This window comes from Stenotrophomonas sp. STEN020, assembly GCF_056760195.1.
The window spans coordinates 1-52,607 of record NZ_JBRREI010000009.1; the positions used below are offsets into that span (position 1 = coordinate 1).

Consider the following 52,607-nt stretch of genomic DNA (forward strand, 5'->3'; position numbering starts at 1 on the left):
CCCCCCCGGCCTCGGCCCCCCCCCCCCCCCCCCCCGCCCGCCGCCCCCGTCCCCCCGGCACTACAGAAGCCGAAAGCAAGAAAGGCGCCTCGCGGCGCCTTTCTTGCTTTCAATCCGACAAAAAATCACTCCCTCGGCGGCACCACATCCTTGGCTTCGCTGCCGAAGCTGCCCTCAGACTCCGCCGCCAGATAGGCAAACACGGTATAGGCAGCCACGTTCTGCGCCAGCGCCTTCGGGTCGATCTTGTCCAAGGTATCGTCCGGGGTGTGGTGCAGGTCGAAATAGTCGGTTCCGTCCTGTGCCAGCCACGCCCAGGCACCGCCCTTGGCGGCCAGCGGGCCTACGTCGGGGCCGGGACCGCCTTGGTCGGCGCGGTATTCGATACCCAGCGGTGCCAGCGCTTCGCCGATCTGGCGGGTAGCCTCGCGCGATTCAGCCGGATTGCCCGAGCCGGTGTTGAAGGCATAGATACGGCCCGCGCCGAAGTCGCTCTCGGCGGCGATGTGTTGCTGCACGATTTCGCCAGCCGCGACGCGCGCAGCTGCATACGCCTTGCCGCCATGCAGACCCTGCTCTTCGTTGGCGAAGGCGATCACGCGGATGGTGCGCTTGGGTGCCTGCTTGAGCTGGCCGATCAGATGGCCGGCGGCCATGGTGATACCAATGCCTGCGCCGTCATCGATGGCGCCGGTGCCCAGGTCCCAGGAGTCCAGGTGACCGCCGATCACCACCACTTCCTTGGGCAGGCTGCGGCCGGTGATTTCGCCGATCACGTTCTGCGAGGTGTAGCTGCCATCCCAGCCGCAATCCAGCGCGATGCGGATGCGGGTAGAGCCGCGCGTAACCAGACGATTGAGCTGATCGGCATCCGGGCCGGAGAGTGCGGCCGACGGCACCGGGGTCAGGCCTTCGTCAAAACGGGTGATGCCGGTATGCGGCATGCGGTGCGAATCGGTACCAGCCGAACGCATGATGAAGCCGACAGCGCCCTTGCGGATTGCCTCGGACGGGCCACGGCTGCGCACGCTGCCGCCGATGCCATAGTCAGCGCCATCCCGCTTGCGGGTCATGGTGAAGTCGACATAGGCGATCTTGCCGGTCAACGAGCCCTCTGGCGCCGCCTTCAATGCATCCAGACCTTCGAAACGTACGATTTCGGCTTCCACCGTGCCGGCCGGGCTGCCACCCAAGGCGGTGATGGTCAGCGGCTGCGGATGCGCGCCCAGTACCGAGGCGTGCTCGCTGCGGCGCTCCCACTTCGGGAAGGTGACCGGCTCGGTCCATACCTTGTCGAAGCCCAGCGCCTTGAACTTAGCCTTGGCCCATTCCACCGCACGTGCATCGGCTTCGCTGCCGGCCATGCGCGGGCCCACTTCGGTGGTCAACGATTCCACCACCTGCCAGCCAGTGTTGTCCGCCAGCGCCTGTGCGCGCAGTTCGGCGGCCTTGGTCAGCGCCTGCTGCGGAATATGGGTGGGCGCAGCGTTGGCAGCGGCCGAGGAGCACAGCAACAGGAGGGCAAGGGAAAGAGCGCGGCGACGCATAGTCAATTCCAAGGTGATTTGTCGAGTCAGGGTAACAGTGACTTGTCGTAGGGGAATGTGCCAGTTGGTATGGGGAAGCCTGCTTGGGCGACGCGGGGGATTCTCCTCTGGCAGCGTTTTGAAAGATCGTTTAGGCCGATGGTGAGCTGAAAACCGCTACAGAGTGAACAGGGGTTTTCCTGTGTCGGCAGTACTGCGTCGCGCGCGAGCCTGAGTCTTCCACCGATCGGGTGGATGAACCAGGACGTATTGATGACATTGAGAAACAGAGCTGCAGGGACGTTGTTGGTGGCGATGCTTGCGCCAAGCGCAGGATGGGCACAGGCGCACTCGCTGGAGGACGTGCGCTTTACCGGGCCATTGGTGACACCGTCGCCGTCAACTCTGCCGCAGGGAAGGTTCTACGCCCAGCCCTATTGGATACAGACGCATGCCACCGGGCGCTATGACGACAAAGGCAATAGGCATGCCTTGAAGGATTCCAGTGATTCATCGCTGCTGACCTTGCTGCTCAGTGCTGGCATCACCGACCATCTGGCAGGTGAGCTGGTGTTGGACAGCGCCAGAAGCACGCAAGGCAAACAGCACAGTGACGGTTTCCGTGTTGCCGACAGTGCGCTGCGGCTGCGTTATCTGTTCCGTGAAGGTGATGCCTTGAATGGCAAAGCTGCACTTGCGGTGATGCTTGGTCAATCATTGCCGACTGGGCGCTATGACGAGCTGGGCGACAACCTGCTCAATGGCCAAGGCAGTGGTGTGTCGCGCACCAACTTGTCGCTTATCGGGCAAAACTATCACTGGCTGCCCAACGGGCGGCCGCTGCGCTGGCGCTGGCAGGCCCGCTGGAGTCCGGCACCGCGGGACGTGTCGGTCAAAGGTGCCAGTGTGTATGGCACCGATCGCAGCTTTCGTGGCCATGTCAGTCCGGGGCCTGCGTTCAGTGCAGCGTTGGGCTTGGAATACAGCATCAACCACCACTGGGCGCTTGCCCTGGACGTGACCGCAAGCCGCCAATCGGGGAGCCTGCTTGATGGCACCGAGCTGGATGCGTCGGGACAACGCCAGCACGTCCAGCAACATGATGGGGCGAGCCGTAGTTTCAGTGTCGCGCCGGCGCTGGAGTACAACCTCAATCAGCAGATTGGGTTTCTGGTCGGGGTACAGGCGTCGCTGCCGGGTGGGCGCAACAGCGCTTCCTATGTCAGCCCGCAGGCGTCGATGACCTTGTTGTTCTAAGGTGCTGAAACAGCAACGGCCGGGCACTGGTCCGGCCGTTGCTGGCAAGCTTGCTGATTGCTGATTGCTGATTGCTGATTGCTCAGTGCTTGTTGAGGCCGTCGCGGATTTCGCGCAGCAGCAGCACTTCTTCGCTGGGCTCCGGCGCAGCGGCCGGTGCCTCTTGCTTCTTGCGCGACAGGCGGTTGACCACCTTGACCAGCATGAAGATCGCGAAGGCGACGATGACGAACTGGATCAGCGTGTTGATGAAGTCGCCGTAGCCGATCACCACCGCAGGGATTTCCTTGCCGTCGGCGCCGATCTTTGCCGGTGCCAAGGTCCAGGCCAATGCCGAGAAATCGACATTGCCGATCAGCCAGCCGATCGGCGGCATGATCACCTTCTCGACCAGCGAGGTGACGATCTTGCCGAATGCGGCACCGATCACGACACCGACCGCGAGGTCGATGACGTTGCCGCGCATCGCAAATTCCTTGAATTCGCTGATCATTCCCATGTGTTTCTCCTAGGTGTGCATGAAGGGGAGCTGGCGCAGACTACTCCAGTAGATGTCATCAGGCGATCAAGCCTTCGCGATGTGCGATTTTTCCTAGGCGGGCGCTGAAACGGTCGCCGGGCTGCAGTGCGGCAACACCGGCCGGGGTCCCCATGAAGATCAGGTCGCCAGCACGCAGTGCATAGAGCTTGGACAGCTCGTGCAGGATGTCGGCGACGTTCCAGATCATCTGGTCCAGCGTGGACTTCTGGCGCAGCTCGCCGTTGATTTCCAGCGAGAGCTCCAGCGGTGCCAGATCACCGACTTCGGATGCCAACACGAGGCTGCTGACCGGTGCGGAATGGTCGAAGCCCTTGGCGATATCCCAGGGGCCGCCCTTGGCCTTGGCGGCTGCCTGCAGGTCGCGGCGGGTCAGGTCCAGGCCAACGCCGTAGGCCAGCACAAGGTTCATCGCCTCATCCACGGCGAGTACACCAGTCGGCGCATCCTTGCCCAGCGCCACCACCAGCTCAACTTCGTGGTGCAGGTCGGAGGTGGCAGGCGGATAGGGGATCGTTGCGTCTCCGACCACGATGGCATCAGCTGGCTTCATGAAGAACATCGGCTGGCCGCGTTCGCTGGTCGAGGCCGGTGCGGCTGCACCCATCTCGCGGGCGTGATCGGCAAAATTGCGGCCCACGCAGTAAATGCGGTGCACCGGGAAGGTGCCGCCACCGGCGACCGAGATGCGGGGCTGGGGCAGGGCGGGAATCAGGTCAGTCATGGTTGCGTCCAGGTGAAACGACGCAAAAGTCTAGCGGACGCAGACATCTGTGTAGAGCGTAGGCATGCTGCGCGGGAAAGCCAATTTGTGGGAGCGGCGTAAGCCGCGAAGCAGATGGTCGATCAGATTGCAGCTATGCCGGTGGTTTCAATCGCGCAGGCTTCGCGGCTTACGCCGCTCCTACAACCTGAGTGCGCCGGTAAGGCCCCTGCCGAGCATGGCTCGGCACTACAGGGCGGTTGGCCGGTAAGGCCCCTGCCGAGCATGGCTCGGCATTACAGAAAAGCCTCAGCGTGGCTGCGGCAGGGCAGTCTTGCGTACTACGCGGTACTCGGCGTCGACTACGGTCGGGTCAGCCTTGCTTACGGAGCGGGCTTTGCGCGAGGCAAACAGCTTCCAGGCGATGCCGCCGAGGATCATCGCCGCGCCAATGAACACGCCGCCGACCACCAGTACCGCAAGAATTGCGATGCCGAGCAGGCCCAAGGCTATGCGCACCAACGGGTTGCGCGGTTTGCGCGGCTCGAACAGGTTGCGCAGCTTGGCGAATTGGACGTAACGGATGTTCATGAAAGCTCTATGACGTTGAGTCTGCTGTGGAGTATCAGGGGCGATCGGGTCAATTGCGTGAAGTTGTCGTTAATTGGTGTCTGAATAGGGGGCCGTGACATTGCCGTGAGTCAGCTTCGTTCCAGCCTTGATTGCCCATGCGACAATGAGCGGCTTACTTGTATCGGTGTTCCAATGTCCAGCGCCATTGCTTCCGGAATCGAACTTTGCCCTCTTGCTGCCGTGCCTGATCAAGGCTTTCATGCGGTGGTGGCGGTGATCGATGGCGATGCCGAGACGCTGGTGCTGTACCGCGATGGCGATGCAGTGCGGGCATGGTTGAACGTCTGCCCGCACGCCGGGCGTGCGCTGGACTGGGCGCCCGGCCAGTTCCTCAAGAGCCGCGAAGGGCACTTGGTCTGTGCTGTGCACGGTGCTTCGTTCGAGCTGGACGGCGGCATTTGCGTCGCAGGCCCGTGCAAAGGCGACTCGCTGCGCGCGGTGCCGGTATCTGTTGGCGATGGCAAGGTGTTGCTGGGCTGAGCGCTGCAGGCTCAGCTCCCGTTCTTGTCCAGCACCGGGTAGACGCGGCTGATCTGGCAGTCGTAGCGGCCGCTAAAGTTTGCACGATCGCCGGGCCGGATCAGCTCGCGCTCCGGGCGGGCCAATGCCATCCTGTCGCCAGGGTGGCCGCAGACCATCCCGATGCCCATTCCGGAGACCAGGGTCATCGTCTGCGCGTTGGCCAGTGCCGGGCAGCTGCTGGCGACCTCAATGCGATAGAAGCGATTACCAGCGGCGCGGTTGGGTGAAACTTCGACGGTGATCCCCTGCGGGCCCTCGCTCCAACGGCGGACGGCGTCAATGCCGACGCAATAGTCGGCTGTCCCACGAAAGCCGCGCGAGCGTGGCGCGCTTTCGGCCTTGACCTGCAGGGGGGCCATGGTGGCCACCTGGCTGTCGCGCTGGCGTAGCAGGTCGGCGTAGCTGCGGGTATCCAGCGGGGCGATGGTGCTGATCGGGCATTGTGCGTCGCCGATGACCAGACTTTCGCCCGGTTCTGCACATAGCCAGCCTTCCTTGCTACCGCGCACCGACAGCCGGCTTTCCGGCGCAGGGCAGTCCTGTGCGAGTTGTACCTTGAAACGCTGCCCATCCTTCAACCGCACTGCGAGCGTGTTGGAGGTGATGTCTTCAGCACCGCTGATCTGGCGTGCATCGATGCAATGTGCCTGCGGAGCTGTGCGCTGCTCAGCAGCGGCGCTGAGCATGGCCAGAAAACCAAGTGTTCCCAATGTCATCCGTTTCATTGCGATCTCCTTTTCCGGGTCAAGCAGCGCAGGTGATCGTATCTCAGAACATGATGTTGATCATGATCACCACGATCACGGTGTACAGCAGTGACAGAGGTCCACCGACCCGCCACATTTCTCGCGGGGTGTATTTGGCAGGGCCCATCGCCATCGATATCACCGGGTTGGACGCGGTCATCAGATTGTTGGACGCCGACAAGGCCACGATCAACGCGAACGCGGTGGGGTTGCCGCCCGCAGCCAGTGCCAGGTTCACTGCAATTGGCACCATTACGATGGTCGCGCCAACATGGCTGATCACCAACGAGAATGCGGTGGTCAGCAAGGCCAATGCAATTTCCAACGCCCACACCGGAATGCCCGCAGGCAGTTTGTCGATGGTGTGGCCGGCAATCCAGGCCGCTGCGCCACTGCTGTCCATCGCCCAGCCGAGCGGAATCAGGCCGGCCATCATGAAGATGGTCTTCCAGTTGATCGCCGCATAGGCCTCGTCCATGCGCAGCACGCCGGTCAGCAGCATGCCGGCCACGCCGGTGAGCAGGGTCAAAGCCACTGGTAGGTGCGAGGTGAGCGCGATGATGATGGTCAGCGCGAAGATCGCCATGGCAATCTTGAACTTGTGCGGGCGCTGCTCGCCCTTGGGGTAGTCGGTGACCACGACGAAGTCGCGGCTCTCAGCGGCGGTGGCCAGGTCCTGCCAGATGCTATGGAACACCAGCATGTCGCCGGCACGCAGTTGCGTATTGCGTACGTCCTCGCGGATCACCTGCTTGTCGCGGTTGATCGCCAGCAGGCTGATGCCGCGTTCCTTGCGCAGGCGCAGCTCGCCGGCGGTCTTGCCGATGATCTTCGAGGTGGGCGGAATGACTGCCTCGGAGATGCCAGCGCGGGCCGGGTTGAACAGGTCGCCCAGTTGTTTCAGCCTTGAGGACAAACGCAGGAACTGGTTCTGCGCGAAATCGGATACCTGCTGGCGTGGGCCCATTACGCCCAGTGCACTACCTACCCAGATGCGCATGTCGGCGGGTGGCGAAAGGCGGGTGTCATCGCCGGTCTTCAGTGCAAGGAACAACGGGGCATCGAACAGGTTCTCGGCCTCGCCCACGGTCATCCCGACCAGCGGGCTTTCGGCGGTGACCAGCAGTTCGAAGACATCGCCTTCAATGCCGTAGGCCTTGGCGAAATAGCTTTCCGTGCGGGCTGGGGCCTGGCCGTCTTCGCTCTCGGTTTCTTCTTCCTGCAGCTTGCGGCTGCCGTAGAAGCGGAAATACAGCAACGAGGCGATCAGCAGTGCCACGCCAATCGGCAGCGGCGCGAACATGCGCAGCGGCTCGATGGTGGCAGTGCCGGAAGGCAGGTTGTTGTTGGCCGACATCAACAGATCGTTGAGCAGGATCAGCGGCGAGTTGCCCACCATGGTCAACGCGCCGCCCATCACGATGGCGGCGGAAATCGGCAGCAGCTGTCGCTTCAACGTCAGCGCGGTACGCGAGGCCAGGCGCGAGGCGACGGGCAGGTATAGCGCCATCACCGATGGGTTCTGCATGAACGAGGAGTTCAAGCCGGCGGTCGCGCTGGTCAGCAGCAATAGTCGTTGTTCCAGGCCATGCGAGCGCCGCAGCAACCAACCCGCTAGCCTGTTCAGCGCGCCGGTGCGGTCCAGGCCGGCACCGAGAATGGTGGTGGCGATGATGCTCATCACCGCGTTACCGGAGAAGCCGCCGAAGATTTCTTCCGGGGCGATCAAGCCGGTAACGCCCAGCACCACCATCACCACCAGCGCCACCACGTCGGCGCGGATCCGCTCGAACAGGAACATCGCCATCGTGAAGCCCACCAGCCCGAGCACGAGCTTCATATCGGTGGTGAGCGTCAGCGCGGTATCCATCAGCGGCGGGAGTCGGGAATGGGGAATAGGGAATGGCGAACGCCGGGCGCGCCCTTGTGCGTGTTACCTGCTGGGCAAGCGTAGCGGCACGGGGAGCGCGACGACGTCATGGTGTACCGATTCCCGTTTCCCTGTTCTCGATTCCCTGTTTGTCATACAACAGGTCCCAGACGCCATGGCCGAGCTTCTGGCCGCGGGTCTCGAAGTGGGTCTGCGGGCGCCAGTCCGGGCGCGGCACCGCGCCGCGCGGGCCTGCGCGGTTGACCAGGCCGGCTGTGGCGTCGAGCACGTCCCACATCTGCTCGGCATAGTCTTCCCAGTCGGTGGCGCAATGCAGACGGCCGCCAACGCGCAGCTTGCGCACCAGCAGCTCGGCAAAGCCTGGCTGCACCAGACGGCGCTTGTTGTGGCGCTTCTTGTGCCAGGGATCGGGGAAATAGATGCGGATCTCGTCCAGCGCGCCGTCCGCGATTTCCTTCTCCAGCACCTCGACCGCGTCGTGGTGGTAGAGCTTGACGTTGTCGGCATTGTCATCGGCCAGTGCATTGAGCAGGCGGCCTACGCCCGGTGCGTGCACTTCGATGCCGATGTAGTCCTTGGAGGTATCGAACTGCGCGGCGTAGCGCAGGGCAGCGCCGTTGCCGAAGCCAATTTCCAGCACCTTGGGGGCGTTGCGGCCGAAGGTGGCCTGCAGGTCACGCGGCTCGCCATTGAAGTCGATGCCGAAGCGTGGCCAACGGTCGTCGAACGCGCGCTGCTGGGCCGGGGTGAAGCGGCCCTGGCGCAGGACGAAACTGCGGATCTCGCGGCGACCCTCGGTCACGGTGAAGGGCTTGGGCGGTGCCTTGGAGCCCGCGCTGTCAAAAGGATTGGTCATCAGCCGATCAGCCCATCTACGGGGGAGGAAGCGCTGGCATAGCGCTTGCGCGGGATACGGCCGGCGAGGAAGGCCTCGCGGCCGGCTTCCACGGCCTTGCGCATGGCGCTGGCCATCAACACCGGGTTGCGGGCGCCGGCAATGGCGGTGTTCATCAGCACGCCGTCGCAGCCCAGTTCCATCGCGATGGCTGCGTCCGAGGCCGTGCCAACGCCGGCGTCGACGATGATCGGCACCTTGGCGTTCTCGATGATCTCGATCAGGTTGTACTTGTTCTGGATGCCAAGCCCCGAACCAATTGGCGCTGCCAGCGGCATCACTGCGGCGCAGCCGATTTCTTCCAGGCGCTTGGCCAGGATCGGGTCGTCAGAGGTATAGACCATGACGTCGAAGCCGTCCTTGACCAGCTGTTCGGCAGCCTTGAGCGTGGCCATCACGTCCGGGTACAGGGTCTTCTGGTCGCCCAGTACCTCGAGCTTGGTCAGGTTGTGGCCGTCCAGCAGTTCACGGGCCAGGCGGCAGGTGCGCACCGCGTCTTCGGCGGTATAGCAGCCGGCGGTATTGGGCAGGATCGCGTAGCGGTCCGGCGGCAATACGTCGAGCAGGTTGGGCTCGCCGGGGTTCTGGCCGATGTTGGTACGGCGGATGGCCACGGTGACGATCTGGGCGCCAGCGGCTTCGGTAGCCAGGCGGGTCTCTTCCAGATCTTTGAACTTGCCGGTGCCGGTCAGCAGCCGGGAGGAATAGGTTTTGCCGGCGATGACCAGCGAATCGGTGGGGACATTTGCATTCATGCCCGAATTATCACCCATCCCGCCGACCTGTAGTGCCGAGCCATGCTCGGCAGAGGGCTTGCCAATGACCTGAATTGTAGTGCCGAGCCATGCTCGGCAGAGGCTGTCCCGGTAACGCCCCGGTGCAGCATGGCTGCGCTCTACAAGCGGCGCGGGCAGTCGCTGTAACTCCCTCCCTTTGCCCCAGGCAAGGGGAGGGTTGGGGAGCGGGTGGCTTTTCAGTCCTTTGCGTATGGTCAGCTTCGCGGCTGACGCCGCTCCCACAAATTTGATGGTGCGCCGGTAAGGCTGCTGCCGAGCATGGCTCGACACTACCGCTGCGCTCAGCCACCGCCCAGTGCGTGCACGATCTCCACCACGTCTCCGTCCTGCAACTGGTGGTTCGCATGCTGGCTGCGCGGAATGATGTCGCCGTTGATCTCAACCGCCACGCGGCGCTCGGCCAGGCCTTCGGCTGCCAACAGTTCGATCAGGGTCAGGCTGGGCTGCAGCTGGCGGGGTTCGCCATTCAGATGGATGTTCATGCCGCCATTCTCGCCAGCCCAGCCACAAAAGCCCAGCCGGCAGACAGTTTGCGGCGGCGCAGCGTGTGTGTCTTACGCGGTAATGAAAACATAACAACGTGCGGCGGCGTATGTCTGTCCGCTTTCCCCCACCCAGGAGCTCAACATGTCTCTTTCCCTCCGCCCGCTGCGTGCTGCCGTGGCTGTTGCCATTGCCTTGGTCGTAGCGCCGGCCATGGCGCAGTCGCCGTACTCCAAGACGGTGTTCTTCGGTGACAGCCTGACCGATACCGGTTACTTCCGTCCTGTGTTGGTGAAGCTGGACCCGAATGCCTCGCTGGTGGGCCGCTTTACCACCAACCCGGGTTGGGTATGGGCGGACTACATCGCCGACCAGTACGGTACCAATGCCAGTCCCAATGGCAACGGCCAGACCGGCGACAACTACGCGGTTGGCGGCGCCCGCGTGGGTGTGGACACGGTAGGTGCGCTGGGCGCAACGCCGTCGATGAAAACCCAGATGACCAAGTATCTGGCGGCCAACGGCGGCAAGGCTGACGCAAATGCGCTGTACACGGTGTGGGGTGGTGCAAACGATCTGTTTGCGGTGCAGGCTGCGCCAGCGCAGGCGCAGGCTATCATCGGCGCGGCGGTGACCGACCAGATCGGCATTGTCGGCACGCTGAAGGCCGCCGGTGCCCAATACGTGATGGTCCCAACCTTGCCTGATATCGGCCTGACCCCGGCCTCCCGCGCCGGTGGTGCCGTCGGAATGGCGCAGGGCACTGCGCTGGCCAAGACCTACAACAACGCCCTGTTTGGCGGGCTGAAGCAGGCGGGGCTGCAGGTGATTCCAGTCGACACCTTCACCATCCTGCAGGAAATCGTGGCTAATCCGGGAACCTATGGTTTCACCAACGTCAGCAACATGGCCTGCACCTCGGCCTCGTCGCTGACCTGCTCACCGCTGAGTCTGGTTGCGCCAAATGCAAACAACACCTATGTGTTCGCCGATGGTGTGCATCCGACCACCGCTGCCCACCAGATTCTCGGCCAGTACACCATCTCGGTGCTGGAAGCGCCGCGTCTGCAGCAGATCCTGAGCCATTCGGCACAGACCACTGGTCGCGCCCGTGCCGATCAGGTTGGCGCACACCCGGGTTCGCGTCCGGCTGATGGCCTGAGCTGGTGGGGCAATGTGCGCGGCGACATGCAGCGCTATGATCATGCCGATCTCTACGATGGCCTCGCACCCGCCGGTCTGTTCGGTGTGGATTGGGCGCGTGACGGCATGGTGCTCGGTGGTTTCGCCGGCTACGGCCGGATGAGTGCGGATTTCGGCAACAGCAAGGGTGACTTCACCCAGGATGACACCACCCTGGGCCTGTTCGCGGGCTGGTACGGCGAGCGCGCGTGGGTCAATGGCCAGTTGAGCTACAGCTGGCTGGGCTATGACGTGACCCGCAAGGTGCAGCTCGGCCCGGCGACCCGCGAGCACAAGGGTTCGCCGGATGGCAGCAACCTCACCGCCGCAATCAACGCCGGCTACGAGTTCGGCCAGGCCGGTGGCTTCCGTCACGGTCCGGTGGCTGCTGTGGTCTGGCAGAAGGTGAAGCTGGACGGCTACGTGGAAAGCAATACCAGCGCCACCGCGTTTGGCTATGGCGATCAGGACCTGGATTCGACCGTCGGCCGCATCGGCTGGCAGGCCCGCTTCGATGGCGGCAACGTGAAGCCGTATGTGCAGGTCACCTACGACCATGAGTTTGAAGACGGCAAGCAGGCCAGCGCCTGGTTGCAGACCATGGCTGACGTCGGCATGTACAAGGTGCCGGGGTTGGAGTTCGATCGCAACTACGCTACCGCAGTGCTGGGTGCGCGTTTGAACCTGTTCGGCCTGGAAAGCAATATCGGCCTGAGCACCACCACGATGCAGAAGTCCGCGCGTGATGCGACGGTGTTCGCCAGCTTTGGTGGCAGCTTCTAAGTTCCTGTAGCAGGAGCGGATTGCGATGTTGTGTGTGGGAGGCGGTGTCGCGTTTGCGGCATCGCCTCTTTTTTGTTTTGGCGGCGCGAAGCATCAAGTGTTTGCAGAACAGTTGCTTACACCGCCCAACAGCCAGATTCGATTGCGAAAGCAGTGCTCAGCCACCGTTTTTCGCCGGCGCGGAGTGCTCAGGGCTGGCCGTTGCTTTGTCCCAGCGTCACGCATAGACTTCACCCTCGCCAAAGCGGGCGTAGCTCAATGGTAGAGCTGTAGCTTCCCAAGCTACTGACGAGGGTTCGATTCCCTTCGCCCGCTCCACTGCATCGTTCCAGGGAATTCTGAGGAAGTCCAAGAGGCATCGTAAGTCGTTGATTCTGTTTGAGTTTTCGACACCTCGATGTTCCAGTGGGCTCCACGGAAATCCACCTGAAGCCACGACGTTTATGTCCATTTTTGTGTCCATTTTTGCGGGCACGACGGCTTCCGGATTGTTGCTAGGGCGCTGAGGTCGATGGGTTAAGCATCTGGTTCCTGACTCATGTTCAGGAGCTAGAGCATGGCACTCTCAGACTTGGTGGTCCGCCAAGCCAAAGCCACCGGCAAGGCCTACACACTTCCAGACATCGATGGTCTCTCCCTGGCCGTGACGGCCACGGGCAGCAAGAGCTGGCACTTCCGTTACTACTGGATGAAGGAGCCCAAGCGCATGTCGCTGGGCACCTATCCCGAGGTGTCCCTTCGTGAGGCACGCGCCCTGCGTGACGAGGCGCGCGCCTTGGTGGCCAAGGACATCAACCCGCGCCTTCACCGCAAGCAAAAGCGCGCCGCGGTCAAACTCGCCGGTGAAAACACCTTCGAGGCGATCTACAAGAAGTGGCTTGCCCACCGCGAACTCGGCCTCAAGAAGGGCCGGCAGACCACCCTCTCGATCCTCCCTCGCGTCTTCGCCAAGGATGTGCTGCCCTTGCTGGGCAAGCGCTCGATCTACGACATCAAACGCCCTGACCTGCTGGAAGTGATCGCCAGGATCGAGCGGCGCAAGGCGCTCTCCGTCGCCGAGAAAGTCAGGACGTGGTTCAACCAGATGTTCCGCTACGCGCTGGTGGTCGTGCCGGGCCTGGAGCAGAACCCGGCTTCCGACCTCGACGTGGTGGCGCTGCCGCTGCCCCCGGTGAACCACAACCCGTTCCTGCGCATGGCCGAGTTGCCGAAGCTGTTGCAGCGCCTGCGCAAGTATCGTGGCCGGCTGCAGACCCAGCTCGGTCTGCGGCTGCTGCTATTCACCGGCGTGCGCACGGGCGAGCTGCGCCTGGCGACGCCGGATCAGTTCGACCTCGATCGCGGCCTCTGGATCATCCCGCCCGAGGTCGTGAAGCAGCTCCAGGTGGACATGCGCAGGAAGCGCCAGTTGCCCAAGGACATTCCACCCTACATCGTGCCGCTGTCGGTGCAGGCCATCGAGATCGTCCGGCACCTGCTCGAACAGCTCAAACCGGCCCAGCACTATCTGTTCCGCCACGACAGCGAGTTGAAGAAGCGCATGAGCGAGAACACGCTCAACGGCGCGCTCAAGCGCATGGGCTATCGCGACCTGCTGACCGGGCACGGCATCCGGGGCACGATGTCCACCGCGCTCAACGAGATCGGCTACCCGAAGGTGTGGGTGGACGCGCAACTCTCGCACGTCGATCCCAACAAGGTCAGTGCCACCTACAACCACGCCGAGTACGTCGAGCAGCGGCGGCGGATGATGCAGGATTGGGCCGACCGGCTCGATCTCTTCGAGCAGAACATGGTCGAGGCAGCGAGCATGCCGCTCACCATTCATTTGGAGGGCGTGCCCGTCCTCTCGGATGAGGAAGCCGCGAGTGCGCCACCCAAACCAGCGGCCGCGTCGGCGCCGCTCCTGATCGTGACCAGGCCGGGAGACGCGATGCCACTGGTGTCAGCCGAGACGCATCGGCTGCCCGCAGTGCCGTTGCCGCGTTCCGTCATGGAGGAACCGCTGTCCGACATACAGCGCCAGCGGATGGAACTGGTCGATGTCTTCGAGGCACCACACAACCTGCCAGTCGCCGAGTACGCGAAGATGGCGGGCAAGTCCCGCCGGTGGATCAGCTACGAGATCAAGGCCGGCAACCTGCTGGCGCTGAACCTGGGCAACCGTGGTCAGCGCGTGCCGGATTGGCATCTCGATCCGGTCAAGCACGCGCTGATCCAGGCGGTCCTCAAGCTGACCAGGGGCGCCGACCCTTGGCAGATCTACAACGCGCTCCTGCAGCCGCGCGCGAAGCTGCGCGGCGGCTCGGCTCTGGAAAGCGTCAGTGCCACAAATCTCGACAAGATCATCATGGCGGTGAGCACGACGGTGAAGGAAAGCGAGTGGTCCCCGCAGCAGGTGGCGTTTGCGTAGCGCGCCAGCGCCCAGCAGTGCGCGCCCCTGTCTCAGGACACGGAGCGCGCGCGGCGGGCGAATCTTTCCTGGGGCTCGGTCAAGGACGAGGACGGGCGAAGCAGGTAGGCCATCACGATGATGGGTGCGCCAGCCAATGGCCGCGCGGCGATGCCGCGACGCAGGTAGCAGGTCAGTCTCGCGGCGGGTGCGACGGCAATGCCGTAGCCCGCGGAGACGAGCGTCATCGCCATGTCGAAGGTGCTGACGGTCTGCTCATGGCCCTGCGGTGCATCCTCGACCAGGCCATGCGCCACCGCGCGCCACGGCTCGTCGGCCGTTGACTGCGCGCAGATCAACGGCTGCTTGAGCAGCTCTTGGCGAGGCACTTCACGGTAGGACAGCAGGTGCGAGCGCTTGGCGACGGCGACTGCCAGCGTGTCATGCCACAACGGCTCGCACACCCAGCCTGGCCACTCCCAGGCGGCTGTGGACAGGGCCAAGTCAAAGTTATCGTGCGGCAGTTCCTGCGCCTGCGCTGTGGAACTGCATCCGATCAAGGCGGTGGCGGTCTCTGGCTCTTCGGCGCGCTGCAACGCCAGCAAGTCGGCAAGCGGTGAAGGCACCCACTCGCCGAGCACAGCCACCCGGATTTCAGTGGAGGCATCGCTCGATTTCACGTCCAGTTCCTCCAGGCAGTGAACTCGCGGCGACCGATGAAGTCGCTTCTATTGAGTTAAGTTTAACGTGGTTTATATCGTGTCAATCCTCGACGCTTTTGGCAATGCAAAAGCGTTCGATTCAAAGAGGCCGGCCCACCGGGACAACAACCTACGAAGCGGAACCAGCCATCGCGTTTGGGGCCTCCGTGCGCGAAGAAAGAACCAGTCAAGGCATCGCCCAGGAAACGCTGGCTCATCTGTCAGGAATCGAGCGTTCGCACATGGGAAAGATCGAGCGTGGCGAGCATGTCCCCACGCTCCCCCTCATTCTCAAAATCGCCCGTGCGCTGAAATGCAGTTCTGCCCACTTGATGGCGCTGACTGAAGCCAAGCTGGCAGAGACGGCTCCGCCTAAATCAGCGGACTGAAGCCGGCCCGCGCCGTGGCTCCTTGTCTACCCCTGTTCGTTGTCGTTCTTATTACCGGCGGCTGAATTTTCGCGCTTTACGGCCTCGGTGAGGAGGCGCAGGTATGGATTGTCCGGAGGCATTTCCTGGAACAGCGCTTCGGGAGCGCTCAGCAGGTAGCCGTGCAGTCGCCTGGATTTGCGCGGCCCCGTGACTTCGCAGGTCCAGATATTCAGCCCGCTGGCTTGCTTGCGGTGCAGGCCTAGCTTCTCGAAACGCTTCTGCACCCACTGCCATCCCTCCAGGTTCTCCGGTTTCGCCAGTGCGGCGATTTGCAGATGTTCCTGCGCATAGCGCTGGAAGACGCCGGGGCTCACCAGGTAGGCCGTTCCGGCGACGCTGTGCACCAAGGCTTTGGCGTCGTTGATGATGAGCTTGTGCGTCTGGATGCCCTGACGCAGCCAGGCCATGAAATGCTCGCCGGATGGCTCCGGCCGATCCTGAAATGGCGCGAGGCTTATCTGCGGCAGCACCGTAGGCGCCGGTGGCGAGGCAGGCTCGGGTTCGCTCGGGGCCTCCGGCGCTACGGGTGGGGCCGTGTCACTCAGCAGATCGAGCAGCGCAGCCACGCCGTTGTCGGTGGGCATAGGGACGGTCGGCGCGATGCTTGGTGGCGCCGTATCGGCGCTTTCCAAGCCTGGCGCTTCGGATGCCGGTGCCTGCGGTGTCGGCGCCCCTTGTTCCTCGTCGGCCTGCACGCGACCCGCGAACGGCGCCGGCCGGTCGGCCGCATCCCAGACCATGGCCGGAGACAGTTTCAGGAAGGTGAAGCTGTGCGACCAGCCGGCATCGCTGGTGACGGTGGCCTTCCAGATCGCCTTGCCGTCCGGTGTGGCCAAGGCGATGCCGTGATCCTGCAGCACGTTGAACACCGCCGTGTTGCTGGCCGGGATACCGTCGATGCCCTGCGACAGCAGATGCGCGCGCAGCTTGTCCGAGACGGTCTTGCTCACCAGCCAGAGCGCGTCCTGGGTCAGCCAGCCATCCGAGGCCTGGGGCTGGTTCAGCTTGAATTCTTCCTTCAGGAGGTAGCGCAGGCCATCGAGCAGCTTGCGCTGCAGTGCGTGCCGGGGCGCTGCCAGGGCCTTGCTCGGATCGCCGCCGAGTTCCTGGGCGACGGATGCCTGGTCCGCCTGCACGACCAGTTCGCCGAGCATGCCGGCGTGCTCGTACTGGCCGGCCAGGACGTACAGCAGCGCGGCCCACAGGTCGGGGTAGTCGGCGAGCCAGTCGAAGATGCCCGGATCGAGCAGCCGGGCGTAGAGCAGCCCGGTGGCGGCGCTGTGCAGCCGGTATTCGCGCTCCCTGCGGTAGCGGAAGCGGTACGGCCGCCGCAGCGGGCCGTGCCAGGGATGCCAGACCGTGCCGTCCGCGTACTCGACGTGCAGGTCGACCGCGATCTTGCCGATGTCGTGCAGCAGCGCAGCATAGGCGGTGCCTGCGGTCCAGGCCTCGGCCTGGGCGGCTTGCGCCTCCGGCGTGGCGCCGGCGGGCAGCAGATGCGACTGCCGCAGCTTGAGCGCGTAGGCGACGATCTCCAGGCCGTGGTCCAGCATGCCGCCCGGATAGGCGTGGTGATGGGCCTCCGACGCGGGGAATTGCTGGACCAGCTCGGCGTAGCGTTCCAGCGGGGCGAGGTACAGCGTGGCGAACTGCCGGCGCGACAGCGAGGTGCGCTGCCAGATGTGTTCCAGCAGCTTCTGCCGGCGCGGCGTCGCCAGCAGCGATGCGGCCGGCTCCGGCCGCATCAGCCCTTTGCCGGGCTCGGCGGGAGGTTTGGGCGGTGGCGCACTGGCGGCAGGTGGCACCCGTTTGCGTTGGAACAGCGAGAGCATGGCGAACCCCAGACGGCGGGCCGGTCGGGAGAGCCTTTTGGCCTTTTCGGGTAGGGCCTTTCCCCTTGGCCCCATTCCCTTGCCCCTTCCCCAGCCCTTTGGCCTTTACGGAAACCTTTGGATATAGGGCAACGACGCCTGCCGAACCACAACCAATGCGGGTTTGGCCCAAGTCGGATTGATGCGGGAAGGCTGGCTGTGCCGCCCCTACGATGGAGCCGTTTCATCGACCGGACGGAGCACCATGCACACCCAGATTGACAAGGTAAGGAAATTTCCTTACCATCCAGGCATTGCCATCAGGAGTGCCGCCATGCCCGAAATCCACGAAGTCGCGACGCTGACCTCCAAGGGTCAGATCACGCTGCCCAAGTCCATCCGGCAAGCGCTGGGCGTGGACACCGGCGGCAAGGTGGCGTTCGACCTGCGCGGCGGCGAAGTCGTCGTGACCCGCGCCGACGCCGACCATGAAGACCCGGCCATCGGCGCCTTCCTGGGGCTGCTGGAAGCGGACATCCGGGCCGGGCGGCACGTCCAGTCCCTGCCGGACGATCTGGCGCGGGCCATGCTGGCCAACGCGCACCACGCGGTGAACCTCGATGAAGACATCGAAGGCGAAGTGGCGCTCTGATGCAGCGGCACGGTTGGACGCTCCTGTTCCACGAGGGCGTGATCGAGCAGTTGCGCAAGCTGCACGCGGCCGCGGAACGGGCCGAACAGAACGACCCGCAGGGGTTCGAGAGCAACGCCAACGTCAAGCTGTTCCGGGCGTTGAGCCAGTTGATCATGGATGTCGTGCCGAGCGATCCTGCGCGCGACGAATTCCGCCAGGGCAACACCTTGGGGCCGGCCTACCGGCACTGGCGGCGCGCAAAGATCGGGAGGCGGTTCCGGCTGTTCTTCCGCTTCGACTCCAAGGCCAAGGCGATCGTGTTCGCCTGGGTCAACGACGAGCAGACCTTGCGGTCGTCGGGCAGCAAGTCCGACCCCTATGCGGTGTTCGAGAAGATGTTGGGACGCGGCAACCCGCCGGACGATTGGGCGGCGCTGGTGGCCGCAAGCCAGGCCGACTGGCGCGCAGCAGACAAGGACTAGACCGCGGTTGAAGAACAGCACAGGTTTCAATCGCGACACGGACAGGGATCACAGCCACACGACAGGATGAACATGAGGTAGCCACCATGAAGACCGCCGCACAGACCACCTTCGCAGAACGCCTCGGCCGGACACTGGGCCGGGCGTGGAGAGGCTGCGCGCGTCTGGATCGGCGGGCGCAGGGCTGGCTGCTCGCGCAGGGATGGGCGCCTGGCATTGCCAAGGCCGCGCTGCTGGCCGTCAAGCTCGCTGCGATCGGTGTCCTGCTCTACACCGCGTTCTGGCTGGCACTGCTGCTTGCGTTCGCGCTGGTCGGCGCCTGGGTAGTCCGCAACGACGATGGGAGCTACGACGAGGAACACAAGCCGGAATGGCGATACGGCCCTGCCGGGTACGGCCTCTACACCCATGACGATTACCGGATCGACCCCCACGATCCAGAAGACGAGCAAGCCTAGAGGCGTTACTTCGCTGCTTTCATAGCGACACCCGCACCCCTGCCGCCAGCAGCTTGGGCATCCCTGGTTCCTGCCGCCAGCCCTTGAATTGCCGTTCCCGCGCGCACGCCTACCCAGCCCAGCGCAGCCACCCAGAAGGTAGGCAGCACGATGAACATCGTCGCCATGACGAAGTTCAGCAGCATGTCGCCGAAGGCGTTGTTCAGGCCGATCAGCGGATCGAAGTTGCTGTGCGGCCGGTTCGCGCCGAACCCCCAGCCGTAGAGCGCGTCGAGGATCGTGCTGTCCAGCCAGCGCGCGAGCTGGAACCAGAAGTCCACGAAGAACAGCGCGAACTGCACGCAGCTCACCGCGACCAGCGCCTTCAGCTCGTAGGTGCCGAAGACCAGCACCAGCGGGATGCAGATCACCAGCGCCATCTTGAGCAGCGACAGCACCATCGGCAGCGCCTGGCGTACCACGTCCATCGCCGGAAAGAAGCCCAGCGAGCCCATGGTCAGCCCCAGGTCGCCGGCGCCGCGCGTCACGACGTTGGGCAGCGTCTTCTCGATCTGGCCGCCGTAGTCGGTGTAGACCGAGCCCTGGTTCATCTTCTGCTGCCGCGGCGAGACCACGGCGCGGATCACCGAGTCGTTCACCTCGCTCTGCGACAGGAAGCCCGCCCAGCGGCCGATGCGCGTCAGCAGGTCGGGATCGACCTGGGCCAGCAGGCGCGCGCGCAGGCCGCTGCCGCCGTCCGACCACCACTGCCGGCACGTGGGGTAGCCCCCGCCGCTATCCACCTGGGCCAGCCCCGCATCGCGCGTCGCGTCGTAGGGCCAGGCCGTGCGTGGCGTGTTCGAGTGGTAGGTGTCGTAGAAGCCCGCGTTGTTCAGGAAGTAGCTCGAACCGATCCAGGTCACGTCATTCATCTGCTCGTCGGAGAGCGTGGGCCGAGACATGAACAGCTTGGCGCGCGAGGGGCCGTAGCAGTCATGCACGAAGTCGCCGACCTCCTGGGCCAGCACCGGGTCATCGATGCGCGTGGCATCCACGTCCATGCGCATCTGACGCAGATCCGTTCCGCAGGGGATGGCCGCCACCGCGCCGCCCGTCACCGCCTTCGAGATGGCGTGCATGAAGAACCACCACACCGGCACCAGCGCGCTCTGGTTGTTGAGCGTGGTGTAGGCGTTCGACCAGCCCGTGTCGGTGGGCTGCGGGACGCTGACCTGGCATTGCGCGGAGCGCGTCGTGTCGAACTTGATGGTGCTGAGGTCGACCGGAATGAAGGGGATGCCGGCGAACAGGATGACGACGATCGCCACCCACACGCGGTTCTCGATGCGCATCGATGACAGCACCCCCTTGTTGCCCTCGTCCGCACCCTCGGCCCGCGCGCGCAGCCATTCCTGCACCACCATGACCACGAAGGGCAGCGCGAATACGCCGCTGGCCACGAGGATGTTCCAGATGCCGTTGCTGACGATCCACCCGACCAGGGTCAGGTAATACTCCAGGTAGTCCGTTGTGTTGAGCGTCATGGCGTTCTCCAGGGCTCAGCCATTGCGCAGTAGCTGGCTGCCTTCGAGCAGCACGAGGGTGGCGACGGCCGCGATCTCGGCGCGCAGCAGGCGCTGATGGGTCTCGGCCAATGGCTCGCGTTCGCGCAGGCGCCGACGCATCCACCACCAGCCGTAGGCCGTCGCCGCGTAGAGCAGCAGCCGCCAGACGAGGAAGTGGACCGAGTGCTCGCGCAGCCACTGCTCCCAGCCGTCGATGCTGCCGACGATGTGGAGGCCGACGACGTTCACGCCGACCGCGATGCCCGCCACCAGCAGCACCCACAGCAGCACGATGCCGACGCGGCGGCCGAGCAGCCGTGCCGGCCGCAGCCAGGCCCGGCTGGTCATGGCCCGCTCCGCGGCTTCTGCACTTCCTTGAGCCGGTCGCGCGTCGTGTCGCCCTCGAAGATGCCGCGCGAGCCCGCGGCGCGGGTGCCGTGGCGCTGCACGATCGCCATCGCCGAATTGCCGGCCAGCGTGCGCCGCAGCTCCAGCTCGGTCTTGAGGTTGTTGATCTCCTGCTCCAGCGCGTTGTTCTCCTGATCGACCGCCTTCACGGCCAGCTCGTTGGCGGCGACGTTCGGCTCCTTCTTGCCGGTCAGCAGCGTGCGCTGCAACAGCAGGGCCTTCTCCAGCACGCTCGACAGCGCGGCTTCGGACGCCAGGCGCTTGCCGAGCAGGTCTTGATCGGGCTCGTCGCGCAGCGCCTCGATCACGCCGCGCGTGATCGGCAGCGAGTTGCTGCCGGCGGCTTCGAGGTTTGCCACCGTCATCGGCGTCGAGCCCGTCACGAGGCCCTGCAGTGCCTGCAGCTTGGTCTCGTACTCTTCCTGGATCACCGGCGTCAGGCCGACGCCAGGCGTGGTCTGCGTCTTGGTGCAGGTCTCGCAGGTGCGTTGCTCGCGCTCGCCGAGCACGCGGGTTGCGAAGTCCGCTGCGGCCTGCGGCGAGGACCAGGTTTGGCAGGTCAGCCGGTTGCCGCAGGACGCGCGCGGGATGGATGAGGTGTCGCTGACGCCGCGGCTGTTGAGCAGGTTGTAGCCGGCACGGGTCACGTCGCCGACCACCTTGATGGAACCCTGGCCCGAGCCGCCCGCGTTGCCGCCGCCCACCCAGGGCACGCCGTTGTTGCCCTTGTTCGATTCGGCCTGCTCGACGGCGGACACCGCATCGGTGCTGCTCACCGCATCGCGCAGCGCGAAACCTTCGGCGAGCTGATCCCACCCGGCCTGGCCGCCGGCCATGTCCGCCATCCGGTTGGCCATCGCCTTGCACGTCAACTTGCTGCGGTCGAAATCGAGCCGAGCCTGCAGCACGCCGTTGGTCAGCAGGTTGTAGAGGCCCGGATCGGCGCGCTGGATGATCAGGGCCGGCAGCGACGCCACGGCGCTGGTGGCGCTCTGGATCACCGAGGACATGATCTGCTGAAAGCCATTGGTGAGGCCGTTCAACTGGTTCTGCAGCGTCGTCGTGATGCTCATGTTTCCGCAGATCAGGTTGCTGTTCCAGCCGATGCCCACGCCGATGCTCTGCATGTTCCCGGCGCCGCCCATGGACACGGCCCGGCCGCCGCCGATGCTGTAGAGCACGTCGTCGCCGATGACGCTGCCGCTCACGCCGACGCCGGTGGGGCTGATGCGGGTCTGCGCCCACGCGACGCCGGCTGCGGCCGTGACGGCGCAGGCGAGCGCGATGCTGAGCGCGTAGGGCCTGGCGCGCTGTGCGAAACGGGAGAGAGACGCTTTCATCGGAATACCTCAGAGGAAATCGACGCTGCCGAGGAAGACCTGCCCGCGGCGCTGGCAGCAGGCATAGGGCCGCCACAGCGCCCAGGCGTAGTCGCCTTGCTGGGCCTGCACGCGCGTGTTGGAGTGGGGGAACACGGCGCAGGAGTTGGAGAGGGTCGGCGTCAGCTCCTGCCACTTGCCGGTGGAGGCATCGCTCTCCACCAGGGCGCCGGCCGGCCAATAGCCGTCGCTCGAACTCGCGAGCAGCGGCTGGTAGACGTGCGGCTGCATGCGCCGCGTGACGACATCGCCCGCGCGCTGCGCGACGACGGCGCCGCTCTTGTAGTCGTCGGTCTGATGCAGGAAGCCGCCGCGCGGATAGACGTTGCCCCACAGGTTGAGCGTCGTGCGGCCGCCGATCTCGCGCATGCCGGGGATCACCGCCTCGGGGTACACCATCTCCGGGACGTTGTAGCGCCAGGCCAGCGTGTCGAGGGTGCTCAGCAGGTACGGCATGAAGGCCGTGCCTGCGCCCTGGCAGGCGTAGCCGGACGCGCTGGCGAACTGGCTGAACACCGAACCGCCGGGATGCCCGATCACGTCGGCGTTCTTGAACTTCGCCAGGTTGTTCTCGTTGTCGTGGTTCGTCGTCCCGTCGCCGCCGGCCTGCGCCGTGGGATTGGGCATGCTCATGGCGCGCACCTCGATCCACGGGTTCTCGCCGGTGTTGCTGTAGCTCGACACCACCGCGTCGGGAATGTAGTGGCGCACCTTCACCGAGGTGCGCACCGTGCAGCCCGTCCAGGTGCAGAACAGCCAGTAGCAGATGCCGACGACGCGATATTCCAGGCAGTCGGGCGACAGGGCCGAGGACACGATGGTAGCCGTGTTCAGCGCGAAGCTCGAAGCGGCGCCGCCGAGCAGCACCGAAGCGATGGCAAGGCGGGCCCGGCGCGACGACGCCGACAGCAGGCGGTTCATGGCTGTGCCCTCCGATGTGATTCGATGCGTGCCACGGCGCGCGCGACATCGGGCTCGCCGTAGACCACGTAGCGGCGATCGACCACCACGGCAGGCACCTTGGCCAGCCCCAAGCCCCAGGCATCGGCGACGCCCTGGTAGGCGCTGCCGATGCGGCGCTGTAGTGCCTGGCTGCCATCGCGCAGGCGTTGCTGCACGAGCGCGGCCGCGCGGCCCGGATCGGCAGGCAGGCCCGCGGCCAGTTCGGCCTCGATGCGCTCGGGCAGATCCAGCTCGATCACGCGCGCGCCGGATGCGGACTGCACGGGATGGCGGCTGTCGGTCACGACCAGCACGTCGGCTGCGGATGCGTCCTGGCCGAGCAGGCACAGCAGCAGCCCTCCCGCGCAGGCGATGCGCGTACACCGCAGCCGCGGGATGGGTTTCAAGAAGGGAGCCGTCATGGCGGGCGTCCTGGGAATGAGAGCAAGGCTCTAGTCGAACGCCGAAGGCAGTCCAACCGCGACAAGGAATGCGCACCGCGCGCGCTCCGCTTTGGGCAGACAGGCGAAAGAAAAGCGGGAGCCGAGGCTCCCGCGGGGACCAGGCGGTCAGCGGCGCTACAGCAGGCCGGATTCGGCGAAGGAGTACGGCGTGCCCTTGCCGACGATGAAGTGATCCACCACCCGGACATCGACTATCGCCAGGGCGGCTTTGAGCCGGTCGGTCAGCGCCTGATCGGCGGCCGAAGGCACGGTCATGCCAGATGGATGCTGGTGGGCCAGGATGACCGCCGAGGCGTTGAGGGCCAGGGCGCGCTGCACCAGCACCCGCGGGTACACCGAGGTTTGATCGACCGTGCCCTTGAACATCGGCTCGTAGGCGAGGACTTGGTGCTGAGAGTTGAGGAACACGACGGCGAAGACCTCGTTGGGCTCCGCGACCAGCTTCAGATGCAGGTAGTCGCGCACGGCGGCGGGACTGTTCAGCATCGGGCCGGCCTTGAAGATGCGTTGTTCCAGCAAGGCGATGGCCTGGCGGATGATCCAGTCTTCGTGCTGGGCGGCGATCAGGCTGAGCGACTCGGGACGCGAGTCGGCGACGACATAGGACATGGCGAACCTCCACGGGATGAAGTCGGAGGACGCCTGTCCCGGGAGGGACAAACCCTCCGGGGACGATGAAGAACAAGCGGCAGAAGAGCGGGCATCCGCCACCGCATGCACAGTGGCTGTTCGCGTCCAGGGATGCGCAGCGAACGGGGTCGATCAGCACGGCCAAGCCGCGTCGTAGCCTTGAAGATCGTGGCTACCTGGGCATGTCTCCGAGAGACTCGGCAGGCATTTCCTTCGATGCGGGCTCGGCCGCTGCACTGGCCGCCAGCAGGTCGATCGCGGACAGCAAGGCATCTCCTTCGACCGGGCCGTGCAGCAGCAGCGTCTTGCCGGACTGGCGATCCTGCAGGCGCAGCGTGGGCGTGACCTTGATGCCCTCCTGCGCCGCGCTCGCCGACTGTGCGCGGATCAGCGCATCGGGGCGGTCGCTGTCGAGGCACTGCTGCGCGGCCGGCGTGAGGTCGGGATAGCGCAGGCCCTCGGGCAGGCCCTGACCGTCGCCGCGGGTGTGCGTGTAGACCCACTCGGCGGCCTGCCAGAACGCGGCCTGGCCGCCGGCCTCGCCGACGCACTCCACCAGGCGCGCACCGGCAGACGCGGCCGGCTCGTGCAACGGCAACGGCAGGTGATGCCATTGCCAGCTCACGTCCGGGTGCGCGTCGATCCAGCGCTTGAGCACTGCGAAGTAGGCGCGGCAGAACGGGCATTCGAGGTCGGCGTACTCGACCACCGTGAAGCGCGCATCGGCGCGGCCATAGCGCCAGGGCGGGCCGGCTGGTGCCGTTGCCGGCGCAGGCGTTGCTTCTGCCGAAGGAAAATCGGGTTCGGCGGGCGGCGACTGCGGCCGCAGGCCGAGCCATGCGGCCGTTGTCAGGGCCGCGGCCATCAGCAGCGCGACGACAAGGACGGTGCGGGACGGCGCGAAGCGAGGGATGCGCATCGTGGACTCCCCGTCACGCCAGCGCATCGAGCACCAGCGGCTCGATGCTGCGGGCGCGGTCGATCTTCTCGGCGATCTTGAAAGCGGCGTCCAGTTCGCCGATGCCGTACTGCTGCATCAACTGGAAACGCTCGGCCTTCTCTTCCGGCTCGGTCTGAGCCAGCGCCAGGTACAGGCTGGGCGGCACCGCGCGGAATAGCACTTCCATGCTCTTGGAAAGGATCACGCCCTCGCTGAACTTGCCGGCCTCCTTGCGGGCCGACAGCATCAGCGCCTTCTGCGCCGCGTTCAGCTCGCGAAAGCGCGCGATCTTCTCCACCTCGTCGGGCGGCATCGAGAGGCAGATCCACCACTCGATCATGTTGAGCATGGGCTCGGCGGCCCTGGGCAGGTCGTCGATGTTCTGCGTCGCCAGCCAGTACCAGGCGCCGAGCTTGCGCCACATCTTCGTGATCTTGACGACGTAGGGCGCAAGCAGCGGGTTCTTGGTGATGATGTGCCCCTCGTCCGTCACGTTGATGATCGGCCGGCCGAGGAACTGGTCGCGCTCGGCGATGTTGTTGACCGTGTTGATAAGGCTGATGTAGGCGATGGAAAGCTGCGCGTTGTAGCCCTCGCGTGCGAAGGTCGCCAGATCGACGATGGTGATGTCGGCCTCGGGCCAGGGCGTGCCGGGCCGGTCGAACATCTCGCCGTCCACGCCCTGGCAGAACATATCCATCGCGTCGGCCATTTCCAGCAGCCGCGCGCGCCGCACCTCGGGTAGTGCCGTATCGCGGGCGCGCTCGCGCAGCGCATCGCGCACGTCGCGCGTCAGGACGGTGCGCTGGTTGGCCACGCAACGCTGGGCCGCATCGAGGATGCACTGGCGGATCAGGCTGCGGTCGGCGCGCGTCATGCGCGCCTCTTCCTTGTCCTCGCCACCGGTGATCATCAGCCGCGCGGTGATTTCCAGCTCGCCGAGCACGTCGCGCTGCTCGTCCACTTCGTCGCTGCGGCTCGCCGCCTGCGCTGCGGGCTCCTGGTCCTCGTCCAGCGCATCGGCATCCAAGGTCTGCACCTGGCTGGGCGTATCGACCAGCCGGTGCGCGTCGGCGAACGGCGCGAGACTGACGCCGGCGCCGGGCGCGAGCTTCACGCGATGCACCTTGAGGCCGAGCCGCGTGGCGAAGTCGCCGAACAGACCGTAGCTATTGCCAGCCTCCACGATGAACAGCCTCGGCCGATAGATGGCCGTGACCTGGTTCAAGATGTTGTTGAGCGTTGCCGACTTGCCAGAGCCGGTCGGCCCGAACAGGAACAGGTGCGCGTTCATCTGGCGGTCGAGCCGGTTCAAGGGATCGAAGGTGATCGGCCCGCCGCCGCGGTTGAAGAACGTGATGCCCGGATGCCCCGTGCCCTGGCTGCGGCCCCACACCGGCGCAAGGTTCGCGGCGTGCTGCGCGAACATCAGTTGCGTGTACCACTGGCGCTTGTCCAGCGCCGGATCGAACACGCACGGGAGCCAGCGCAGGTAGCTGTTCAGCGGCGCCACCTCGTCTTCCTCGCGCACCGGCTGCAGACCGGCGTTGAGCATGACGTTGACCAGTTGCAGGCCGCGGGCGTCGAGCTGCGCCAGGTCGCGCCCGCGCAGGTAGAAGGCGAGCGCGCCGCGGTACAGCTTGTGCGCGCTGCCGATCAGCCCGCGCGCTTCCTGCACGTCGCGGCGTGTCTGCTCCGAGGCCAGCGTCTCGCCGACCGACTTCTTGCTCAGGTGGTTCAGGTGAGCTTCGAGCACGTCCTGCGGCGTCGCGACGACCGTCAGGCACATCACCGTGTCCTCGGGCATCTGGTCGAACAGCGCATTGACCGCATCGCCGCCCTTGCGGGTTTCGCCGGTGACGTGGCCGGTGGCGGGCGGCATGCGCAGCCGGTCCATCACGATGACCCGGTGCGGCATGCCGTCGAACACCCAGGTGCCGTTCGCCATGTCCGAGCGCGGCTGGCCGAAGAACAGGCGGTGCGCGAAGTCCCCGCTGGCCAGCTCGATCTCGCCTTGCTCGGTTTCCTCGGGGTAACGGGTCAGCTCGTAGAAGCGCTCGCGGTCATCGGCGCTGGGGCCGAGCAGCGTCGGGTGCGGGTTGAACCAGCGCAGCAGCCAGTCGTGGATGTCGTCGGCCGCCATGCGCCGGGACTTCACGCCCGCGTTGGCGAGGCCGCCCACGAGCCGGTCGCAGATCGTCGTCAGTGCCTGCTCGGGCGACTGACCGCGCCGCGATGCGGTCGTAGCGCTCGCACGCCGGTAGACCACCATGCGCACGCGCCGCACCTGGCCGCGCCACGGCAGGCGCGTCACCGTCGTGTCCTCGAACAGGCCGCCGGGCTTGGCGATGGCGCGCAGGTGATGGCCGAAGAAGCGCAGGTAGAAGTCGGTGAAGGCGCTGTCCTGGGCGCGCGGCCGAACGTAGTCGGCCAGCCCGCGCAGGTAGTTGTCCCAGCTCGATTCGTCCTGGGCATAGAGCTGCACCACCCAGGGGTTCTCGTCGAGTTCGTCGAAGGAGTCCTGCAGTGCGTTCTCCAGCGCATCGCGCGCCTGCCACAGCCAGGCCATCTCGCGGCCCTCGGTGCCCACCGGCGCCAGCTCGAAGAAGCCCGCCACCGACTGGCCGTCTTCCAGCAGCATGCTCTTGGAACCCGGCAGGTACTCCACCCAAGGCAGCAGGTCGGCGAAGGACGGCGCCACACCGTAGAGCGCCTGCTGGTCCGCCTCGGTAGCAGGACGGTGCAGCCGGTCATCCGCGACGGTGCCCGGCTCCGGGATGCCGTGTGCCGCCAGTGTCGTCACATGCCGCGACCAGGCATCCTCGTCGTGCAGCTCAGGGCCAGCCGATGCGAGGGCCTTGCGCGGCCAGGGCAAGGTCCAGGCCATCAGTAGTCCTCCAGGCGTTCGCCGGGCATGGCGTACTGGACCCTCTGATACAGGGGAAAGACGGTGGTGTAGCCAGGCACTGGCACCGGATCGCTGCCAGCCAGGTGCGGGAACACGTACATGACCAGATCGGGGTTGGGGAGCCGGTGGAACTGGCGGTAGATCTCGTTGGCCGCGGTGCGCGTGTAGGCGGTAGCGGCGGCGGGCGCCGCATGCACGTCGGCCTCCGTCAGCGGCCGGCGCAGGCCCTGGCGTGCATCGAGCAGTTGCCGCGCCGCTTGCCCGCCGCCGGCACTGCCGCCCGTCTCCTGGTTCCACACGTCGAGCATGGTGTAGTCGCCGTGCGGGAGTACCTTGTCCTTGCTGGTGGCGCAGCCGCCCAGCACCACGACCGCGCACAGCACCACGGCCGATTCAATCCAAATCCGACGCATGCTTGCCTCCGATGCGGTGATTGACCCGGCGCCCCTTGGCGTCGTAGTCGATGTTGAGCGGCTGCTCCAGGTGCACGGCGACCTTGGCGCCGGGGCGCACGTAGACGGCGGCGAAGGCCTGCCCGTAAAGCTTGTTGACCCAATCGGCCATGTCGCGCACACCGCCGGCCAGGATGCGGCCCATGGCCTCGTTGCCGGTAATGCCCACCGTGCCGAGCGAGCCGTTGCTGTTGGCGACCACGGCCACGCTGCCGTTGTCCGACTTGATGAGGGAGGCCGCACCGGCACCGGCCGCGGTGATGAGGGCCTGCGAACCGAGGTACTGCTGCGCGTTGCTGCGCCGTTCCCCGCTGACGCAGGGGACGCCGTAGGGGTCGCTGATCCAGCCCAGGCCGCCGTGCGTGGTGCTGTTCGCGTTGCCGCCCGAGCCGCCGTTCTGGTTGCGGTTGCCGTCCTCCGGCATGGTGCGCACCGTGCCGTCGTTGAAGACGAACGTCACCGAGCGGATTTGCCCGCGCACGCAGGAAAGCGTCCAGTCGCCCGAGGCCGTGCCGCTGACCACCGCGCCCGCCACGTCGGGAATGTCGATGCCGTTGGCGGTGAGGTTGTCCGGGCCGATCAGCACCTTGAAGGGGTACGGGTCGTTGACCGTGCCGTCGATCGGCACGCGGCCGATCAGCGCGGTCATCGCGATGGAGCCCATCAGCGTCGAGTTCGACGGCACCGTGTAGACCGGCTTGGACGACGTGCCCACGGCGCGGCTGCCTGCATCCGCGACGGTGCTGGCCACGTTGTCGGCCGTGTCGGAAAGCGTCTTCTGCGCCGGCCCGAAGCTGGTCGGAAAGTTCAGGCCGCCGCTGCTGCCGTTCTTCGCCGAAGGCTTCGCATCGTCCGGTTCCACCCAGCGCGTGCCGCTGGTGCTGCGCGCGGCGCCGCCCTGGCTGCCGCTGAAGCCCTTGCCGTCGCCGTCCTCCAGGCCGAGCCCGACCGGCAGATCGGCCTGGCCGCCCTTGCCGGAAAGCCCATCCAGGCGCCGCTGCAGGTCTTGCAGCAGGCCCTGGGTCTGCTGGCGGTCGCCGGCCAACTGCTCGCGGTCCTGCTGCAGGCGGCCGCGTTCACCATCCAGCGCGGACTGGATGCGCTGGTCGATCGCGCTTTCCCGCGCGCGCATACGCTCGTTCTCGCTCTTCTGGTTCTTGTTGTCGTTGAGCGCCGTCTGCAGCTCGTTGCGCAACTGCTTGACCTGGGCCACCAGTGTGGCAACGGTATCGCGCGGCGTGTCGCCCTCGATGCCCAGCGCCTTCATCTCTTCGGGCGTGAGCGAGTTGGCGCTGCCGGCCGGAACGGGCTTGGCGCCGCGATCCCCGGAGAACATCTTGATGCCGACGAACAGCAGCACCAGCGCCATCGGGATCAGCAGCCACTTCAGGAGGGGGTTACTTTTCATGGCGGGCACCTCCTTCGGCCTGGCCGGCCGCCGCGGCCGGCGGCAGGTTCACCGTCGCGTCGATCGGTGAGAGCTTGGGCAGCAGCGACTCGGCCAGGCCGTGGCCACGGGTCACGAGGTAGACCACCGTGGTGTCGGCGGCGCGGCCGGCCGGCGCCAGATTCGGGTGCTGGAAGGTCGCGGCGAGAAAGTCGCCCTGCAGCGCGCGGGGATCGAGGTCGAGCCAGCGCCCGGAGGCGTTGGTGAGCTTCACCGCCGTCACCCACTGGTCTTCGAGCCGCCAAGCGGCCAGCGCCTGCGCACGCACCGGCAGTGTGGGCAGCAAGGTGGAAAGCTCCAGCCCACGGCGCAGATTGACGCGGCCGAGGCCGGGAACGGGCTCCACGGTGCGCAGCGGCGCGTAGAGGTTCTGCGCCGCATAGCGCGTGAGCACAACCGCCACCGGCGTGGCGCGCTTCGCTGCGGGTACGGTGCGCTCCGCATCGTCGTCCGCCGGCTTGGCCGGCTCGCCGTAGCGCGTCGCCGGCACGTCGCCTTCGACGATGCGCACGGGTTCGAGTGCAGGCTGGCCCGCCTTCGCCGGCTCGGCCGCGATGTCCAGCAGGATCAGCGCGCCCGACTCCACGTCCTGCAGTTGCAGCCGTGTGGGCGGGATCGGCGCGCTCGCGCGCAGGTAGATCGCGCCACCAGCGCTCTGCACGCGCAACTGCTCGCCAACCGTGGGCGGCACACCGATGCGCACGTTGCGCTCGATGAACACCACGCGCTCCTGGCCGACCACCAGCGGCACCGCCAGCGGCAGGCGCTCCCAGCGCAGGATTTCGACGGCATGGGCCGCAGGCACGAAGGCCAGGCACAGCAGCAGGCCAGCCAGGGCCGCCGCAGATGAACGCTTCACGAGGGACTTCATGGGGTGTCTCCCTGCAAGTTGGAGCCGGCGCTTGCGGCCCGGCCGGGCGGCGCCGCAGGCGGCGGGGTCTCGATGCGCTCCGGCGCGCGTGCATGGCAGTCCAGCGCCAGGCCGAAGGGGTTGCGCTCGGGGTCCACGTCCATGCGCACAACCTTGAGTGCATAGCGCACGAGCGCGCGCTTGACCTGCTCGGCGCCCAGGTACTCGTCGGCGCTCACGTCCAGCGTGACGATCCAGTTGTTGGCCGACACGGTGCGCACGCGCATGGCCGGCTCGTCGCCGTAGCCGCGGCCGGGAATCTCGTAGATGCCGCGCACGCGCTGGCGTAGCTCGCCGTTGCTGCGCCGGAATTCGTAGTCCTGCTGCAGGAAGGCACGGCAGCTCGGCGTGAAGTACGCAGACAGTGCATGCAGGTTGCGCGGGTAGTCCTGCTCGCCATTGGTCGGCCAGCGCTGGGCCTGCTGCCAAATGTAGAAGGTGAAGGCGTAGACGCTCTCCGGCGGCACGTCCCACCACTTGCGCGTGCTGCCCGAGCGCAGGTCGGGTGGCACGTGGATGGTCAGGCTCTTGGGTGCGCTCCACCAGCCGAAGCCGAGCAGCAGCGCCACGACGAACAGTGCGGCGCCAGCCAGGCGCAAGGTCTTCACATGCGCCTGCAGGTGCGCGACCTCGTTCTTGAATCGGCTCATGGTCTACCTCGACGCAGGGACGGATCGGGCCGCAGGCGCCGCGTGGACCACCAGCCCGACCGGGTGATGAGCTGGCCCCCGCCCGCATGCGCAGCCAGCGCGGGGTAGCGCAGCGCGAGGCGCCACTGGAGCTGGCGGTACAGCCAGGTGTCGGGCCGGCCGCGCTTCCACCGCCGCAGCAGGCCGCCGCCCACGAAGACACCGACACCGATGCCGGCGACGATCAGCGTGGGCACCATCGCGATGCTGTGCGTCAGCCAGGCCAGCGGTACGCCGGCCACGAGACCGGCCGCGCCGGACAGCCCGGCGCAGACCCACAGCTCGTCGGCCGTGAGCCCGCGCACGACCACAGGGTGGCGGTTGAGGCGGTGCGGCAGGAAGGTCACGAGCCCGTCGCGCGACGGACTCTCCAGGGCGCCGGCCATCGTTGCCGGGCCTTACAGGACGCCGGTAGCCTTGGTCAGCAGCCAGATGCCGACGACCAGCAGGATCGCGCCCACCGCGACGGTCAACCCGAACTGCCCCCACGTTGCGCGGCCGGTGTGGATCTCGGCGTAGCGCGTGTAGGCGTGGTAGCAGACGCCGACGAACATCGAGGCGACGACGAGCAGCGCGATCAGCAGCACGATGTCGTAGCCGTAGTTTTGCAGCGTCTGCATGATGCCGCTGCCGGTGCCGCGCGACGGGTCTTCCAGCGTGGGAAGGTCGGCGAACGACGGCAGCGGCGTGGCGGCGATGCCCAGCGGGATCAGCAGCGCGGCGATGCGCGCGGCGGGCCGCGACGTGGGACGGCGAGAAGTAGCGGGAGCGTTCATGGCGAAGTACCTTTCATGGGGTCAGGACAGGAGGAAAAAGCCCAGCACCAGGTACATCGCGACGAAGCGCACGATGACGCCGAGGAACTGGCGTTGGGTCAGGTGGTGCTCGGCCCAGCCGACATAGGCAGTGCGCATCGCCCACACGCCCCACAGCAGCAGGATGGCGAAGACGAAGCCGAGCACGACGGTGGAGACGGCCCCGGGCGCGAAGCCGCCGTTGGCCGTGAAGGCGGCGACCTGATCGGCGGAAGGCGTCATGGCGACGGCGCCTCCTTGGGCGACGTCGCAGGCGCCGCGTTACTGCGCGTGTAGTCACCGGCCAGCGGCACGGGATCACGCGGCTGGGCGCGTTGCGGAACGAGGTAGTCGCGCACGCCGGTGCGCACGCGCTCCAGGTCGGCGCGCAGCCGCGCGTAGTCGAAGTGGTAGCGGGCGCGCTCCTGCGGCGCGGTGGTGGCGGCGTGCTCGGCGAGGCGGTCCAGCAGTTCGAGCTGGCGCGTTACCGCGGCGAGCATCTCGCGCTCCGCAGCGTTGTCGGAGGCGTCAGCGGCGATGGCGGGCTGCAATCCGGCAGCGGCAAGCAGCAGCGCGGCAACACGCACGGCCCAGGGTGCCTCGACGGCGAAGCGCCGAACCTGCGCGGGATTGCGAGTGGTTTCCATCGAGCCGTTCTCCGAGGGATGCGGATGGCTCGATGCTCAAACGGCCGGTCTTCCGGCGCCGCAATCAATCGGAACCGGCCAGCCACCGCTTTCCGCGGCAAACTCCGCTGCAGAGGAAGGAATTTCCCCGATGACGTCGTCTTTAATGCACTACCGTCTGAGTGGAGGTGCAAGTCAAGACGATGATGGTTGTTGCGCTAGTGCTCTACTCCACGGGGAAGAATATCGACCCTTCGCCTGATCTCGGCACCAACTCTGCATACAGAGATCTACGCCCGATGATGACAGCGAGCACTGGCCGCTTGTCCCGACGCTGCGCTGCCAACAAAGTCCATTCAGATCTGTCAAGGCTAGAAGGCTGGGGATGGTCTTCCGGGTGGGTATGCCATTCGCCTAAATAGCGGACAGTTCCCTGACTCGCCGTCCATCGCGACAACGCAATAGCCTCATGACCAAACGGCATCCGCTCGAACAGATAGCGAAACCGCTTGTCCCACGCGGTAGGAACCGTCGCCTGCTCAATGAGCAAATGGGCTCCATGTACAGAACCAAGCAAGAGTCCGCCCGCTTCGCAGTCGGCATCACTAGCCTGGATATGCTGACTGAATGTCTCCAGCGTCTGGGTCGAAAAATGCAGCAACCTGCTCTTGTCGCCAGTTGCCCAGGACCCTAGGAATTGCATAGAGGGCAATCATGATCTCGCAGAGGATCGCAGTCAGGCGTGGCCAGATGATGGGTCTGGTCGATCAGCCGGGTCCGCAATGCAGGAGAGTGGACGCCCTTGACCCAATCAAGGGCCATCTCAGCACCCAAGCTGGCTGCCTGCACCGACACCGAAGCCGGAAATGGCACATACAAGCCCTCGCACCCGTGGCCTGCCAAGATGTTAGGCAGAGCATCAATGGTCGAGCGAAGTTCGCCTCTTCTGTGGCTCTGCCATAGGCATCGGTAGCACGCACCCGATGCGTTCGTTCTCAGGAGCGCACGCACAGCCGTTCCCGGCCCTTCGATCCAAACAGAAAGCATGGGCGTGGGAGCCCTGTAGCGGCCGCACAGCCAATGCCCGAGGGATTCTTCGCCGGTGGCATCGATGAGTAGGTCCAGCTTTCCCAGTTGGGCCTGTCTCACGTCCACGGGGAGCGCATGAACCTCGACGCCTGGCGACAAGCGCTTGAGTTCCTTCGCCATCGCCTCAGCCTTGTTCGACAACAGGTCCGGGAAGCCGAGCCGATGCCGTCCGATGTTCTGTGGAAGGAGGCCATCAAAATCCACCAGCGTGAGTTTCCCTCCGCATGATCCTGCCCCGGCCTTGACCAGCATGTCCGAGAGGTATCCGCCGATCGTGCCGCAACCCACAAGTGCGATTCGTTTCCCCGCCAACGTTTTCGACTTGGGGATGTTGCGCTGGGCCAGATACCGGTCATCGATCCTGATCACTGAGACGGGCATTACCTTCAGCCCAAAACTCGAATCCCTGCGATCAGCAAGCTTGGTCTTTTGACTCACTTGGTGGTCAAAGAGCACGGCAAAGCCGTAGGTCATCAGTGGCGATTCGATGATGATCAGGACGCCATTTGCTTTTTTGCTTTGCCCTTCCTTGATTCGTTCGTGAATCTTGCGCCGACACCGTGGGTCCAGGGTGCTTTGCCAAGCCAAGACGTCCCCCACCGTTTCGGGGGGCCAGTGGCTGGTTAGTGGGCGGGGTTGCGCGGTGGTCTTGACCCGGTATGTCAGCACCGTTTTATCAGTGACCTGGTAGCCGAGTGAATGCAACTTTCTTGTTGTTCGATCTTCGTTGTCGGTGATGAACCAGAGTGGATTCCCATTGGCTTGCGCAACGATACAGTTTTGTCGCCCCAGATCTTCGCCTTGCATGTCCACAAAACAAAGCCAGCCGTTCCAGTAGGCAAAGAACTCTTCGGCGAGATCTTCGATCATCTCGCCCTTCAAGATCTGCCCGAGCACCGCTGCCGCCCGTTGCAGGCACGCCAAGGACTGCCCTACAGGATCGTAGATGTCCAGCACGACAGTTCCCTTGGCCAGATAGCAAAGGCCGCCCTCCGCGCCAAGATGAGGAACTGCATTGGGCAGTTCAGGCGGAATTTCGAGCAGCCGAATGCGAGGCAGGTCGAAGAAGGTAGGGTCGAGCTGAACCTCACATGGAATGCCATCGTCCGCGCCGCACGGGATCAACGGCCCCCTCAGCTTGAACCAGCCGTCGTCCGTCTTGCCGACAAACTCGAAGCCTTGCAGCCTGAAGGCTTCGACCACATCGGAGACCACGGCGACGCTGCTCATCCGGCCTTCGTGCGCCCGACCAATTCGCTCGGACCAGCCGTAGCCGGCGCTGCGGCAATGGTGGCGACAACGGATACCACCTTGACCCGGTCCGGCTCGTTCGGAAAACGCGGACCGAATTCGCCTTGCATCCAGACGCAGGCCTGTGAAGGGCTGCCGGCGTTGGTGGCTCCGCGCAGCACTTTTTCGAATGCTTCGAACGCTTTCGCAGCCTCTTCGACGCCCTCTTTACCAAGGCGTGCAGTAAGCGACTCCGACTCATCAACGGGGTTGTTCACCCCCGCGCGCAGCCGGGCCGGCAATGCCGCGACGACATCCAGCAACGCCAGGTCGTCGCGCCGATCCCGCTTCTCGAATAGCGGAGCCGCAGCGGCCATCAACAGAATCGAAGCCGGTCCACCGCTCGACCACCGCCAATCGCGAAACGCCTTCAAGTAGCGAATCACGCGGCGGAACTGTTCGCCCTTGGCCTCCACCTCGCCCAAAAACCATTCCTTCACAGGCCTGGGGTCGGAGGGCATCCAGTTGCACTCGCGGTGAGCCAGGAGCACTTTATCAGCGGGCAATGCCGTCCAGGCATCCCGCTCTGCCATGTTCACCGCCTCCGTCAGCGAGTCATAGCCGTATCGCTCCATCGAGGCTTTCGCGAGCGTGACGAATTCTTCGTCGGGGATGGCGTACAACGGAATGTCGATGTGGGCATAGGCCGCAATGACAATCCGGATGCATGTCGGCTTGTCGGTGACAAGCTTCCAGTGCTTCTCCTCGACCAACAGCCTCAAGGCTTCTTCAGCAGCTGCAAAGAACACCGTTGTGGCCCTGCTGGGACGCTTCGTCTGCGAGACAAAACTCAACGGCAGATAGCAACCATCATCGACATCCGCCTGCTGGGGCCGTTGTGCCGGGCCGTTCAAGGTCTTGTACGCCCACGATCCTTGCGTGAAGAAGCGTGGCTGAGGCACGTCGTCCGTGTACCCGCGTTCGCGCAGCACGCGCGGAATTCCGGTGCGAAGGCAGTTCCTGACATCATTTCGGGCGCTGGCGATCCACGCTCGTTGCTCGGGCGACAGATCCAGCTCGTCATGCATGCAGGATTCGTCATCGACGGTGGTAAAGAAAAGCGGGCTCAGGTTCAGCATTCGGCCTCCGGCACATTCTTGTTGGGGCCGTGATAGAAGGTGGGTGCGCCGGCCTGGTGCGCTCGAAACGGTTGGAAAAGAGGGTCGCCAAGCGCGCGCTGCGCTGCATGATTGCCGCGGTCCTTCAGCGTATTCGTGGCGCCGATGGAAACCCGGTCCAGCGCCTTTACGTCCTTGCTTTGATTGGGCGTGGCCTTGTCGTCGATCTGGAAGTAGTTGCTACCCAACGACTGGCGCAGCATGTAGTCCACCGACGACTCCTGGGCAGAGATCACCAGATCGAACAGCCCTCCGCGCCACTTGCCGAATCCGCGGTCGAGGCTGGCGCCGCCACGGACGGTTGCACCGATCGTCATCGTGCCGATGGACAGCACCCGGACCAGTGCATTCTGTTTCGGCGCGAGGAACGTATTGACTTCGTGCAGCCCGAACAGTCCTGGCGCATTGCCGACCAGTCCTCCATCCGCAAAGACGCCACGATCGTTGCGCGCTAGCGGAAAGTAAACGGGCGCAGCGGCGGTCGCCAACGCCACATCCACGATCCTCATGCGGTGGTCCATCTCAAATGAGGGATGGTGAGGCGTTTTGAAGAACTGGCCGCGCCCCGTCGAGTAGTTGACGGCTGGCACGAGAACGCGGTGCTTCAAGTTGCCGATCGTGGCGTCTTGAAAGCGCTCGGTCAGCACGCCCCGCAACCCTGCGGAGTCGTGCTTGGCGGTCAACCAGAAGCCCAGAAGGCGCCGAGCGAGACTTCGGCAACCAAAGATGCGGGAGCCCTGTCGTTCGAACAAGGCTTTGAGTTCAATGGCGGGGATTTCCGCGGCCAGCCCCAAGGCCAGCATCCCGCCTGCAGAGGTGCCGCAGATCAGGTCGAAGTGCGAAGCGATGGGGCGGCCTAGCACGGCTTCAAGCTCGGCAAGAACCGTCGCTGTGTACAAGCCGCGATAGCCGCCCCCAGACAGGGCGAGCACATGGTAGGTGGGCACGCCCATCATGGCACTCAGCCCTTCGGCGGGAAGGAGTCGTTACCGTGGCTGTCCTTGTCACGGATGCGACCGTCCGGACGGTGGATGACCAGTTCGGACTGCTGGTTGCGTGCGATGTCCCGCGCCGCGTCAATGGCCTGCTGCTGCGTATCGTGCACGGAGGTTGCCCGTTGATTGCCGGCACCCTTGACGGCCCAACCGTCCTGGTGAGGAACTACATGCTGATTTTTGCCTGTCATGGCGAATTTCCTAAAGTTGAACCATCGAGACCCCGGCCAGCCGGCCGGGTTGCCAATGACCACCGGTTGAAGCAAAATTCGTTGCTCTTGCAGACAACGGGCGAGTCAAGCCAAATCAACTTGCTGCAGTCGTAGAACTCACTTCTGTTGTCTGGCTGGACAACAATGTATCAGACTTGGTGCCAAGCTGCAAATGGTGGGCTTGGTGCCGCAGAACGCAACTGCTTCGGACCGGACACACACCGTTGTCCGCCGCAGCCACAAGGAACGGAACGGATGTCACAAACAGGCCTGGGCGTCGCCCTCAAGACGCTACGCGAGCGCAGAACCCTCTCATTGCGCGAAATCGGTCAACTGTCTTCGGTGGACCATGCCTATGTCCACCGGCTGGAGTCCGGCGAAAAGACAAATCCGTCAGTGGACTTAGTCGAGAAGCTGCTGAAGGTTCTCAAACCAGGTGAAAGAGATGCTGCGCTGGTGATGTGGCTTGTCGACCATGCGGAGGCCGATCCCCGCCTTGTTGAATTCGTGCTGAACGATCCTTCCATCAGCATCGACATCTTTTCGGCTGCAGCAGGCGTGAGGCATCGTGGAAATACAAGGCCCGATCCCGCGACACTGATCGCCCGGATACAGCGAGCATTCGAGGACGAGGACGACTGAATATGGATGAAGCGGATGTCACACAGAAAGCACGGGCCTTTGTTGCGAAGGTTGATGTGTCCGGCATCCGAGAAGACCTGACGCCCTATGTGGTCGCGGCCAACGCCAAAGTCAAGAAAGAGGAGCTTAGTGAGGGGGAGTCCGGCTACACGATCACCAAGCCGAATGGCAAGCACGTGATCACGGTGAATTCGCTGGAGACAGAAGAACGCCAACGCTTCACCATCTGCCACGAAATTGCGCATATCGTCCTTGCGCTGGAATCGAGCCACGAAGAGGTGCCGTCCTGGTCCTATGCGAAGCGGCATCCGAACGAAATCGCATGCGACACTTTCGCCGCCGAGTTGCTGATGCCGTATCAGCAATGGCTATCGCTTGTGCCCAAGGAAGAACCTTCGCTGGAGCTGATCCAGGGCATGGCGGCGCTTTTCAGCACATCATTTCCCGCCGCTGCGTCGCGGTTCGCCTCCCTCAGCGACATCCCTTGCGCCTTCGTCACCATGGAGCGCGGTGCAGTGCGCTACGCGGCACGCTCCACCAGTTTGCGACAGGCTGGGGCTTGGATATCTCCCAGGTCTGCCATTCCTGTCGGCTCTGTGGCTCACCGTCTCCGTTCTTCAGGCAGCAGTGCTGCCGACACAGATGAGGTTGCACAAGACATCTGGTTCGACAACTGGGAAAAGGGCCTCGATCTCTGGGAACTCTCCAGGCACTACGCACGTACTGACACCACGACCTCGCTGCTCTGGTTCGACAGCGACGATTTACCTGAGGTCGAAGTGAACCGCTTCGGTGTACGCGTCGAGGACGACGGTGGCTTGGCTGAACTCACTGGGCAGCTACCGTGGCCGGGACGCAGCAGGCGCCGCTGAGGCCATTTGCGTTCGTGTGTCTGAGTGGCCACATGGCCTCGAAGATGTAGGGTGGATGCAGTGTCAAAGGTCAAAAGATGTTTGGTGTCGATGAGTCGCCATGAAGAGTGAGACGGAGATTATCTTGAACCGCTTTCACAGATACTTCTTGAACGTCGCCGACGCGATGCACACCGCGACGCCGAGCAGCGCCGCGCTGGGCAGCAGGATCAGCAGCGGATGCACGCTGACCGGCAGCGCGAGGTAAGTGACCCAGGGCAGCACCGCCAGCGGCATCAGGCTGGCTCTCGCCCGGTGGTAGACGAAGCCCGATTCGCGGCCGGCGCCGAAGCCGCGCACGTCGCGGCGCACGAGCCCGTCCACCAGGCCGGTGAAGGCCGCCATCAGGAACAGCGGCAAGGTCAGGACCAGCACCAGCAGCCGCACGAGGAACACCAGCACTGTGTACGCCGAGGCGATCAGGTAGCTCTCGACATGCACGTAGAGCTGACCGATGTAGTAGCGGAAGTCCTGCGCCTGGCTGCGCGCGCCGGCACGCGATTGCGCCGCCGCGTCGCGTATCCAGTCCAGCAGGCCCGTTTTCACGAACAGTCCTTGGTTGGCCCACTCGACGAGCTGGAGGGCGCTGCGCCCCGGCTCCTGCACCAGCACGCTTTGCGTGAAATGCTCCGAGACCTGCGACAGCTCGTAGTTCAGCATGCCCTGCGCATGGCGCCAGCCCTGCTCGGGCCAGAAGAAGTGCATGCCGATGCACTCGATCGCGATGCACAGCACCAGCGAACCGGCCAACACCCCGAACAGCCGGAACGGGAGCGTGATGAGGCCTGCGATCAGGCCCTGCTGGCGAACCTGCTGGCGCTGGACGGCGACGGCGGGGTCGCTCATGCCGTGGCCCCTTCATCCGCGCTGGCCATCTGCTTGAAGTCGGCCAGCAGATCGTCGGGCAGCGCCTGGTCCTGCAGGCCGGGAAGCCCCTTGTTGTCCCACCACTCGCCGGCCTCGACGTAGTGCTGCCGCATGTAGCCGGCCAGTTCCTGCAGATCCTTGGGCATGGCCTCGTCGGGGTCGGGCGCCGGCAGTGGCATGCGCACCTTCCACAGGTGGCCGCCCTCGATCAGCGCGAAGCATTGGCCCTTGGGCAGGCCCACGACGTGCGCTGGTTCGATCAGCGGCACGCTGTTGCTGCTGATGCGGTCCTGCGTGTTCGACGTGAAGGCGGTGTTGCCGGTCGGGTCTGAGCTGTCGGTGGCGCCGCTCATCACCGTCGTCGTGTAGACCTCGACCTTGGGCAGTTGGCGCGTCAGCAGTTCGGCCGTGGTGGTCTCGCGCACGCGCAGCATGAACAGGTTGTTGAAGTTGCCGACGACCTGGCCCGCCTTCGCGCGGTTGCCGATGCGCGCCTCGATGTCCGAGAGGGTCTGCGTGTAGGCCGTGACCTGGACGCCCGCGCCGCCGCCCTTGTTGACCATGGGTATGAACTCGTCGCCCATGAGTTCGTTGAACTCGTCGGCATGGACGTTGATGGGCACCTTGATGCCCGTCGCGGCACCCGGCAGGCCGTCGTCGATGCCGAACTTGTAGATGTGACCCGCGACGGATACGAGGTCGGAGAACATCGAATTGCCGACCGCCGCCGCGACTTCCGCGTCCGACAGTGCATCGAGGCCGACATAGACCACGGCCCGCTTCCTGATGATCTGCATCCAGTCGAAGATCGGGCGTGGGTCGGCGAGGTCCGAATAGTTCGGCGCCAGCAACTGCGCGATCTTGCCGGTGGTCAGCTTCTCCAGCAGCGGTAGGAGCGATGCGACGATCTTGTCGAAGTACGTCCTGTCGTAGCGCACCGCGCTGCGCAGGCCGTCGAGCACAGGGTCGTAGATGCGCACCTGCGACAGGTACTGCTCCAGCGCGACGACGCGCTTCTCGCGGCCGATCATGTTGCGCGGGATGTTCTTGTCGTTCAGCTTGGCTTCGAGCTGGACGATGACCTCCCAGGCCTTGGGCTCGTTCCGGGCGAAGTAGTGCTGGGCGTACTCGATGAACAGCGCATCGATGTTGATGACATGGCGCTGGATCAGCAGGTAGTCGGGCCGCTGCCCCAGCTCGACCAACGCCCGCGCGATGATGTTGACGAAGCGCCAGGCGAACTCGCGGAACGCCGCGCTGTTGCCTTCACCGGAAAGCTGGCCGGCGATGCGCGTGGCAACTTCCGAGATGCGCCCGAAGCGTCCCACCGCGTTGTAGCGCGCGGAGATGTCCGGCCAGCCCAGGTGGAACACATAGAACTCGCCCTCGCGCCCGGCACGCTTGGCCTCCACGTACATGCGCTTCAGGAGGTCCGCATCGCCTTTGGGATCGAAGACGATCACGACCTCGTGCTGTCCGTTGAGCTTGCGCCGTATGTCCTGGGTGATGAACAGCTCGGCCAACCTCGTCTTGCCGACGCGGGTCGTACCTAACACCAGGCTATGGCCGACGCGCTCGGCCAATGGCAACGTGACGTCGACCTCGTGCGGTTCGATACCGTGTAGCCGCGGCATACCGCCCACCGGCGGCAGCGGACGCGCCGGGTTGAGCGGGTTGTCCCAGGCCAGGGCCTTCGCCATCTTGGACAACGGGTACGGCGCGAACTCCAGGCGCTCTTCCATGCGCCGCGCCATCCGGTAGATCGCCGTCGGCTCGACGTAGCGTCGGAACTCCGGCCGGTAGGTCTGCATCAGCCGGTGCGTGTGGCGCTGGTCCCAGCGAAAGCCCCGGCCGACGAAGAGCCGCTGCTGGCTGACCGGCACGTCGCGGCTGGTCATCACATAGCGCGGCAGGCGCCGGATGTTGCGCCGGTAGCGCAAGATGGCCCAGGCGTCGTGCAAGCGCAGCGCGCCGAAGGTCAGGAAGGCCAGCGCGCTGCCCAGGCCCAGCAAGGGGCTCAGCGCGAGCGACCACGGGGCCACCAGGCACAGAAACGCGGCGCCCGCACAGACCGCGACGGTGTATAGCTCCACCGCTGGCCGCAGCAGGACTTCGACGGCTTGGGACTGGGCCATGGCGGGCGCTTCACGTCACGTCAGGGCTCGATGCCCGTGGCGGTGATCAGCACCGGGTAGTGCTTGATGCCCAGGCGTTGCGCCAGGTCGTCGCCCGAGACGGGCAACAGCACCAAGCCCGGCGCGAGGCGGCGCAGCGCGGCCAGTGCTTCGGGTGTCGCGACGTTGACCACCAGCCCCACGGCGCGCAGCGCCTGTAAGTCCTTGCCCCGCTGTTGGAGCCAGTCGCGCGAGCGGTCGTCGTCGCCGACCAGGAACAGCGGCGTCAGGCCCGGCGCGCGGATCACGCGGCGCGGCTCGTCGCCGGGTGTCAGCCGCATCGAGCGCACCGGCAGCATGGCCGCCTCGGCATCGGTCGGGCCGCCAATGCGCGGCCTGGATTGCGGCGCTGGTTGCGGCGTGGCTGGCTGACTGGGCTGCGCATCCTGCGGGTTCAAGGCCCGGTAGTGCGGCAGTGCCGAGCTGCCGCCCTTGTCCTCGACGACGATCAACGGCGGGGAGCTGCTCTTGATGACCGGGCCGCGGCCCTGTGCGTGGGCCGTGGCGGCCAGCAGTGCCGCCATGGCGGCAAGGAGGATGCGGTTCATGACATGGGGCTCCGGGCAGTGGGAAGTGCAGCGCCCGGCCCGAGCACGCGGGTCAGGTGCTGGTGGACACTGCGGCGGTAGCGGGCGGCAGGCGCCCCGCCCGCGGGGCGGTGGTAGCGGCCGATGGCGATCAACCAGTCCTCGCCCGGCGTGTGCTGCTCCTGCAGGATTTCCGCGGCGATGGCGAGGTTGCGGTACGGGTCGAGCAGTTCGCAGGGATGCTCGTAGCGCTGCGCGTGGTAGCCGAGGTTGACTTGGCCGAGTCCGGCGTCGATGCGATTGGCCGGCACGCGGGCGAGCGCCTGGCGAATGCCGGCGCAGGCCCCGGCCCGTGTGGCGTAGCGTTCGGCGCGGCCGGCGACGTTGAGCGTCCAAGGCCAGGGGATCAGGCGGCCACGCAGCCGCGCGCCGCTCTCCTGCAGCGCCACCGCGTACAGCACCGGCGACGGCACACCCGCCTGCTGGGCGGCGAGCTGGTAGGCGGGTGGTGGCACCTCCTGGCCGAAGGCGATGGCCGTGCAGGCGCAGAGCACCAGGGCCACTGCCGCGCGGCCGGCGCGGCGAGCCAAACTCGATGCCGCTATTGGCGCTGCCATTGGCCGTTGACCTCGCGCACCACGGCGGGCAGATCGCCGGGCAGGCCGAGTGACAGCCAGCGCCCGGCGTCATGGTTGAGCGTGATGGCGCGCGAGCGCACGCGGCCGGCGTCGATGCCAGCCTGCGTCGCCCACTGGCGGATGCGGGCGTCCTCCTGGCGGCTGCCGACCATGTAGAGGTCGAAGGCGGTGCCGGCCACCTGCAGCTGGCGCACGCGCTGCTCGCACGACGGGCACTCGGCCTTCACGAAAACCGCCAGCCGGCCCGAGCCCCGGTTGCCGGCGCCCGGCGCCTTCGCACCCGGCATGTTCACGCGCTGCTGTCCCGGATAGAGCCGCTTCCACGCCGCGTCGTAGGCCCGCTGGTAGGCCAGCGTCTTGCCCACGCGCTTCGATTCCGCCTGCACCTGCAGCTCCGCATAGCGGTTGCGTTCCTCGTCGCTGCGCGCCTCGATGCCCAGCGCCGTGAGCGGATCGAGGTTCGGGGAATAGATGCCCAGCGGCCCCTGCATCAGTTGGCGGTAGCGCGCCCACTCATCGGAGCGCAGGCCCCAATCGCGCGCCAGCCGTTCGTCCAGCGCGGCGTCGCTGCTGTTCTGAATCTGGGCGGGCACCGTGCGCGAGGACGCGACCGGCGCCGACTGTGCCGAGGCCGTGCCTGCCGTTCCTGCGACAGCGGCGAGGATGGCGGCGAAGCAGATCGCGGCGTGCTTCATGGCCGGCCCCTACGGCAGCGCGAGGCGCTGGGTCTGGCCGTCCACGCGGAACACGGCGGCGCGTGCCTCGATCGCCAGCAGATGCCACGCGCCCACGGCATCGCCTTCGCGCAGCAGCCACACGTCCAGCACCGACGACGCCTTGGGTGCCGTCACCGACAGGAAGCGCTCGCCGCCGCGCAGCTCCACACCCACGACGTTGAATGGCGGTTCGGGCACCTTGGGCTTGGCCGGCTCGGCGGTGCGCTGGGGTGCTGCGGCAGGCGCGGCGGTTCGCTTCATGCGGGCTTCGATGTCGCCCACGCGGGCCTGCAGCGCCTGCACGTCGCCGGCATGGGCGTCTGTGGCCTGGGCCTGCTCCACCTGTGCCAGGCGTTCGTCCAGCGCCTTGCGGGTGGCCTCGAAGTCGGGCTGGGTGACAGGCTTGGGCTGATTCTTCGAGGTCGCCGCCTGCTGTTCGAGTTCGGCGACGCGCGTGTTGAGCGCCTGCACGTGCGCGTCCTGGGCGCTGGCCTGGCTCTGCTCGCTCAGGCGCGACAGGCCCACGCTGTTGACCACCGCGAGGATGCTCACGAGCAGCAGCCACGCGGCCGCTGTGATCTTCAACCAGCGCGCGCGGCCGGCATTCTCGTCGGGAAGCTGCGGGATGGTCATGGCTGGGCCTCCTGGGGCACATGGGGATCGGCGGGTTCGTCGGCCGGCGCGCTCGGTGCCGGAGGCGCGGGAATCGGGCTTGCACTCGGCGCACGCGCAGTCGTCACGCGCGCGAAGCACACCGCGCGCGCAGCGTCATCGACGGACAACTCCCAGGCCGGCCCGGCGAGCGCCAGCAAGGCATCGCGCAACGGCAGTGGCCCGAGCCGCAGATGCGCCGCCGGCAGCGGCAGCGTGAACAGCGAAGCGGCGTCCGGCGCGTCGCAAAGGCGGTAGCCGGTGCGCAGCAGCACGTGCCGTAGCGCATCGCCGACGCTCGCGTCCAAGGTCGGCGGAATCGAAATCTCGATCACCTGCCGCAGCAGGTCGCGCTGCGCCGGCTCGGGCACCATCTCGACCAGCGTGTAGCGCCCGTAGCGCGCCACCGGGATCAGGTTCGGCTCAGACTCCGGGGCGATGGCCCTGACAAACGCCGAAGGCTCGGGCGCGGTGGCAGCGGCCGTCGGGGGATTCGCCACGCCCGTGGTGGCGCAGCCGGCCATCAGTACGCAGCCGGCGAGCAATGCAGGCACAGCCAGGCGGTGGGCGACGCAGGTGAGTGGTTGCATGGGGCAAGTTCCCTGGAACACGGAGCCCTCACCATCGCCGCCGCGAAGCGTTCGGGCAGCAAACAAAGGGAACTGGCAGGCGCCCGACTTCATCGCGCGCCATCGATGCACGGAAAAAAGAAGCCGGCGCCCCGAAGGGCAGCCGGCGTGGGTGGGTGGATCAGGCCGCGACGAGTTGCCGGGCCAGTGCTACCTCGACGGAATCACCGTCCTGGTTCAGCACGTCCAATCCCGACTCGGGCACGTCTCCCGACGTGCTCTGCGAGACCATGATCTTTCGCGCCATCAGCCCCAGGCAGGTCATCTGCGAGGAAGCCGCATAGCCGAGGTAGATCACGAGAACCGGCAGCTTCTGGCCGATGCGCCATGAGCGCCGGGCCGCCTGCTGCAGGCTGTAGACGTTGTAGCCCGACTGCATGAACACGATCGTCGGAAACTCCAACAGGTCGAGACCCGTCTTGACCAGCTCCGGGTTCGTGATCAGCACGTCGATGCCGCGGTCCAACTGCTCGGCGATCCAGTCCTCGCGGCGGGAGGCATCCACGCTTGCGCGCAGCACCGCCACCTTGAAGCCTTCCTGCTCCAGCAGCACCTTCAGGCGCGACGTGGTGTCGCGCGTGCCGGTGTAGACCGAATAGACCAGCGTCTTGCGACCCGCAGACTTCTCCTGCTTGCAGATCTCGATCAGCTCGCGCTCCTTGGGCATCACCTCCAGCTCGTTGAACTGAGCCGGAACGAAGGCCAAGGTCTGGCGCGTGCGCGGGTGCACCACCGCCTCCGACCGGAAGCAGCAATCCGGCCAGGCCAGCAGCACGTTGAGGACCACGCCGAGCAGCGTCGTGTCGCGCTTCGCCAGCGCTTCTTTCATCGCTGTGGTCAGCCGACCTGACAGATCGCGATAGGCCGCGGCTTGCGCCGTGTCCATCGCCACCTCGCGGAACTCCTCGTCGTAGGGCGACAGCACATTGCCGCCGATGTCCTTCAACTTGAGGAAGACCGTGAACGGCAGCACGCAACGCAGCACGCCCTTCGGGCCGAAGCCCGGCGCCTTGACGGTGCGCACCGAAATCTTGTTGCCCTTGGCCGTCTTGTGCGCCGTGCCGGTGCTCTCGGAATAGATGTCCTTGAGGACGCCGTGATCGCGCATGAACGCCATCGCGGCCGAGGTCATGCTGCCGCTCTTGGTCGGGCGGTAGCCATCTTCGATCATTCGCCCCGGCAGGGCTCGGAACAGCAGGTGGAAAAGGTCGTCGCCGTAGCCGCCCATCAGCGTGCCGGTGAGCAGCAGCGTCTTGCGTGCCTTGGCCGCCAACACCCCCATCGCTTGGCCCTGTGCGGAGCCGCCGTTCTTGTACTCGTGCGCCTCGTCGGCGATGAGCAGGTCGAACGTGCCTTGCGGCAGGTAGCGCTTGATGAACTCGGACGGCTGGTAGCCGCCCTCGCCGAAGCCGAACTCCATGTTCGCCATCGCCCGCTCCATGCGGTGCGCTTGGCGATCCGAGAAGACCAGCTCGCCGTTGGCATCCATGAGGTTGATGAACTCGTGGATGTTGTCGCCGAGCATGGACGCCAGGAAGGAGTCGCCGAACTTGCGCATCAGCTTCTGCGCGGTGACTTCCCCGATGGTCGGGATGCGCTGCAAGGCTTTGAAGACGGCCGTGGACTGGTCGCTGGCGGACAGGCTCCTCGGTCGCATCAGCGTCCACAGCGGTGCGGCGCAATGGCTGCACCGGCGGCGGTAGTCCTCGGCTTCGAGTTCGACCGGGTTGATCGGCTCGCCGTCGAGGTTGGTGATGACCTGGCCGCAGTCCGGGCATGCGCCTACTTCGCCGTGCCGCGTGCGCCGCACGTTGAAGACGGGCTTCCAGTGGAAACCCATGCGCATCCGCACGCGCCCGAGCACGAAGAACTCCTGGCCGCGCGCCGGTACGCCCAACTGCTCGCGCAGCTTGATGAGCTTGACCAGCGTGTCCGGGCCGTTGAGCACCCAGACCTTGGCACCGGCCACCGTCTCCTGGATTTCGCGGCGCCACTTGTAGACCAGGTGGGGCGGCGACAGCACCAGAGTGCGGCGGTAGCCTTCGGCGTGCAGCACGGTGGCCGTGGCGATGCCGACGGTCGTCTTGCCGCAGCCCATCTCGCCATTGACGATCGCGGCGCGTTCGCCACGGTCGGCCAACAGCTCGGTGACGGCATGTACCACCTCGGCCTGCGCCTGGAACAGCTTGCGCTTGAGACTGGCCAGCACGAGCTGGCGGTGCGACCGGGCCTGGCCGGTGTAGACGGGAGGGTTGGCGCGGTTGAGCGAATCCAGCAGCTCGTCGCCGAACTCGGCGACGAAATCCTGAAGGCTCAAGGCCAAGGGAGAAGCGGCCGCTTCGAGCAGGTCGCCCTGGATGGGCGTGCTGTCGGCGGCGGGAACAACGTCGGTATCGAGGGACATGGTGATGCTCCAAAGAAAATGGGGCATGCACCTCCCCTGCGGGGCGATGGCATGCCCCGGGGTGGGAAGAGGGGAACGGCGCGAAGCCGCAGTGGAAGAACAGATCGACGGCGAACCGTCAGGGAACAGCGATCAGCGGATGGTCAACACCTCGCCGCAGGTCGGCGAGCCTGGTGTCATGTCCCAGGCACGGATGACCGGCACGAACTTGTCGGTCAGGATGCGCGTCTCGGCCACGGAGCCGTCGTCGCGTTCGGTGTATTCCGTCTGCAGCGTCTTCTCCTTGTGGGTGTCGCCCTTGACGACGAGCACGCGGCCCGTCTTGGACTTCACCACGCCGGAGATCGCGCCGGCAGCAAGCGCCAAGGCAAGATGCCAGTGCGACAAGGCCCGCGCCGGAGGCCGCAGCGATTGCTGCGCGGCGCCCAGGTGCGTGTCGAGCGTCGGCCAGAGCCCTTGCAGCCGGCCGACTTCATCGGCGAACTGCTCGGGCTCCATCGTCACGCGGTAGAAGTGCTCCGGCTCGGCCGGGCTGGCAGGCACCGTGTACGGCAGGAACGGCCATTCGACCGGCAGCTCCTCCGCTTCGGCGTCGCCTTGCCCGATCTGCAGCAGCAGCGCGCGCGTGGCTTTGACCGAATCCGATGCCTGGTCGCGCTGACGAACACGGCGGCCGAAGATCACCACCTGCTTGAACTGCGCTTCCACCGCGCGGTAGATGCGCAGATCGGCGAAGTGCCGGGTCAGCCACCCGACCAGCTCGGCATCGAGCACGTAGTGCGGCACGATGTAGATCAGCACGCCGCCGTACTGCAGCAGTGGCAGCGCCTTTTGATAGAACAGCTTTTCCAGCCGCGCGCGGCCCTGGCCCTGGTAGCCGACGTTGCCGTTGGTGTCCTTGGCCAGGTCGCCATACGGCGGGTTGAGCCACAGCAGGCCGAAGCTCTGCCGACTGATCAGCGTGTCCATCAGGTCGCCGTGGATGCAGCGATCGACCAGTTGCCGGGCGTGGTGCGCACGCTCGGCCTCGTACTCGACGGCGAAGGCCTGGACCTGCTCGCGCCCGAGGGCGTGCGCGGCTTCGGCGATCGCCACGCCTTCGCCGGCGCAGGGATCGATGATGCACAGCGGCCCGTTCGAGGATTCGGCGGGCGCCAGTGCGGCGAGTGCTCTTTCGAGCGTGGGTTCATCCGTGGGGAAGTACCCGTTCTTGACGAAGTTGCGGGCGAGCCGCGGGAACATGAGGGCCATGGGAATCTCCTGGCATTGAAGATGAAGGGATGCGGACATGCGCGCGTGCATGTCCGATGCGAAAACCTCAAGCCACCGCTTCGAGCGGTCGTGCCGAAGGGGTGCGGCTGGCGGGTGTGCCCGCGACGAGCGCGCCGCTGCGGATCAGGCCGCCCAGCACCTGGGTCAGCGTCGGCACGTCGATGGCGAGTCGATGGCCCTCCAGAGGTCCGAGGGCGAACGGCAGGCGCGTCAGCATCGACTTCGCCTGCAGCAGCTCCAGCACGGGTTCGCGCCAGGGATCAAGAAGCGGCAGCGGGCAGGTATCCCGCACCAGCTTCCACAGCCGGTCGAGCCGGTGCGTGGAATCGCGAGGCAGGAGCGCCAGCGCGCTGGCGTTGGCCTTGTCGGGCTTGACGCAGCGCCGATCGAACAGCCAGATGTTGGTCAGCGAGCCGAACAGCGTGCGTCGGTAGGCGCGTGCGCTGCGCTTTTCCAGGTTCTCGACGTTGCTGACGAAGATCGGAATGCTCGCGCCCTGCTCGGTGATGAGGTGGAACTGATCCAGTCCCTGTTCGTCCCGGCCCAGGGTAAGGCGGGCCAGGAATTCCTGGACGGCGGTGTCGCGCGCCCAGAGGGAGATGAAGACCAGGTTGCCGTTCTCGTCACCGACGACGCCATCGGCCATCAGGTCGGGGCATTCGTCGATGCGATAGAGCGTCTTAGGGGAAGAAGGTGCAGGCATGGTGATGTCCTCGAAGTGAGCGGAGACAGCACCGCCCGCGAGGGCAGTCACTGCCCCAGGGGGATGGAAGAAGACGCGGTGAGCGTCGTGGTGAAGAATCAGACCGTGCGTCGCAACGCGCCGTAGCCTTGAAGGTCTGGGCTACCTGGGCATGTTGTCGGCAACGCCGACGGACATGGGACATAGCCTGCGCTAAGGTGAGCGTGTCGCGGGAGCGGAAAACCGACCCGGCGCGCAACCCTGTTTGCTCTGGCGCATCGCCCGCGGCGCCGGAAGGACGGCCACAAAAGAAAACCGCCCCGGGGACACCGAGGCGGCAAAGATGACTGCTTGGCTCAGGGAGGAAAAGCCAGGGAGGTATGCAGTCGAACCGCAATTTTCGCGGCGGCAGCGAATTGCCGCATTAGGGTTACACCGAGCCAAACTGAACGTGGTGCGCTGGCAGCACAGCGCCGCCAAAGAAAAAGCGGACCATGCCGCGAGGCACGATCCGCTTGTGGGTCAGGCTTTGAGCTGACGCAGGCCATCCGCGAGCAGCCAAAGCGCCCGGTTGAGCCGGACGTTCTGGTCGATGCCCTGAACGGGTCGCGTGCGCTGCTGGCGCCCGTTGGCGGCACAGCCGGTCAGGCCGCCCTTGACAAGGTTCTCCTGAACCCGGTTGAAGACCGACCAAAGATCGGCACGGTTGTCGTCGAAACGACGAGGCCGCAGGATCTGCGTCTCCGTGATGGGCAAGGCCTTGCCCGACTCGTCGTACTTTAAGGTCAGCGCCGACCTGGCGAAGACTTCGGCCTCGCCGTCGTCGAGGGTGATGACGCGCATGGCGTCGCGCGAGTCCTGCACGCGCTCGAAGCCGTGCAGCACCTCGTAGGCGCCTTCGATCACGTGATCGGTGACGTTGCCCTTGTGGGGCACGCGCACGTCGGCGAAGGTGTCGCCGCACACCAGACCGTTGTGGCAGACGAATCTGAACATGCCCGCGAGCATCTGGTAGCTGCTGGTGCCGTCGTGCGAGTTGAGCAGGATGATCTCGTTCGCCTCGGCGCCGTTGATCTGGCTGGCGTGGCGAAGGCGCAGCATGTGCTTGGTGTAGTCGCGGCGATCCTCGTGTCGCACGCGGGTCTGGCACACCATGAACGGCTGGAAACCTTCTCTGCGCAGTTCGGTCAGCACAGCCGCCGTGGGGATGTAGCTGTACCGTTCGGAGCGGCTTTCGTGCGGGGTGTCCGCGAAGATGGATGGGGCCACGGTGCGAATCTGATCGTCCGACAACGGATGGTCGGCGCGCAGCACCGGGGAACGAGGGGCGAAGCGGGATGCGAGTTGCATGATGATCTCCTTGCGGAATGGAGCAATCGGCATCCAGCGGCCGAGGCCGGATGCGCGCGATTGCGTAGGACGAAGAAAAGCCCTGCTGAACAGGGCCTGATGAAAGGGATGAAGAAGTGCGCCGCGTGAAGGCCGGCCTATGGGTTCGGAACCGGCTCCCAGCCGCGGCTGTGCGGGTTGAAGCAAAGCGCTTCCTGGCCTTTGAGGATCGGCGTGAAGCCGTCGAGGAAGACGTGTCGCAGGTACAGCGCGCGGTAGGTCAGTGCCTGCCACGCCTGTTCTTCGCTCAGGCCGTTGGCGATGAAGTGCTCGCGCAGTTCGTCGTCGTCGGAAACCTCGTTGTTGGCCAACTGGTCTTCGACGAAGCGAAGCAGCTCGGGCGGCAAGGACGACATGAGGGTGTCCATGTTCGCCTCAGTCGGTGGCTGCATCGCCGGCCGCTTTGCGCGTCGGCTGCTGGTGGAAGGCATGCACCCTTGCGCGCCAGGTGGCGCAGCGCTGCGGCGCCATGTCGAGATAGCGCAGCGGGCACGAGTAGTAGTACGGGTGCTCGGCCTCGACCAGGAACTTGTAGCCCCATTCGCGGCCCTCGCTTTCCAGCAGATGGCAGCCGATCAAGGTGGCCGACTCGCCGGGTGCGAGACCCAGGACGCCGGCCTGCTTGGCGGTGACGCGCGCCACCGTCCACAGCACGTTGCCGACCAGCGTGTGGTCGATGACCTCACTGCGCGACCGCTCGGTTTCCTCGGTTGCGGTCAGCTCGCGGATCAACTGATCGCGCGTCAATCGAACGAATGTCCAGCCCATGGAATGACTCCTGTGAGAAAGGGCCGGAGTCCTCCCGCCGGGGAAGGAGCCCCGGCGGGTGGTGGAAAGCCGCAGGCATGCGGCGTGAAATGGCGATGGGATCAGACCCTGGTGAGGTGCCAGTCCTGGGACAGCGGAGCGAACTCGTAGCCCAGGTCGCCGAGGCGGTCGCGCTGCTGACGCAGCACGCGCCGATCCACGGTGGCATCGAGCTTGACGACATCGCCCAGCGGCCAGAGTGTGCCGAACAGCGCCGCGTCGCCGTCGTCGTCCGCATGGGCCGTAGCCTCGGCAGACGCAGCAGCCGGCTCGCTGCCGAACGGCGTGGTATCGACCAGCGGGTCGCGCGAGCTGCGCGCCTTCTTCCGGCCGGCCGCCTTGGGGGCGGTCGTCGGCGTCGGCGTGGCGGTCTGCGCTTCCTCGTCGATCGGATCGACTTCCTGCGGACTCAGCCGGCGGGCGTCGTCACGGCTCAGGGCGTCGATGTTGGACAAAGTCATCCCACCCAGGAGGGCGCGGATCTCAATGACCATGCGGCCGTTGGCGGTGTACGTGGACGGGCGAATCTCCGCGATGGCGAAATCGCCCTCGTACTTGCCTTCGGCGTACTGGTCGAGTTCGGCGTTCTTCACGAC

At 65.7% G+C, this 52,607-nt stretch carries 56 protein-coding genes and 1 tRNA gene (1 of these 57 running past the window's edge); 11 read left to right on the forward strand and 46 right to left on the reverse strand.

What is annotated here, in order from left to right:
- Nucleotides 1–125: 125 nt before the first annotated feature.
- Nucleotides 126–1,547 (reverse strand): M28 family peptidase, encoded by a 1,422-nt coding sequence (locus ACVOLZ_RS05655; RefSeq protein ID WP_481515395.1) that lies wholly within the window; start codon nt 1,545–1,547, stop codon nt 126–128.
- 252 nt (nt 1,548–1,799) lie between these two features.
- Between ACVOLZ_RS05655 and ACVOLZ_RS05660 the strand changes: the two genes are divergently transcribed.
- Nucleotides 1,800–2,783 carry a hypothetical protein gene (locus ACVOLZ_RS05660; protein ID WP_481515396.1) on the forward strand — a complete coding sequence of 328 codons (984 nt, stop codon included), beginning with the start codon at nt 1,800–1,802 and terminating at the stop codon, nt 2,781–2,783.
- 82 nt (nt 2,784–2,865) lie between these two features.
- On the opposite strand, the gene mscL is transcribed toward ACVOLZ_RS05660, so the two are convergent.
- The 3 genes from mscL to ACVOLZ_RS05675 all read right to left on the reverse strand — a co-directional run bounded on the left by mscL (nt 2,866) and on the right by ACVOLZ_RS05675 (nt 4,615).
- Nucleotides 2,866–3,282, reverse strand: a complete 417-nt coding sequence (gene mscL, locus ACVOLZ_RS05665) for a large-conductance mechanosensitive channel protein MscL (RefSeq protein ID WP_481515397.1) — start codon at nt 3,280–3,282, stop codon at nt 2,866–2,868.
- A gap of 58 nt (nt 3,283–3,340) precedes the next feature.
- Nucleotides 3,341–4,045 (reverse strand): fumarylacetoacetate hydrolase family protein, encoded by a 705-nt coding sequence (locus ACVOLZ_RS05670; protein WP_481515398.1) that lies wholly within the window; start codon nt 4,043–4,045, stop codon nt 3,341–3,343.
- A gap of 288 nt (nt 4,046–4,333) precedes the next feature.
- Entirely contained in the window at nt 4,334–4,615 is a 282-nt protein-coding gene (locus tag ACVOLZ_RS05675) for a hypothetical protein (protein ID WP_481515399.1), read from the reverse strand.
- A gap of 174 nt (nt 4,616–4,789) precedes the next feature.
- Here ACVOLZ_RS05675 and ACVOLZ_RS05680 point away from each other — a divergent pair, with 174 nt between their 5' ends.
- Nucleotides 4,790–5,137, forward strand: coding sequence for a Rieske (2Fe-2S) protein (locus ACVOLZ_RS05680; protein ID WP_481515400.1), 348 nt, complete (start codon nt 4,790–4,792; stop codon nt 5,135–5,137).
- Between the two features lie 11 nt (nt 5,138–5,148).
- On the opposite strand, the gene ACVOLZ_RS05685 is transcribed toward ACVOLZ_RS05680, so the two are convergent.
- The 5 genes from ACVOLZ_RS05685 to thiS all read right to left on the reverse strand — a co-directional run bounded on the left by ACVOLZ_RS05685 (nt 5,149) and on the right by thiS (nt 9,990).
- The gene (locus ACVOLZ_RS05685; RefSeq protein ID WP_481515401.1) at nt 5,149–5,904 is read right to left on the reverse strand and encodes a hypothetical protein; all 756 of its coding nucleotides are present in this window, start codon (nt 5,902–5,904) and stop codon (nt 5,149–5,151) included.
- A gap of 43 nt (nt 5,905–5,947) precedes the next feature.
- The gene (locus tag ACVOLZ_RS05690; RefSeq protein ID WP_481515402.1) at nt 5,948–7,795 is read right to left on the reverse strand and encodes an SLC13 family permease; all 1,848 of its coding nucleotides are present in this window, start codon (nt 7,793–7,795) and stop codon (nt 5,948–5,950) included.
- 106 nt (nt 7,796–7,901) lie between these two features.
- Nucleotides 7,902–8,672, reverse strand: coding sequence for a tRNA (guanosine(46)-N7)-methyltransferase TrmB (trmB, locus tag ACVOLZ_RS05695; protein ID WP_481515403.1), 771 nt, complete (start codon nt 8,670–8,672; stop codon nt 7,902–7,904).
- Nucleotides 8,672–9,466 (reverse strand): thiazole synthase, encoded by a 795-nt coding sequence (locus ACVOLZ_RS05700; RefSeq protein ID WP_282272409.1) that lies wholly within the window; start codon nt 9,464–9,466, stop codon nt 8,672–8,674. Before ACVOLZ_RS05700 ends, trmB begins: the two co-directional genes overlap by 1 nt.
- Nucleotides 9,467–9,789: 323 nt before the next feature.
- Nucleotides 9,790–9,990 (reverse strand): sulfur carrier protein ThiS, encoded by a 201-nt coding sequence (gene thiS, locus ACVOLZ_RS05705; protein WP_481515404.1) that lies wholly within the window; start codon nt 9,988–9,990, stop codon nt 9,790–9,792.
- 178 nt (nt 9,991–10,168) lie between these two features.
- Here thiS and ACVOLZ_RS05710 point away from each other — a divergent pair, with 178 nt between their 5' ends.
- From ACVOLZ_RS05710 to ACVOLZ_RS05720, 3 genes are all read left to right on the forward strand, one after another.
- Nucleotides 10,169–11,956, forward strand: a complete 1,788-nt coding sequence (locus ACVOLZ_RS05710; RefSeq protein WP_481515422.1) for an autotransporter outer membrane beta-barrel domain-containing protein — start codon at nt 10,169–10,171, stop codon at nt 11,954–11,956.
- A 244-nt stretch (nt 11,957–12,200) separates the two neighbouring features.
- A tRNA-Gly gene (locus tag ACVOLZ_RS05715) sits at nt 12,201–12,274 on the forward strand.
- A gap of 238 nt (nt 12,275–12,512) precedes the next feature.
- Nucleotides 12,513–14,369, forward strand: a complete 1,857-nt coding sequence (locus ACVOLZ_RS05720; protein ID WP_003454710.1) for a tyrosine-type recombinase/integrase — start codon at nt 12,513–12,515, stop codon at nt 14,367–14,369.
- Nucleotides 14,370–14,401: 32 nt separating this feature from the next.
- On the opposite strand, the gene ACVOLZ_RS05725 is transcribed toward ACVOLZ_RS05720, so the two are convergent.
- Nucleotides 14,402–15,028: a LysR substrate-binding domain-containing protein gene (locus tag ACVOLZ_RS05725; protein ID WP_003454711.1), complete on the reverse strand. Its 627-nt coding sequence runs from the start codon at nt 15,026–15,028 to the stop codon at nt 14,402–14,404.
- 104 nt (nt 15,029–15,132) lie between these two features.
- On the opposite strand from ACVOLZ_RS05725, the gene ACVOLZ_RS05730 reads away from it, so the two are divergent.
- Nucleotides 15,133–15,438: a helix-turn-helix domain-containing protein gene (locus ACVOLZ_RS05730; protein ID WP_003454714.1), complete on the forward strand. Its 306-nt coding sequence runs from the start codon at nt 15,133–15,135 to the stop codon at nt 15,436–15,438.
- Nucleotides 15,439–15,464: 26 nt separating this feature from the next.
- Here the strand turns inward: ACVOLZ_RS05730 and mobH are convergent, their stop codons facing one another.
- Nucleotides 15,465–17,312 carry a MobH family relaxase gene (mobH, locus tag ACVOLZ_RS05735; protein ID WP_031329115.1) on the reverse strand — a complete coding sequence of 616 codons (1,848 nt, stop codon included), beginning with the start codon at nt 17,310–17,312 and terminating at the stop codon, nt 15,465–15,467.
- A 313-nt stretch (nt 17,313–17,625) separates the two neighbouring features.
- Between mobH and ACVOLZ_RS05740 the strand changes: the two genes are divergently transcribed.
- The 3 genes from ACVOLZ_RS05740 (at nt 17,626) to ACVOLZ_RS05750 (ending at nt 18,865) form a co-directional block, all read left to right on the forward strand.
- Nucleotides 17,626–17,943, forward strand: a complete 318-nt coding sequence (locus ACVOLZ_RS05740) for a type II toxin-antitoxin system PrlF family antitoxin (protein ID WP_003454724.1) — start codon at nt 17,626–17,628, stop codon at nt 17,941–17,943.
- Entirely contained in the window at nt 17,943–18,407 is a 465-nt protein-coding gene (locus ACVOLZ_RS05745) for a type II toxin-antitoxin system YhaV family toxin (RefSeq protein ID WP_003454727.1), read from the forward strand. Before ACVOLZ_RS05740 ends, ACVOLZ_RS05745 begins: the two co-directional genes overlap by 1 nt.
- 86 nt (nt 18,408–18,493) lie before the next feature.
- Nucleotides 18,494–18,865, forward strand: coding sequence for a DUF3742 family protein (locus ACVOLZ_RS05750; RefSeq protein ID WP_003454730.1), 372 nt, complete (start codon nt 18,494–18,496; stop codon nt 18,863–18,865).
- A 5-nt stretch (nt 18,866–18,870) separates the two neighbouring features.
- Here ACVOLZ_RS05750 and ACVOLZ_RS05755 read toward each other — a convergent pair whose 3' ends face one another.
- From ACVOLZ_RS05755 to ACVOLZ_RS05855, 21 genes are all read right to left on the reverse strand, one after another.
- The gene (locus ACVOLZ_RS05755) at nt 18,871–20,388 is read right to left on the reverse strand and encodes a conjugal transfer protein TraG N-terminal domain-containing protein (RefSeq protein ID WP_003454733.1); all 1,518 of its coding nucleotides are present in this window, start codon (nt 20,386–20,388) and stop codon (nt 18,871–18,873) included.
- 15 nt (nt 20,389–20,403) lie between these two features.
- A complete protein-coding gene (locus tag ACVOLZ_RS05760; protein WP_003454736.1) occupies nt 20,404–20,757 on the reverse strand; it encodes a hypothetical protein in 354 nt (117 codons plus the stop codon).
- On the reverse strand, nt 20,754–22,157 hold the full coding sequence (locus ACVOLZ_RS05765; protein ID WP_003454739.1) for an integrating conjugative element protein: 1,404 nt from the start codon (nt 22,155–22,157) through the stop codon (nt 20,754–20,756). Before ACVOLZ_RS05765 ends, ACVOLZ_RS05760 begins: the two co-directional genes overlap by 4 nt.
- 9 nt (nt 22,158–22,166) lie before the next feature.
- Nucleotides 22,167–23,117 carry a TIGR03756 family integrating conjugative element protein gene (locus ACVOLZ_RS05770; RefSeq protein ID WP_003454742.1) on the reverse strand — a complete coding sequence of 317 codons (951 nt, stop codon included), beginning with the start codon at nt 23,115–23,117 and terminating at the stop codon, nt 22,167–22,169.
- The gene (locus ACVOLZ_RS05775) at nt 23,114–23,560 is read right to left on the reverse strand and encodes a TIGR03757 family integrating conjugative element protein (RefSeq protein ID WP_003454745.1); all 447 of its coding nucleotides are present in this window, start codon (nt 23,558–23,560) and stop codon (nt 23,114–23,116) included. The genes ACVOLZ_RS05770 and ACVOLZ_RS05775 overlap by 4 nt, the downstream gene beginning before the upstream one ends.
- A 156-nt stretch (nt 23,561–23,716) precedes the next feature.
- Nucleotides 23,717–24,211, reverse strand: coding sequence for a RadC family protein (gene radC / locus ACVOLZ_RS05780; protein ID WP_003454748.1), 495 nt, complete (start codon nt 24,209–24,211; stop codon nt 23,717–23,719).
- Nucleotides 24,212–24,404: 193 nt separating this feature from the next.
- Entirely contained in the window at nt 24,405–25,151 is a 747-nt protein-coding gene (locus tag ACVOLZ_RS05785; RefSeq protein ID WP_003454752.1) for a DsbA family protein, read from the reverse strand.
- A gap of 13 nt (nt 25,152–25,164) precedes the next feature.
- Nucleotides 25,165–28,059, reverse strand: a complete 2,895-nt coding sequence (locus ACVOLZ_RS05790; protein ID WP_126220064.1) for a conjugative transfer ATPase — start codon at nt 28,057–28,059, stop codon at nt 25,165–25,167.
- Nucleotides 28,059–28,493 (reverse strand): TIGR03751 family conjugal transfer lipoprotein, encoded by a 435-nt coding sequence (locus ACVOLZ_RS05795; RefSeq protein WP_033873709.1) that lies wholly within the window; start codon nt 28,491–28,493, stop codon nt 28,059–28,061. Before ACVOLZ_RS05795 ends, ACVOLZ_RS05790 begins: the two co-directional genes overlap by 1 nt.
- The gene (locus ACVOLZ_RS05800; protein ID WP_003454772.1) at nt 28,474–29,940 is read right to left on the reverse strand and encodes a TIGR03752 family integrating conjugative element protein; all 1,467 of its coding nucleotides are present in this window, start codon (nt 29,938–29,940) and stop codon (nt 28,474–28,476) included. Before ACVOLZ_RS05800 ends, ACVOLZ_RS05795 begins: the two co-directional genes overlap by 20 nt.
- Nucleotides 29,930–30,850 carry a TIGR03749 family integrating conjugative element protein gene (locus ACVOLZ_RS05805; RefSeq protein WP_003454777.1) on the reverse strand — a complete coding sequence of 307 codons (921 nt, stop codon included), beginning with the start codon at nt 30,848–30,850 and terminating at the stop codon, nt 29,930–29,932. The genes ACVOLZ_RS05800 and ACVOLZ_RS05805 overlap by 11 nt, the downstream gene beginning before the upstream one ends.
- The gene (locus ACVOLZ_RS05810; protein ID WP_003454780.1) at nt 30,847–31,539 is read right to left on the reverse strand and encodes a PFL_4703 family integrating conjugative element protein; all 693 of its coding nucleotides are present in this window, start codon (nt 31,537–31,539) and stop codon (nt 30,847–30,849) included. Before ACVOLZ_RS05810 ends, ACVOLZ_RS05805 begins: the two co-directional genes overlap by 4 nt.
- The gene (locus tag ACVOLZ_RS05815; RefSeq protein ID WP_003454784.1) at nt 31,536–31,964 is read right to left on the reverse strand and encodes a TIGR03750 family conjugal transfer protein; all 429 of its coding nucleotides are present in this window, start codon (nt 31,962–31,964) and stop codon (nt 31,536–31,538) included. Before ACVOLZ_RS05815 ends, ACVOLZ_RS05810 begins: the two co-directional genes overlap by 4 nt.
- 12 nt (nt 31,965–31,976) lie before the next feature.
- Nucleotides 31,977–32,354 (reverse strand): TIGR03745 family integrating conjugative element membrane protein, encoded by a 378-nt coding sequence (locus ACVOLZ_RS05820; protein ID WP_003454787.1) that lies wholly within the window; start codon nt 32,352–32,354, stop codon nt 31,977–31,979.
- A gap of 21 nt (nt 32,355–32,375) precedes the next feature.
- Nucleotides 32,376–32,615: a TIGR03758 family integrating conjugative element protein gene (locus tag ACVOLZ_RS05825; RefSeq protein ID WP_003454790.1), complete on the reverse strand. Its 240-nt coding sequence runs from the start codon at nt 32,613–32,615 to the stop codon at nt 32,376–32,378.
- Entirely contained in the window at nt 32,612–33,019 is a 408-nt protein-coding gene (locus ACVOLZ_RS05830) for an integrative conjugative element protein, RAQPRD family (protein WP_003454792.1), read from the reverse strand. The genes ACVOLZ_RS05825 and ACVOLZ_RS05830 overlap by 4 nt, the downstream gene beginning before the upstream one ends.
- A gap of 205 nt (nt 33,020–33,224) precedes the next feature.
- Nucleotides 33,225–33,701, reverse strand: coding sequence for a Mov34/MPN/PAD-1 family protein (locus ACVOLZ_RS05835; RefSeq protein WP_003454794.1), 477 nt, complete (start codon nt 33,699–33,701; stop codon nt 33,225–33,227).
- A complete protein-coding gene (locus ACVOLZ_RS05840; RefSeq protein WP_003454796.1) occupies nt 33,689–35,317 on the reverse strand; it encodes a ThiF family adenylyltransferase in 1,629 nt (542 codons plus the stop codon). The genes ACVOLZ_RS05835 and ACVOLZ_RS05840 overlap by 13 nt, the downstream gene beginning before the upstream one ends.
- Nucleotides 35,314–36,456 carry a CBASS cGAMP synthase gene (locus tag ACVOLZ_RS05845; RefSeq protein ID WP_003454798.1) on the reverse strand — a complete coding sequence of 381 codons (1,143 nt, stop codon included), beginning with the start codon at nt 36,454–36,456 and terminating at the stop codon, nt 35,314–35,316. The genes ACVOLZ_RS05840 and ACVOLZ_RS05845 overlap by 4 nt, the downstream gene beginning before the upstream one ends.
- Nucleotides 36,450–37,448 (reverse strand): CBASS cGAMP-activated phospholipase, encoded by a 999-nt coding sequence (locus ACVOLZ_RS05850; RefSeq protein ID WP_481515405.1) that lies wholly within the window; start codon nt 37,446–37,448, stop codon nt 36,450–36,452. The genes ACVOLZ_RS05845 and ACVOLZ_RS05850 overlap by 7 nt, the downstream gene beginning before the upstream one ends.
- Nucleotides 37,449–37,456: 8 nt before the next feature.
- Complete coding sequence (locus tag ACVOLZ_RS05855; protein ID WP_003454802.1) at nt 37,457–37,681, reverse strand: DUF2188 domain-containing protein; 225 nt, start codon at nt 37,679–37,681, stop codon at nt 37,457–37,459.
- A gap of 276 nt (nt 37,682–37,957) precedes the next feature.
- Here ACVOLZ_RS05855 and ACVOLZ_RS05860 point away from each other — a divergent pair, with 276 nt between their 5' ends.
- Both ACVOLZ_RS05860 and ACVOLZ_RS05865 read left to right on the forward strand, forming a co-directional pair.
- Nucleotides 37,958–38,344, forward strand: coding sequence for a helix-turn-helix domain-containing protein (locus tag ACVOLZ_RS05860; protein WP_003454804.1), 387 nt, complete (start codon nt 37,958–37,960; stop codon nt 38,342–38,344).
- Between the two features lie 2 nt (nt 38,345–38,346).
- Complete coding sequence (locus ACVOLZ_RS05865; RefSeq protein ID WP_003454806.1) at nt 38,347–39,216, forward strand: ImmA/IrrE family metallo-endopeptidase; 870 nt, start codon at nt 38,347–38,349, stop codon at nt 39,214–39,216.
- Nucleotides 39,217–39,351: 135 nt separating this feature from the next.
- Here ACVOLZ_RS05865 and ACVOLZ_RS05870 read toward each other — a convergent pair whose 3' ends face one another.
- The 14 genes from ACVOLZ_RS05870 to ACVOLZ_RS05935 form a co-directional block, all read right to left on the reverse strand.
- Complete coding sequence (locus ACVOLZ_RS05870; RefSeq protein ID WP_003454808.1) at nt 39,352–40,101, reverse strand: TIGR03747 family integrating conjugative element membrane protein; 750 nt, start codon at nt 40,099–40,101, stop codon at nt 39,352–39,354.
- Nucleotides 40,098–42,257, reverse strand: coding sequence for a type IV conjugative transfer system coupling protein TraD (traD, locus tag ACVOLZ_RS05875; protein WP_003454810.1), 2,160 nt, complete (start codon nt 42,255–42,257; stop codon nt 40,098–40,100). The genes ACVOLZ_RS05870 and traD overlap by 4 nt, the downstream gene beginning before the upstream one ends.
- Before the next feature lie 20 nt (nt 42,258–42,277).
- On the reverse strand, nt 42,278–42,844 hold the full coding sequence (locus ACVOLZ_RS05880; protein ID WP_059889462.1) for an integrating conjugative element protein: 567 nt from the start codon (nt 42,842–42,844) through the stop codon (nt 42,278–42,280).
- Nucleotides 42,841–43,440, reverse strand: a complete 600-nt coding sequence (locus ACVOLZ_RS05885) for a lysozyme family protein (RefSeq protein ID WP_033873711.1) — start codon at nt 43,438–43,440, stop codon at nt 42,841–42,843. The genes ACVOLZ_RS05880 and ACVOLZ_RS05885 overlap by 4 nt, the downstream gene beginning before the upstream one ends.
- On the reverse strand, nt 43,425–44,156 hold the full coding sequence (locus ACVOLZ_RS05890; RefSeq protein WP_003454822.1) for a TIGR03759 family integrating conjugative element protein: 732 nt from the start codon (nt 44,154–44,156) through the stop codon (nt 43,425–43,427). The genes ACVOLZ_RS05885 and ACVOLZ_RS05890 overlap by 16 nt, the downstream gene beginning before the upstream one ends.
- 9 nt (nt 44,157–44,165) lie before the next feature.
- Entirely contained in the window at nt 44,166–44,810 is a 645-nt protein-coding gene (locus ACVOLZ_RS05895; protein ID WP_003454833.1) for a hypothetical protein, read from the reverse strand.
- On the reverse strand, nt 44,807–45,418 hold the full coding sequence (gene pilL2 / locus ACVOLZ_RS05900; RefSeq protein ID WP_003454835.1) for a PFGI-1 class ICE element type IV pilus protein PilL2: 612 nt from the start codon (nt 45,416–45,418) through the stop codon (nt 44,807–44,809). Before pilL2 ends, ACVOLZ_RS05895 begins: the two co-directional genes overlap by 4 nt.
- A gap of 160 nt (nt 45,419–45,578) precedes the next feature.
- On the reverse strand, nt 45,579–47,861 hold the full coding sequence (locus ACVOLZ_RS05905) for a DEAD/DEAH box helicase family protein (protein ID WP_126220063.1): 2,283 nt from the start codon (nt 47,859–47,861) through the stop codon (nt 45,579–45,581).
- Between the two features lie 132 nt (nt 47,862–47,993).
- Nucleotides 47,994–49,112 (reverse strand): DUF6094 domain-containing protein, encoded by a 1,119-nt coding sequence (locus ACVOLZ_RS05910; RefSeq protein WP_003454847.1) that lies wholly within the window; start codon nt 49,110–49,112, stop codon nt 47,994–47,996.
- Between the two features lie 67 nt (nt 49,113–49,179).
- The gene (locus ACVOLZ_RS05915) at nt 49,180–49,836 is read right to left on the reverse strand and encodes a hypothetical protein (RefSeq protein WP_003454850.1); all 657 of its coding nucleotides are present in this window, start codon (nt 49,834–49,836) and stop codon (nt 49,180–49,182) included.
- 501 nt (nt 49,837–50,337) lie between these two features.
- Nucleotides 50,338–51,165, reverse strand: coding sequence for a DUF932 domain-containing protein (locus ACVOLZ_RS05920; RefSeq protein WP_003454853.1), 828 nt, complete (start codon nt 51,163–51,165; stop codon nt 50,338–50,340).
- Nucleotides 51,166–51,302: 137 nt separating this feature from the next.
- On the reverse strand, nt 51,303–51,572 hold the full coding sequence (locus ACVOLZ_RS05925; RefSeq protein WP_003454871.1) for a hypothetical protein: 270 nt from the start codon (nt 51,570–51,572) through the stop codon (nt 51,303–51,305).
- A gap of 7 nt (nt 51,573–51,579) precedes the next feature.
- A complete protein-coding gene (locus ACVOLZ_RS05930) occupies nt 51,580–51,972 on the reverse strand; it encodes a hypothetical protein (protein WP_003454873.1) in 393 nt (130 codons plus the stop codon).
- 101 nt (nt 51,973–52,073) lie between these two features.
- Nucleotides 52,074–52,607: the 3' portion of a DUF3275 family protein gene (locus tag ACVOLZ_RS05935; protein WP_003454876.1), read on the reverse strand. It continues 96 nt past the right edge of the window; 534 of the gene's 630 nt are visible here — the last part of the coding sequence; its start codon lies off the right edge, out of view — the gene reads right to left on this strand; it ends in the stop codon at nt 52,074–52,076.

What these genes read in the sequence shown, in the direction of transcription:
- ACVOLZ_RS05660 (WP_481515396.1), top strand. Translation starts at nt 1,800, where the DNA reads ATGACATTGAGAAACAGAGCTGCAGGGACGTTGTTGGTGGCGATGCTT.
- ACVOLZ_RS05745 (WP_003454727.1), top strand. Translation starts at nt 17,943, where the DNA reads ATGCAGCGGCACGGTTGGACGCTCCTGTTCCACGAGGGCGTGATCGAG.
- ACVOLZ_RS05770 (WP_003454742.1), bottom strand. Translation starts at nt 23,117, where the DNA reads ATGAACCGCCTGCTGTCGGCGTCGTCGCGCCGGGCCCGCCTTGCCATC.
- ACVOLZ_RS05880 (WP_059889462.1), bottom strand. Translation starts at nt 42,844, where the DNA reads ATGAACCGCATCCTCCTTGCCGCCATGGCGGCACTGCTGGCCGCCACG.
- ACVOLZ_RS05765 (WP_003454739.1), bottom strand. Translation starts at nt 22,157, where the DNA reads ATGAAAGCGTCTCTCTCCCGTTTCGCACAGCGCGCCAGGCCCTACGCG.
- ACVOLZ_RS05825 (WP_003454790.1), bottom strand. Translation starts at nt 32,615, where the DNA reads ATGACGCCTTCCGCCGATCAGGTCGCCGCCTTCACGGCCAACGGCGGC.
- ACVOLZ_RS05925 (WP_003454871.1), bottom strand. Translation starts at nt 51,572, where the DNA reads ATGGACACCCTCATGTCGTCCTTGCCGCCCGAGCTGCTTCGCTTCGTC.
- ACVOLZ_RS05785 (WP_003454752.1), bottom strand. Translation starts at nt 25,151, where the DNA reads ATGCGCATCCCTCGCTTCGCGCCGTCCCGCACCGTCCTTGTCGTCGCG.
- ACVOLZ_RS05655 (WP_481515395.1), bottom strand. Translation starts at nt 1,547, where the DNA reads ATGCGTCGCCGCGCTCTTTCCCTTGCCCTCCTGTTGCTGTGCTCCTCG.
- ACVOLZ_RS05820 (WP_003454787.1), bottom strand. Translation starts at nt 32,354, where the DNA reads ATGAACGCTCCCGCTACTTCTCGCCGTCCCACGTCGCGGCCCGCCGCG.
- ACVOLZ_RS05750 (WP_003454730.1), top strand. Translation starts at nt 18,494, where the DNA reads ATGAAGACCGCCGCACAGACCACCTTCGCAGAACGCCTCGGCCGGACA.
- ACVOLZ_RS05700 (WP_282272409.1), bottom strand. Translation starts at nt 9,466, where the DNA reads ATGAATGCAAATGTCCCCACCGATTCGCTGGTCATCGCCGGCAAAACC.
- ACVOLZ_RS05930 (WP_003454873.1), bottom strand. Translation starts at nt 51,972, where the DNA reads ATGGGCTGGACATTCGTTCGATTGACGCGCGATCAGTTGATCCGCGAG.
- ACVOLZ_RS05905 (WP_126220063.1), bottom strand. Translation starts at nt 47,861, where the DNA reads ATGTCCCTCGATACCGACGTTGTTCCCGCCGCCGACAGCACGCCCATC.
- ACVOLZ_RS05850 (WP_481515405.1), bottom strand. Translation starts at nt 37,448, where the DNA reads ATGGGCGTGCCCACCTACCATGTGCTCGCCCTGTCTGGGGGCGGCTAT.
- mscL (WP_481515397.1), bottom strand. Translation starts at nt 3,282, where the DNA reads ATGGGAATGATCAGCGAATTCAAGGAATTTGCGATGCGCGGCAACGTC.
- ACVOLZ_RS05915 (WP_003454850.1), bottom strand. Translation starts at nt 49,836, where the DNA reads ATGCCTGCACCTTCTTCCCCTAAGACGCTCTATCGCATCGACGAATGC.
- ACVOLZ_RS05865 (WP_003454806.1), top strand. Translation starts at nt 38,347, where the DNA reads ATGGATGAAGCGGATGTCACACAGAAAGCACGGGCCTTTGTTGCGAAG.
- ACVOLZ_RS05800 (WP_003454772.1), bottom strand. Translation starts at nt 29,940, where the DNA reads ATGAAAAGTAACCCCCTCCTGAAGTGGCTGCTGATCCCGATGGCGCTG.
- ACVOLZ_RS05860 (WP_003454804.1), top strand. Translation starts at nt 37,958, where the DNA reads ATGTCACAAACAGGCCTGGGCGTCGCCCTCAAGACGCTACGCGAGCGC.
- ACVOLZ_RS05680 (WP_481515400.1), top strand. Translation starts at nt 4,790, where the DNA reads ATGTCCAGCGCCATTGCTTCCGGAATCGAACTTTGCCCTCTTGCTGCC.
- trmB (WP_481515403.1), bottom strand. Translation starts at nt 8,672, where the DNA reads ATGACCAATCCTTTTGACAGCGCGGGCTCCAAGGCACCGCCCAAGCCC.
- traD (WP_003454810.1), bottom strand. Translation starts at nt 42,257, where the DNA reads ATGGCCCAGTCCCAAGCCGTCGAAGTCCTGCTGCGGCCAGCGGTGGAG.
- ACVOLZ_RS05845 (WP_003454798.1), bottom strand. Translation starts at nt 36,456, where the DNA reads ATGCTGAACCTGAGCCCGCTTTTCTTTACCACCGTCGATGACGAATCC.
- mobH (WP_031329115.1), bottom strand. Translation starts at nt 17,312, where the DNA reads ATGCTCTCGCTGTTCCAACGCAAACGGGTGCCACCTGCCGCCAGTGCG.
- ACVOLZ_RS05675 (WP_481515399.1), bottom strand. Translation starts at nt 4,615, where the DNA reads ATGAACATCCGTTACGTCCAATTCGCCAAGCTGCGCAACCTGTTCGAG.
- ACVOLZ_RS05730 (WP_003454714.1), top strand. Translation starts at nt 15,133, where the DNA reads ATGCAAAAGCGTTCGATTCAAAGAGGCCGGCCCACCGGGACAACAACC.
- ACVOLZ_RS05670 (WP_481515398.1), bottom strand. Translation starts at nt 4,045, where the DNA reads ATGACTGACCTGATTCCCGCCCTGCCCCAGCCCCGCATCTCGGTCGCC.
- ACVOLZ_RS05870 (WP_003454808.1), bottom strand. Translation starts at nt 40,101, where the DNA reads ATGAGCGACCCCGCCGTCGCCGTCCAGCGCCAGCAGGTTCGCCAGCAG.
- ACVOLZ_RS05885 (WP_033873711.1), bottom strand. Translation starts at nt 43,440, where the DNA reads ATGGCAGCGCCAATAGCGGCATCGAGTTTGGCTCGCCGCGCCGGCCGC.
- radC (WP_003454748.1), bottom strand. Translation starts at nt 24,211, where the DNA reads ATGTCCTATGTCGTCGCCGACTCGCGTCCCGAGTCGCTCAGCCTGATC.
- ACVOLZ_RS05895 (WP_003454833.1), bottom strand. Translation starts at nt 44,810, where the DNA reads ATGACCATCCCGCAGCTTCCCGACGAGAATGCCGGCCGCGCGCGCTGG.
- ACVOLZ_RS05690 (WP_481515402.1), bottom strand. Translation starts at nt 7,795, where the DNA reads ATGGATACCGCGCTGACGCTCACCACCGATATGAAGCTCGTGCTCGGG.
- ACVOLZ_RS05810 (WP_003454780.1), bottom strand. Translation starts at nt 31,539, where the DNA reads ATGAGCCGATTCAAGAACGAGGTCGCGCACCTGCAGGCGCATGTGAAG.
- thiS (WP_481515404.1), bottom strand. Translation starts at nt 9,990, where the DNA reads ATGAACATCCATCTGAATGGCGAACCCCGCCAGCTGCAGCCCAGCCTG.
- ACVOLZ_RS05720 (WP_003454710.1), top strand. Translation starts at nt 12,513, where the DNA reads ATGGCACTCTCAGACTTGGTGGTCCGCCAAGCCAAAGCCACCGGCAAG.
- ACVOLZ_RS05685 (WP_481515401.1), bottom strand. Translation starts at nt 5,904, where the DNA reads ATGAAACGGATGACATTGGGAACACTTGGTTTTCTGGCCATGCTCAGC.
- ACVOLZ_RS05775 (WP_003454745.1), bottom strand. Translation starts at nt 23,560, where the DNA reads ATGACGGCTCCCTTCTTGAAACCCATCCCGCGGCTGCGGTGTACGCGC.
- ACVOLZ_RS05755 (WP_003454733.1), bottom strand. Translation starts at nt 20,388, where the DNA reads ATGACGCTCAACACAACGGACTACCTGGAGTATTACCTGACCCTGGTC.
- ACVOLZ_RS05790 (WP_126220064.1), bottom strand. Translation starts at nt 28,059, where the DNA reads ATGGCCTGGACCTTGCCCTGGCCGCGCAAGGCCCTCGCATCGGCTGGC.
- ACVOLZ_RS05890 (WP_003454822.1), bottom strand. Translation starts at nt 44,156, where the DNA reads ATGAAGCACGCCGCGATCTGCTTCGCCGCCATCCTCGCCGCTGTCGCA.
- pilL2 (WP_003454835.1), bottom strand. Translation starts at nt 45,418, where the DNA reads ATGCAACCACTCACCTGCGTCGCCCACCGCCTGGCTGTGCCTGCATTG.
- ACVOLZ_RS05830 (WP_003454792.1), bottom strand. Translation starts at nt 33,019, where the DNA reads ATGGAAACCACTCGCAATCCCGCGCAGGTTCGGCGCTTCGCCGTCGAG.
- ACVOLZ_RS05760 (WP_003454736.1), bottom strand. Translation starts at nt 20,757, where the DNA reads ATGACCAGCCGGGCCTGGCTGCGGCCGGCACGGCTGCTCGGCCGCCGC.
- ACVOLZ_RS05835 (WP_003454794.1), bottom strand. Translation starts at nt 33,701, where the DNA reads ATGCAATTCCTAGGGTCCTGGGCAACTGGCGACAAGAGCAGGTTGCTG.
- ACVOLZ_RS05795 (WP_033873709.1), bottom strand. Translation starts at nt 28,493, where the DNA reads ATGCGTCGGATTTGGATTGAATCGGCCGTGGTGCTGTGCGCGGTCGTG.
- ACVOLZ_RS05920 (WP_003454853.1), bottom strand. Translation starts at nt 51,165, where the DNA reads ATGCAACTCGCATCCCGCTTCGCCCCTCGTTCCCCGGTGCTGCGCGCC.
- ACVOLZ_RS05740 (WP_003454724.1), top strand. Translation starts at nt 17,626, where the DNA reads ATGCCCGAAATCCACGAAGTCGCGACGCTGACCTCCAAGGGTCAGATC.
- ACVOLZ_RS05855 (WP_003454802.1), bottom strand. Translation starts at nt 37,681, where the DNA reads ATGACAGGCAAAAATCAGCATGTAGTTCCTCACCAGGACGGTTGGGCC.
- ACVOLZ_RS05840 (WP_003454796.1), bottom strand. Translation starts at nt 35,317, where the DNA reads ATGAGCAGCGTCGCCGTGGTCTCCGATGTGGTCGAAGCCTTCAGGCTG.
- ACVOLZ_RS05805 (WP_003454777.1), bottom strand. Translation starts at nt 30,850, where the DNA reads ATGAAGTCCCTCGTGAAGCGTTCATCTGCGGCGGCCCTGGCTGGCCTG.
- ACVOLZ_RS05815 (WP_003454784.1), bottom strand. Translation starts at nt 31,964, where the DNA reads ATGGCCGGCGCCCTGGAGAGTCCGTCGCGCGACGGGCTCGTGACCTTC.
- ACVOLZ_RS05910 (WP_003454847.1), bottom strand. Translation starts at nt 49,112, where the DNA reads ATGGCCCTCATGTTCCCGCGGCTCGCCCGCAACTTCGTCAAGAACGGG.